Source organism: Geobacter hydrogenophilus (genome assembly GCF_018501225.1).
GTDB lineage: Bacteria > Desulfobacterota > Desulfuromonadia > Geobacterales > Geobacteraceae > Geobacter > Geobacter hydrogenophilus.
Genome location: NZ_JAHCZI010000003.1, coordinates 1 through 57671, shown reverse-complemented (window position 1 = coordinate 57671; position 57671 = coordinate 1). Strand labels below are relative to the sequence as shown.

At 60.5% G+C, this 57671-nt stretch carries 54 protein-coding genes, 3 tRNA genes, 1 other RNA gene and 2 riboswitches (1 of these 60 running past the window's edge); of the genes, 25 read left to right on the top strand and 33 right to left on the bottom strand.

What is annotated here, in order from left to right; genetic code table 11:
* The 15 genes from KI811_RS06195 to KI811_RS18765 all read right to left on the bottom strand — a co-directional run.
* Window positions 1–483, bottom strand: partial view of a ParB/RepB/Spo0J family partition protein gene (locus KI811_RS06195; RefSeq protein ID WP_214185607.1) — the 5' portion only. The gene continues 357 nt to the left of window position 1, outside the view; only the first 483 of its 840 coding nucleotides appear in the window; the start codon lies at window positions 481–483; the stop codon falls past the left edge of the window.
* Window positions 476–1249 carry a ParA family protein gene (locus tag KI811_RS06190; RefSeq protein WP_214185606.1) on the bottom strand — a complete coding sequence of 258 codons (774 nt, stop codon included), beginning with the start codon at window positions 1247–1249 and terminating at the stop codon, window positions 476–478. Before KI811_RS06190 ends, KI811_RS06195 begins: the two co-directional genes overlap by 8 nt.
* Before the next feature lie 145 nt (window positions 1250–1394).
* Complete coding sequence (locus KI811_RS06185; protein WP_214185605.1) at window positions 1395–1814, bottom strand: response regulator; 420 nt, start codon at window positions 1812–1814, stop codon at window positions 1395–1397.
* Window positions 1815–1908: 94 nt separating this feature from the next.
* On the bottom strand, window positions 1909–3819 hold the full coding sequence (selB, locus tag KI811_RS06180) for a selenocysteine-specific translation elongation factor (protein ID WP_214185604.1): 1911 nt from the start codon (window positions 3817–3819) through the stop codon (window positions 1909–1911).
* Entirely contained in the window at window positions 3816–5624 is a 1809-nt protein-coding gene (locus tag KI811_RS06175; protein WP_214185603.1) for an ABC transporter ATP-binding protein, read from the bottom strand. Before KI811_RS06175 ends, selB begins: the two co-directional genes overlap by 4 nt.
* Window positions 5625–5766: 142 nt before the next feature.
* Entirely contained in the window at window positions 5767–6354 is a 588-nt protein-coding gene (locus tag KI811_RS06170) for a GTP-binding protein (RefSeq protein WP_214185602.1), read from the bottom strand.
* 19 nt (window positions 6355–6373) lie between these two features.
* Window positions 6374–6865, bottom strand: a complete 492-nt coding sequence (locus tag KI811_RS06165) for a roadblock/LC7 domain-containing protein (RefSeq protein WP_004514225.1) — start codon at window positions 6863–6865, stop codon at window positions 6374–6376.
* A 268-nt stretch (window positions 6866–7133) separates the two neighbouring features.
* Window positions 7134–10721, bottom strand: a complete 3588-nt coding sequence (gene nifJ, locus KI811_RS06160; protein ID WP_214185601.1) for a pyruvate:ferredoxin (flavodoxin) oxidoreductase — start codon at window positions 10719–10721, stop codon at window positions 7134–7136.
* Between the two features lie 60 nt (window positions 10722–10781).
* On the bottom strand, window positions 10782–11375 hold the full coding sequence (recR, locus tag KI811_RS06155) for a recombination mediator RecR (protein WP_214185600.1): 594 nt from the start codon (window positions 11373–11375) through the stop codon (window positions 10782–10784).
* Between the two features lie 276 nt (window positions 11376–11651).
* Window positions 11652–11966: a YbaB/EbfC family nucleoid-associated protein gene (locus tag KI811_RS06150; protein ID WP_004514228.1), complete on the bottom strand. Its 315-nt coding sequence runs from the start codon at window positions 11964–11966 to the stop codon at window positions 11652–11654.
* 70 nt (window positions 11967–12036) lie between these two features.
* Entirely contained in the window at window positions 12037–13770 is a 1734-nt protein-coding gene (gene dnaX, locus KI811_RS06145; protein ID WP_214185599.1) for a DNA polymerase III subunit gamma/tau, read from the bottom strand.
* A gap of 84 nt (window positions 13771–13854) precedes the next feature.
* Window positions 13855–13953: signal recognition particle sRNA small type (gene ffs, locus KI811_RS06140), an RNA gene on the bottom strand.
* Window positions 13954–14050: 97 nt separating this feature from the next.
* Window positions 14051–14138 (bottom strand) — tRNA-Ser (locus KI811_RS06135).
* 89 nt (window positions 14139–14227) lie between these two features.
* On the bottom strand, window positions 14228–15952 hold the full coding sequence (locus KI811_RS06130) for an ABC transporter ATP-binding protein (RefSeq protein WP_214185986.1): 1725 nt from the start codon (window positions 15950–15952) through the stop codon (window positions 14228–14230).
* Between the two features lie 345 nt (window positions 15953–16297).
* Window positions 16298–16420 carry a hypothetical protein gene (locus KI811_RS18765; RefSeq protein WP_281415137.1) on the bottom strand — a complete coding sequence of 41 codons (123 nt, stop codon included), beginning with the start codon at window positions 16418–16420 and terminating at the stop codon, window positions 16298–16300.
* Between KI811_RS18765 and KI811_RS06125 the strand changes: the two genes are divergently transcribed.
* The 8 genes from KI811_RS06125 (at window position 16412) to KI811_RS06090 (ending at window position 25911) form a co-directional block, all read left to right on the top strand.
* Complete coding sequence (locus KI811_RS06125; protein ID WP_214185598.1) at window positions 16412–16996, top strand: 4Fe-4S dicluster domain-containing protein; 585 nt, start codon at window positions 16412–16414, stop codon at window positions 16994–16996. The two genes, KI811_RS18765 and KI811_RS06125, sit on opposite strands and share 9 nt — an antisense overlap.
* On the top strand, window positions 16993–17883 hold the full coding sequence (locus tag KI811_RS06120; RefSeq protein ID WP_214185597.1) for a CoB--CoM heterodisulfide reductase iron-sulfur subunit B family protein: 891 nt from the start codon (window positions 16993–16995) through the stop codon (window positions 17881–17883). The genes KI811_RS06125 and KI811_RS06120 overlap by 4 nt, the downstream gene beginning before the upstream one ends.
* Window positions 17884–19881, top strand: a complete 1998-nt coding sequence (locus tag KI811_RS06115) for a CoB--CoM heterodisulfide reductase iron-sulfur subunit A family protein (protein WP_214185596.1) — start codon at window positions 17884–17886, stop codon at window positions 19879–19881.
* A complete protein-coding gene (locus KI811_RS06110) occupies window positions 19882–20385 on the top strand; it encodes a hydrogenase iron-sulfur subunit (protein ID WP_214185595.1) in 504 nt (167 codons plus the stop codon).
* A 12-nt stretch (window positions 20386–20397) separates the two neighbouring features.
* Window positions 20398–21327: a 4Fe-4S dicluster domain-containing protein gene (locus KI811_RS06105; RefSeq protein WP_214185594.1), complete on the top strand. Its 930-nt coding sequence runs from the start codon at window positions 20398–20400 to the stop codon at window positions 21325–21327.
* 8 nt (window positions 21328–21335) lie between these two features.
* Complete coding sequence (locus KI811_RS06100) at window positions 21336–22364, top strand: 4Fe-4S dicluster domain-containing protein (protein ID WP_214185593.1); 1029 nt, start codon at window positions 21336–21338, stop codon at window positions 22362–22364.
* Window positions 22365–22446: 82 nt separating this feature from the next.
* On the top strand, window positions 22447–23292 hold the full coding sequence (locus KI811_RS06095) for an FAD/NAD(P)-binding protein (protein ID WP_214185592.1): 846 nt from the start codon (window positions 22447–22449) through the stop codon (window positions 23290–23292).
* A 228-nt stretch (window positions 23293–23520) separates the two neighbouring features.
* Window positions 23521–25911, top strand: coding sequence for a sensor histidine kinase (locus tag KI811_RS06090; protein WP_214185591.1), 2391 nt, complete (start codon window positions 23521–23523; stop codon window positions 25909–25911).
* Window positions 25912–25975: 64 nt separating this feature from the next.
* Here the strand turns inward: KI811_RS06090 and KI811_RS06085 are convergent, their stop codons facing one another.
* The 5 genes from KI811_RS06085 to KI811_RS06065 form a co-directional block, all read right to left on the bottom strand.
* Window positions 25976–27151 carry an aminotransferase gene (locus KI811_RS06085; protein WP_214185590.1) on the bottom strand — a complete coding sequence of 392 codons (1176 nt, stop codon included), beginning with the start codon at window positions 27149–27151 and terminating at the stop codon, window positions 25976–25978.
* A gap of 4 nt (window positions 27152–27155) precedes the next feature.
* Window positions 27156–27956, bottom strand: a complete 801-nt coding sequence (pgeF, locus tag KI811_RS06080) for a peptidoglycan editing factor PgeF (protein WP_214185589.1) — start codon at window positions 27954–27956, stop codon at window positions 27156–27158.
* Between the two features lie 6 nt (window positions 27957–27962).
* A complete protein-coding gene (locus tag KI811_RS06075; protein ID WP_214185588.1) occupies window positions 27963–28922 on the bottom strand; it encodes an RluA family pseudouridine synthase in 960 nt (319 codons plus the stop codon).
* Window positions 28923–28995: 73 nt separating this feature from the next.
* Entirely contained in the window at window positions 28996–29259 is a 264-nt protein-coding gene (locus tag KI811_RS06070; protein ID WP_004514664.1) for a hypothetical protein, read from the bottom strand.
* A 58-nt stretch (window positions 29260–29317) separates the two neighbouring features.
* The gene (locus KI811_RS06065) at window positions 29318–30736 is read right to left on the bottom strand and encodes a DegQ family serine endoprotease (RefSeq protein ID WP_214185587.1); all 1419 of its coding nucleotides are present in this window, start codon (window positions 30734–30736) and stop codon (window positions 29318–29320) included.
* Window positions 30737–30913: 177 nt separating this feature from the next.
* On the opposite strand from KI811_RS06065, the gene KI811_RS06060 reads away from it, so the two are divergent.
* Window positions 30914–31504: a helix-turn-helix domain-containing protein gene (locus KI811_RS06060; RefSeq protein ID WP_214185586.1), complete on the top strand. Its 591-nt coding sequence runs from the start codon at window positions 30914–30916 to the stop codon at window positions 31502–31504.
* Here the strand turns inward: KI811_RS06060 and KI811_RS06055 are convergent.
* Together KI811_RS06055 and KI811_RS06050 are read right to left on the bottom strand one after the other, a co-directional pair.
* Window positions 31501–31824 (bottom strand): PilZ domain-containing protein, encoded by a 324-nt coding sequence (locus tag KI811_RS06055; protein WP_214185585.1) that lies wholly within the window; start codon window positions 31822–31824, stop codon window positions 31501–31503. The genes KI811_RS06060 and KI811_RS06055 overlap by 4 nt on opposite strands.
* 9 nt (window positions 31825–31833) lie before the next feature.
* Window positions 31834–32031, bottom strand: coding sequence for a hypothetical protein (locus tag KI811_RS06050; RefSeq protein ID WP_214185584.1), 198 nt, complete (start codon window positions 32029–32031; stop codon window positions 31834–31836).
* Window positions 32032–32384: 353 nt separating this feature from the next.
* Here KI811_RS06050 and KI811_RS06045 point away from each other — a divergent pair.
* The 4 genes from KI811_RS06045 (at window position 32385) to KI811_RS06030 (ending at window position 35381) form a co-directional block, all read left to right on the top strand.
* Window positions 32385–32474 (top strand) — tRNA-Ser (locus KI811_RS06045).
* A 94-nt stretch (window positions 32475–32568) separates the two neighbouring features.
* A complete protein-coding gene (locus tag KI811_RS06040) occupies window positions 32569–33684 on the top strand; it encodes a YeeE/YedE family protein (RefSeq protein ID WP_214185583.1) in 1116 nt (371 codons plus the stop codon).
* A gap of 34 nt (window positions 33685–33718) precedes the next feature.
* Window positions 33719–33973, top strand: a complete 255-nt coding sequence (locus tag KI811_RS06035) for a sulfurtransferase TusA family protein (RefSeq protein ID WP_214185582.1) — start codon at window positions 33719–33721, stop codon at window positions 33971–33973.
* Window positions 33966–35381: a sensor histidine kinase gene (locus tag KI811_RS06030; protein ID WP_214185581.1), complete on the top strand. Its 1416-nt coding sequence runs from the start codon at window positions 33966–33968 to the stop codon at window positions 35379–35381. Before KI811_RS06035 ends, KI811_RS06030 begins: the two co-directional genes overlap by 8 nt.
* 166 nt (window positions 35382–35547) lie before the next feature.
* Here KI811_RS06030 and chrA read toward each other — a convergent pair whose 3' ends face one another.
* From chrA to KI811_RS06000, 6 genes are all read right to left on the bottom strand, one after another.
* Window positions 35548–36717: a chromate efflux transporter gene (gene chrA, locus KI811_RS06025; RefSeq protein ID WP_214185580.1), complete on the bottom strand. Its 1170-nt coding sequence runs from the start codon at window positions 36715–36717 to the stop codon at window positions 35548–35550.
* Window position 36718: 1 nt separating this feature from the next.
* Window positions 36719–37588 (bottom strand): DUF1259 domain-containing protein, encoded by an 870-nt coding sequence (locus KI811_RS06020; RefSeq protein WP_214185579.1) that lies wholly within the window; start codon window positions 37586–37588, stop codon window positions 36719–36721.
* 75 nt (window positions 37589–37663) lie between these two features.
* Entirely contained in the window at window positions 37664–38704 is a 1041-nt protein-coding gene (locus KI811_RS06015; protein WP_214185578.1) for a DMT family transporter, read from the bottom strand.
* A gap of 100 nt (window positions 38705–38804) precedes the next feature.
* Window positions 38805–39497, bottom strand: coding sequence for a hypothetical protein (locus tag KI811_RS06010; RefSeq protein WP_214185577.1), 693 nt, complete (start codon window positions 39495–39497; stop codon window positions 38805–38807).
* A gap of 84 nt (window positions 39498–39581) precedes the next feature.
* The gene (locus tag KI811_RS06005) at window positions 39582–40241 is read right to left on the bottom strand and encodes a DUF6448 family protein (protein ID WP_214185576.1); all 660 of its coding nucleotides are present in this window, start codon (window positions 40239–40241) and stop codon (window positions 39582–39584) included.
* A gap of 62 nt (window positions 40242–40303) precedes the next feature.
* Window positions 40304–40651, bottom strand: coding sequence for a hypothetical protein (locus tag KI811_RS06000; RefSeq protein WP_214185575.1), 348 nt, complete (start codon window positions 40649–40651; stop codon window positions 40304–40306).
* A 529-nt stretch (window positions 40652–41180) separates the two neighbouring features.
* Between KI811_RS06000 and KI811_RS05995 the strand changes: the two genes are divergently transcribed.
* The 10 genes from KI811_RS05995 (at window position 41181) to KI811_RS05955 (ending at window position 50125) form a co-directional block, all read left to right on the top strand.
* Window positions 41181–41256 (top strand) — tRNA-Asn (locus tag KI811_RS05995).
* Window positions 41257–42099: 843 nt separating this feature from the next.
* Window positions 42100–43698 carry a protein translocase subunit SecD gene (secD, locus tag KI811_RS05990; protein ID WP_214185574.1) on the top strand — a complete coding sequence of 533 codons (1599 nt, stop codon included), beginning with the start codon at window positions 42100–42102 and terminating at the stop codon, window positions 43696–43698.
* A 9-nt stretch (window positions 43699–43707) separates the two neighbouring features.
* Window positions 43708–44643 carry a protein translocase subunit SecF gene (secF, locus tag KI811_RS05985; protein ID WP_214185573.1) on the top strand — a complete coding sequence of 312 codons (936 nt, stop codon included), beginning with the start codon at window positions 43708–43710 and terminating at the stop codon, window positions 44641–44643.
* Window positions 44644–44710: 67 nt separating this feature from the next.
* On the top strand, window positions 44711–45559 hold the full coding sequence (locus KI811_RS05980) for a YitT family protein (RefSeq protein ID WP_214185572.1): 849 nt from the start codon (window positions 44711–44713) through the stop codon (window positions 45557–45559).
* 106 nt (window positions 45560–45665) lie between these two features.
* Window positions 45666–45794, top strand: coding sequence for a hypothetical protein (locus KI811_RS18960; RefSeq protein ID WP_246551475.1), 129 nt, complete (start codon window positions 45666–45668; stop codon window positions 45792–45794).
* A gap of 55 nt (window positions 45795–45849) precedes the next feature.
* A complete protein-coding gene (locus KI811_RS18955) occupies window positions 45850–46080 on the top strand; it encodes a GreA/GreB family elongation factor (RefSeq protein WP_425513819.1) in 231 nt (76 codons plus the stop codon).
* A gap of 47 nt (window positions 46081–46127) precedes the next feature.
* A complete protein-coding gene (locus KI811_RS05970) occupies window positions 46128–46412 on the top strand; it encodes a hypothetical protein (RefSeq protein WP_214185571.1) in 285 nt (94 codons plus the stop codon).
* 483 nt (window positions 46413–46895) lie between these two features.
* A riboswitch (cyclic di-GMP riboswitch) is annotated at window positions 46896–46972 on the top strand.
* Between the two features lie 145 nt (window positions 46973–47117).
* Window positions 47118–47194, top strand: a riboswitch (cyclic di-GMP riboswitch).
* Window positions 47195–47278: 84 nt separating this feature from the next.
* A complete protein-coding gene (locus KI811_RS05965; RefSeq protein ID WP_214185570.1) occupies window positions 47279–48595 on the top strand; it encodes a L,D-transpeptidase family protein in 1317 nt (438 codons plus the stop codon).
* 50 nt (window positions 48596–48645) lie between these two features.
* On the top strand, window positions 48646–48948 hold the full coding sequence (locus tag KI811_RS05960; RefSeq protein WP_214185569.1) for an Lpp/OprI family alanine-zipper lipoprotein: 303 nt from the start codon (window positions 48646–48648) through the stop codon (window positions 48946–48948).
* A gap of 307 nt (window positions 48949–49255) precedes the next feature.
* Window positions 49256–50125, top strand: coding sequence for a L,D-transpeptidase family protein (locus KI811_RS05955; RefSeq protein ID WP_214185985.1), 870 nt, complete (start codon window positions 49256–49258; stop codon window positions 50123–50125).
* A 29-nt stretch (window positions 50126–50154) separates the two neighbouring features.
* Here KI811_RS05955 and KI811_RS05950 read toward each other — a convergent pair whose 3' ends face one another.
* From KI811_RS05950 to KI811_RS05935, 4 genes are all read right to left on the bottom strand, one after another.
* Window positions 50155–51291, bottom strand: a complete 1137-nt coding sequence (locus KI811_RS05950) for an ion channel (protein WP_214185568.1) — start codon at window positions 51289–51291, stop codon at window positions 50155–50157.
* A 156-nt stretch (window positions 51292–51447) separates the two neighbouring features.
* Window positions 51448–52023: a DUF488 domain-containing protein gene (locus KI811_RS05945; protein ID WP_214185567.1), complete on the bottom strand. Its 576-nt coding sequence runs from the start codon at window positions 52021–52023 to the stop codon at window positions 51448–51450.
* Between the two features lie 25 nt (window positions 52024–52048).
* Window positions 52049–52270, bottom strand: coding sequence for a ferredoxin (locus KI811_RS05940; RefSeq protein WP_214185566.1), 222 nt, complete (start codon window positions 52268–52270; stop codon window positions 52049–52051).
* Window positions 52271–52336: 66 nt separating this feature from the next.
* Window positions 52337–54607: a nitric-oxide reductase large subunit gene (locus tag KI811_RS05935; RefSeq protein WP_214185565.1), complete on the bottom strand. Its 2271-nt coding sequence runs from the start codon at window positions 54605–54607 to the stop codon at window positions 52337–52339.
* 226 nt (window positions 54608–54833) lie between these two features.
* On the opposite strand from KI811_RS05935, the gene ric reads away from it, so the two are divergent.
* Window positions 54834–55580 (top strand): iron-sulfur cluster repair di-iron protein, encoded by a 747-nt coding sequence (gene ric, locus KI811_RS05930; protein WP_214185564.1) that lies wholly within the window; start codon window positions 54834–54836, stop codon window positions 55578–55580.
* Window positions 55573–56361 (top strand): PP2C family protein-serine/threonine phosphatase, encoded by a 789-nt coding sequence (locus KI811_RS05925; protein WP_214185563.1) that lies wholly within the window; start codon window positions 55573–55575, stop codon window positions 56359–56361. Before ric ends, KI811_RS05925 begins: the two co-directional genes overlap by 8 nt.
* A gap of 145 nt (window positions 56362–56506) precedes the next feature.
* Here KI811_RS05925 and KI811_RS05920 read toward each other — a convergent pair whose 3' ends face one another.
* Complete coding sequence (locus KI811_RS05920; protein WP_214185562.1) at window positions 56507–57340, bottom strand: transporter family protein; 834 nt, start codon at window positions 57338–57340, stop codon at window positions 56507–56509.
* Window positions 57341–57671 lie beyond the last annotated feature (331 nt).

The following is a 57671-nucleotide window of genomic DNA, read 5'->3' as shown; positions in this document are numbered from 1 at the left end:
CAGGAGCCGCAGGGAATTGGCCACGGTGGATCGATCCTTGCCCACCCGCTTCGCAAGCTCGTCCTGGGTCAGGCTGAAGTTCTCCATGAGGGCGTGGTAGGCCTCGGCCTCCTCCACGGCGTTCAGATCCTCCCGCTGGATGTTCTCAATGAGGGCCATCTCCAGGGCGGTATCCTCGGAGACGTCCTGAATGACCACCGGCACCTCGCGGAGCCCGGCCTTCTGGGCGGCCCGCCATCGGCGCTCGCCGGCGATGAGCTCGTAGTGGTCTCCCTTTTTCCGCACCACGAGGGGCTGGATTATCCCCTTCTCGCGGATGGATGCGGCAAGCTCTTCCAACCTGTCGGGGGTGAAGGTCTTGCGGGGCTGGTTCCGGTTGGGACGGATCTCTTCGATGGGACAGGAGAAGTAGCGCTTCCCCTCCTCCTCCACGACCGGGAGAAGGGCCGCCATCCCCTTGCCGAGTCCGGTCTTCCTAACCATGGTGCGCCTCCCTTTCCATGAGTTCCTTGGCCAGCTCCATATAGGTGACGGCCCCCTTGGAGGTTATGTCGTACAGGATGATGGGACGGCCGTGGCTCGGGGCCTCGGAGAGTCTCACGTTGCGGGGGACCACGGTCTGGAAGGCAAGGGAGCCGAAGTGGGTACGGATCTCCTCGCTTACCTGGCGGGAAAGGTTGATGCGGCCGTCGTACATGGTGAGAAGGATCCCTTCAATGGCGAGCTTCGGGTTGAGCCCCTTCTGAACCAGCTTGATGGTCTTGATGATCTGGGAGAGCCCTTCCATGGCGTAGTACTCGCACTGGAGCGGGATAAGGACCGAGTCGGCGGCGGTCATGGCATTGACGGTGAGAAGCCCCAGGGACGGGGGACAGTCGATGATGATGTAGTCATACCGGTCATCAAGGCGTGCCAGGGCCTCCTTGAGCTTCCATTCCCGCGCCATGGCGGAGACGAGTTCCAGCTCGGCGCCGGCCAGGTCGGTGGTGGCGGGAAGAAGATCGAGACAGGCGAGATCTGTCCTGACTATGAGCGTTGCCGGATCGGCGTCGTTGATGATGGCGTCGTAGACCGACTCCGTCAGGCTTCCCTTGTCGATGCCGACGCCGCTTCCGGCGTTCCCCTGGGGGTCCATGTCCACGAGGAGCGTCCGCTTTTCCGCCGCCGCAAGGGAAGCGGCCAGGTTGACGGCGGTGGTGGTCTTGCCGACCCCGCCCTTCTGATTCGCTATGCAGATTTTCTTTGCCATCACAGGTAACCGTCGCGGGAAAAAGTGAGAAGGGAAAGCGGCTGGAAAGACGTAACAATTACCACATTATCCCCGGCTTGTGAAGGTATTTTTACCCGATGGCGCGTTAATGGAGGTCGTCGCCCCCCCCACGGGGCAGGGCGCGTCAAGAGGGAGGTGTATCGAAGAGGCCGGCCTTCTCCAGGATACCAACTATCTCTTTCCCATCCACCGGCTTGGTCAGGCAGCTGAGGACGTCCAACTCCCGGCAGCATTTCAGGTCGGTCTCCTCCCGGGACGAACTGATGACAATGACCGGAACCCGCCTGGTCCTCTCGTTGCCGCGGAGGGCGGTGAGAACCTCGATACCGTTTATTTTCGGCAGCTTCAGGTCGAGCAGAATAAAAGCCGGTTCGAGAAACACCCCTCCACCCTCCGGAGAACCGGAGCCCAGAAGACGGGCAAGGGCCTCTTCCCCATCGTGGGCAACGACAACGTTGTCGATTCCCTGCTTGCGCAAGGCGCGCAACGCGAGAAATTCATCGTCCGGATTATCCTCCACCAGAAGAACCTGAAACTTCTCCATCGGCACTCTCCTCTCCGCGTCCCGCTTTTCCCAAAACTGGCCGTTAAATAGTACGCCATAATGAAACTCTTGCAATGCGCCAGAGTGCGAACCTTTACCCCTTACGCAGAATCCGCTTGTCGCCAACCCGGATGGTGATTTTCTCCTGATCGAAAAACTCAAGGAGGGGGATCATGAATTTACGGGAGAGACCGGTGAGCTCCCGAAACTCCGGGGGGGTGATCTCCCCCTTCTCCCGAAGGCGGGCGACGAGTTTCTCCCGGATCTCTCCGACAGGGCCGGGGGCGTAAAACACGTCGCTCTTGAGCTTCACGGCCCGCCCCTGCCGGGCAAGGATGTTCAGGTGCTCCAGGATCTCCTTCTCGCCGCAGCGAAGCTGGTCGCACAGTTCCTTCACGGTGGGAGGCTCGAAGCCACCTCGCAGAAGGGCTGCCTCGATCCGCCCCTGGAGGCCGGACTGGTCCACGGTCGGCTCTCCCGTGCGGCCGGGGAGTTTCACCAGTTCCCGCTCCACCACCACCTTGCCCTCCTTTTCGAGAGAAGTCAGCAGTGGCGTGAAGAAACGGGGATCACTCCGCTTCGGAAGGCGGGTCTTCAACTCCTCCTTGCCGATCCCTTCTTTCAGCGGGTTATCCCGCAGATACCCTTCCACCTCCCCCAGAAGATAGGACTTGAGGGAACCGAACGCCTCCCGGGAGAGGAGGATCCGGGGTTCCCGGACCACCTGCACCACCTCGCCGGCCGACAGGAGCGAGGCCAGGGCAGCCTCGGTCCTGCGGGGGGAGAGGCCGCTGCGGAGCGATATTTCCTCGAAGGCAACGCCGGAGAGGAGGCTTCCGGCCACCAGGAGCCTGACGGTGTCCGCCTCGGCGTGCTCCCCCAAGGCATGGAGGAGCGCCAGCGCCTCATCGGAGCGCCGCCGGCGACGGGGGGGCATCGGATCCAGGACCCGGCCGCCGCCCACGGTGACCTGGGGGGAGTAGGAGCGGAGCACGAAGGGGTCGCCGGGGAGGAGGAGCACCGGATGCTTCAGGCGAAGCTGGACAAAGGCGGATTCCCCCGGCGCCAGGACGTCCCGGTCCAGGAGGATCACCTGGGCCGGGACCTCGTAGGTGGCTGAATGGAGCCGGAGCGTGGCCCGGTGCCGAAGCTCCTTGGGGGCCGAGGATAGGAGGTCGAGTCGGACATCCACGGCACGGGTGGCCCGGAAAACGCCCCGGGGCACCACGATGTCCCCCCGCACCACCTCCGTGTGCTCCACCCCCTGGAGGTTCACGGCCACCCGCTGGCCGGCGCCGGCCGCATCACCCTTGCGGCCGTGGGTCTGTACACCCCGCACCCGGGCCGCCCTCCCCGACGGGAGCAGCTCAACCTCGTCCCCCACCCGGATCTCGCCGGCCAGGAGCGTCCCGGTCACCACCGTGCCGAAGCCGGTGACGGTGAAGACCCGGTCCACGGGGAGGCGGAACGGGCCTTCGCTCCGCTTTTCCTCCACCTGGGCGGCAAGCCGGGCCAGTTCAGCTTTCAGCTCGTCAATTCCGGCGCCGGTCCGGGACGAGACCGGCACCACCGGCGCCTCCTCCAGGAAGCTCCCTGCCAGGTACTCCCGTACCTCTTCGGCCACGAGACCGAGCCAGTCGGGGTCCACCATGTCGCTCTTGGTGAGGGCAACAAGCCCCTTCTTCACCCCCAGGAGCTGGCAGATCTCCAGGTGCTCCCGAGTCTGGGGCATGACCCCCTCGTCGGCTGCGATGACGAGCATCACCAGGTCCATCCCCCCCACCCCTGCCACCATGGTCCGGACAAAGCGCTCATGCCCCGGCACGTCCACGATGCCGAACTGGACGCCTCCCGGCAGCTCCAGGTGGGCAAAGCCGAGCTCGATGGTGATCCCCCGCTTCTTCTCCTCGGGGAGACGGTCGGTGTCAATACCGGTGAGAGCCCGGACGAGGGAGGTCTTGCCGTGATCGATGTGGCCGGCGGTGCCGAGGATGAGGTGTTTCATGGATTGTCCTGTTCCCTGAACTGAAGCTGATGGAGCCGGGCGTAGACCCCTCCGGCGGCCAGGAGCTCCCGGTGGGTCCCCTCCTCCACCTTTTCACCCCGATGGATGACGACGATCCGGTCGGCATCCTGGACCGTGGAGAGGCGGTGGGCCACCACCAGAGACGTCCGCCCGGCCATGAGCGCCTGGAGCCCCTCCTGGATGAGCCGCTCAGACTCGCTGTCGACGCTGGAGGTGGCCTCGTCGAGGACGAGGATCTCCGGGTCGAAGGCCACGGCACGGGCAAAGGAGATGAGTTGCCGCTCGCCGGCGGAGAGGTTCACTCCCCGTTCCCGCACTTCCTCGTCGTACTTTTTGGGAAGCGCCTCGATGAACCGGGCGGCCCCCACGAGCCGTGCCGCCTCCTCCATCCTGGCAGCGGCCCCCTTGTCCCCCAGGGAGATATTGAACCCGATGGTGCCGGTGAAAAGATACGGTTCCTGGAGGACCACGCCGATCCGGCGCCGGAGTTCGGGAAGGGGCAACTCCCGGATATCGGTGCCGTCGAAGCTGATGCTCCCCCTGCTCACGTCGTAGAGGCGGGAGAGGAGTCGGGTCACCGTCGTCTTGCCGCCGCCGGTCTCCCCCACCAGCGCCACCTTCTCCCCCCGCCGGATGGTGAGGTTAATCCCCTGGAGGACGTACTCCTCGTCCTTGTAGGCGAACCAGACGTCCCGAAAGCTAATGGCGTTGATTCCCCCCTCACCCCCAGCCCCTGTCCACGGGGGAGAGGGAAGCCGACGTCCGGGTGAGGGGTATCCATCCCTTTCCGTGTCCAGCAGGTTGAAAATCCGTTCCAGGGCCGCCATGGCTCCCTGCATGATGGAGTACTTGGCCGAGAGATCCCTGATGGGGCCGAAGAATTTTTCGGTGTACTGGATGAACGCCACCAGTGCTCCGAAGGTGAGGGCGCCCCCGACGATCTCCCCCCCGCCGTACCAGATGATGAGCCCCACGGCGATGGAGGAAAGGGTCTCCACCAGGGCGTAGAGAGAGGCATCCCAGGTGATGACCGGGAGGTTGGCGTCCCGGTACGCGGCATTGAACCGCGAAAACTCCCGCCGCTCGGTTTCTTGCCGGTTGAAAAGCTGAACGACCGCCATGCCGCCGATGGTCTCGGCCAGAAATGTATTGAGGTTCGCCAGCCGAGCCCGCACCTCCCGGAAGGCCTTGCGCATCCTGACCCGAAACGTGAAGGCGACCCAGATGAGCACCGGCAGGACTGCGAAGGTGACCAGGGAGAGCTTCAGGTTCATCCAGAGCATCACCCCGACGATCCCGGCCAGGAAGAGGATATCCCCCACCACCGTGATGATCCCCGCTGCGAACATCTCGCCGAGGACTTCCACGTCACTGGTGAGCCTCGTCACGAGGCTCCCGGTAGGAGTCCGGTCGAAGAAGGAGACCGGAAGCCGCTGGACGTGACTGAAAAGCTCAATGCGGAGATCGAACATCACCTTCTGCCCCAGGTACTGGAGGAGCCAGACCTCAAAGAACGTCAGGAGCGATTCGACAAGGATCAGGGCGAGAAACCCTGCCGCCACCAGCGGCAGACCCTCCATCCGGCCGGTGACAATGTGCTCATCGATGGCCACCTTCATGATCCAGGGCTGGGCAAGCCGGGCCGCCGCCGAGAGGGGAAGGAGGCAGAGGGCTGCCACGGCGAGCCACCGGTAGGGGAGCACGTAGCGGACAAACCGCGCCATGAGCCTGCCGTCATAGGCCTTCCCAACTATCTCGTCTTCGTAGGCACCGCCGAAATGCATCGTCCCCCGCCTGAAAGCCCGTCCTTCGGCTTCTAACCGTCGGTGGCCGCCATTCTACGTCATTTTACCGGCAGGCAAAACAAAAAAGGCCCATGGCAATGCCATGGGCCACAAACTTGGGGACAATCTACGCACCGAAGCTTCAGCGCCCTTTCTTGAGGTCAATGAGAATCAGCTTGGCGACCGCCTTCAGGGTCTCGAAAACCCCTTCGCCGGTGGAGGCGCAGGCCTCGAACTCGGGAACGCCCGTTGGGTTCAGTTCCCGCCGGAGTTCTTCCACGGACAGGACTTCCGGCAGATCCCGCTTGTTGTACTGAATGACATAGGGAAGCTTGTCCAGATCGTACCCCTGTTCCTTGAGGTTGAAACGGAGGTTGTCCAGGGACTCGATATTGGCATCCATCCGCTCTTCCTGGGAATCGGCCACGAAAACCACGCCGTCCACACCCTTGAGGATCAGCTTGCGGGAGGCATCGTAGAAGACCTGGCCGGGGACGGTGTAGAGGTGGAACCGGGTCTTGAAGCCGCGGATCTCGCCAAGGGCCAGGGGGAGGAAATCGAAAAAGAGAGTCCGCTCCGTTTCCGTGGCGAGACTGATCATCTTCCCCTTCGCCTCGGGGGCAGTCTTCTGGTAGACGTACTGGAGGTTGGTGGTCTTGCCGCAGAGGCCCGGCCCGTAGTAGACAATCTTGCAGTTTATCTCGCGCGATGCGTAGTTTATGAAGGACATCCGCCGTACCCCCGGGCCGTCAGTTGAAGAGATTATCGATGTCGTCGTCGGTGATCTCGGCGAAGGGGAACTCCTGGATGCCGCTCCGCTCCTTCTCCTCGGCCTTTTTCATGAGCCGGTCGAAGATGGCGGTCAACTCCTCAGAGGCCTTCTTGACCCGAAGCCTGACCAGTCCCAGGGAGGAACGGGTGTCGAAGAGGACCACGAGAATCACCCGCCCGCCGACGATGGAGATATGGAGGTTGTCCTTTTCCCCCTCGTGGAACAGGATGGAAAATTCCTTCTCGCCGATCAGCTTGGCAAGACCGCCGGTGGCGGCGATGTTTCCCGCGGTGAGCGATGCCAGCGACGTGGTGTCGAACCGCTCGGTCTCGCCGCAGCCGGCGATGAGCTGGCCGTTTTTGTCGACCAGGAAGATCACCTTGGCGTTGGCCTCCCGGAGCAGCTTCTCGATCGCAAGATTGATCAGCCTGAACTCCTCGTCGTACATCACCATCTGAGGATCTGCCATGTATGCACCCCTTCACCGGGCTGTAAAAAATTTGCACCGATACGGATGGGTTATAACAAAAATTTGACACTCGTTCAAGGAGAGAAAACAGCGTCGGTGCGGCACCTGCCGTCACAGCCGCCGCTAGCACTTCCGCAACTAGCCGACATTTCTGCAAAATCAAGGCCAGCGTATCAATGACACTTTCAGTATCTGTCCATGGTGTTTCGTGCAACAAAAAACCCCGGCAAGAATCCTTGTCGGGGTTTTTTGTTGTTACGGGCAGACGTTACTTCTCGCAGGTTTCCTCGAAGTTGAGGGCCGCCAGCTTCTGGTAGTAGCCGAAGTGGGCCTTGGACCAGGCAGCCGCCTTCCGCATCAGTTCCTCGTACCCCTTCGGGTTGTTCTTCCTGAGGACGCGGTAGCGGTTCTCGCTGTTCACGTACTCTTCGAAGGCAATGGTCGGGGCTTTGCTATCCAGTTGCAGCGGGTTCTTGCACTCGGCGGCAAGCGCCGGGTTGTAGCGGTACAGCGGCCAGTAACCGGAGTTAACCGCCCGCTTCTGGCAATCCACGGCCTTGGTCATGTCGATGCCGTGGGCGATGCAGTGGGCATAGGCGATGATGAGGGACGGACCGTCATAGGCTTCGGCCTCCAGCATGGCCTTAATGCACTGGGCCGGATTGGCAAGCGACACGGCCGCCACGTAGACCGAGCCGTAGGACATGGCCATCATGCCGAGGTCCTTCTTGGAAACGGCCTTGCCGCCGGCGGCGAACTGGGCGACGGCGCCCAGCGGGGTCGACTTGGAGGCCTGGCCGCCGGTGTTGGAGTAAACCTCGGTGTCGAGTACCAGCAGGTTGATGTTCTTGCCGCTGGCAATGACGTGGTCGAGACCGCCGTAACCGATATCGTAGGCCCAGCCGTCGCCGCCGATGCACCAGATCGACTTCTTGACCAGGTAGTCGGCAACGGTGAGGAGACGCTTGGCCTCCGACTCGGGGCAGCCGGCAAGGGCCTTTTTCAACTCAGCTACCCGGTTCCGCTGGGCCTCGATGCCGGCCTGGGTCGACTGGTCGGCACCCTTGATCTCGTTCATGAGGGGTACCGCGCTCGTGCAGGAAGAGCAAGAGCAGGAGGAGGAAAGCTTGTCGATCAGCTCAAGGGCCATGGCGTTGAACTTGTCCACGGCCAGCCGCATGCCGTAACCGAACTCGGCGTTGTCCTCGAACAGGGAGTTGGACCATGCCGGACCAAGCCCGTCGGCCCGCTTGGCGTAGGGAGTGGTGGGGAGGTTACCGCCGTAGATGGAGGAGCAGCCGGTGGCGTTGGCGATAAGGGTCCGATCGCCGAAGAGCTGGGTCAGAAGCTTCAGGTACGGAGTCTCGCCGCAGCCGGCGCAGGCGCCGGAGAACTCGAACAGCGGGCGGACCAGCTGGGAGCCGCGAACGGTATCCAGCTTGGCCACGGTCGGATCAACATCGGGAAGGGCGAGGAAAAACTCCCAGTTCGCCACCTCCTGGGCACGGAGGGGAGCCTGGAAGGCCATGTTGATGGCCTTGTGGTTCGGGTCTTCCTTGCTCTTGGCCGGGCAGTTGTGGACGCAGGCGCCGCAGCCGGTGCAGTCTTCCGGAGCCACCTGGATGGTCAGCTTCTGCCCCTTGAACTCGGGGACCTTGCAGTCCACCGACTTGAAGGTGGCCGGAGCGCCGGCAAGGGCCGAGGCGTCGTAGGCCTTCATCCGGATGGTGGCGTGGGGGCAGACGAATGAGCAGATGCCGCACTGGATGCAGAGTTGCTCGTCCCACACCGGGATATCAACGGCGATGTTCCGCTTCTCGAACTGGGCGGTGGCCGTCGGGAAGGTGCCGTCGGCCGGCATTTTGGAAACCGGCAGATCGTCGCCAAGGCCGGCGATCATCGGAGCGGTGGTCTCCTGGACGAACTGGGGCGCCTTGGGGCTGACGACCGGGGGCTTCGTGATGGTGCTGGTGGCCTTCTCCGGCACCTTCACCTCGTAGAAGTTGTTGAGGCCGGCATCGACCGCCTTGTTGTTCATGGCGACAACGGCTTCGCCCGCCTTGCCGTAGGACTTCTTGATGGCATCCTTGATCTCGGCAACGGCCTGATCCAGCGGGATGATGTTGGAGATCTTGAAGAAGGCGGTCTGCATGATGACGTTGATCCGGGGTCCGAGGCCGATCTCGTTGCCGAGCCGCACGCCGTCGATCACGTAGAACTTCAGCTTCTTGTCGATTATCTGCTGCTGCACGTCGGTGGGGAGCTTGTCCCAGATCTCGTTGTGGTCGAAGGGGGCGTTCAGGAGGAACGTGGCTCCCTGCTTGGCCTTGGCCAGCATGTCGTACTTCTCCACGAAGGCGAAGTTGTGGCAGGCCACGAAGTCGGCCTCCTGCACCAGGTACGGCGCCCGGATGTACTTCTTGCCGAAGCGCAGGTGCGAGGTGGTCATGGAGCCGGCCTTCTTGGAGTCGTAGACGAAGTAGGCCTGGGCGTTGTTGTCGGTCATCTCGCCGATGATCTTGATTGAGTTCTTGTTGGCGCCCACGGTGCCGTCGGAGCCGAGGCCGAAGAACATGGCCTGGTAGGCCCCTTCCATCGGGTTGAAGAAGGAGGGATCGCAGGGGAGGCTGCTGTTGGTGACGTCTTCCGTGATGCCGACCACGAAGTTCCTCTTCGGCTTGGCGACGGAAAGGTTATCGAACACTGCCTTGGCCTGGGCCGGGGTAAACTCCTTGGAACCGAGGCCGTAGCGGCCGCCGACGATGACCGGATAGCCGTCGAACTGGCATTTCCCGTCGGCCATGGCCTCGCCGATGGCGGTACGGACATCCAGGTAGAGGGGCTCGCCCAGGGCGCCGGGCTCCTTGGTCCGGTCGAGGACGGCGATTTTCTTGACGGTCTTCGGCAGGGCGGCGATGAAGGCATCGATGGGGAACGGCCGGTAGAGGTGGACCTTCACCACGCCGATCTTCTCGCCCTTGGCTGTCAGGTTCTCCACGGTCTCCTGCACCGTGTCGGCGCCGGAGCCCATGATGACGATGATCCGGTCGGCGTCGGGAGCGCCCACGTAATCCACCAGTTTGTACTGGCGGCCCGTGATCTTGGCGAACTTGTTCATCTCCTCTTCGACGATCTCGATACATTTCGGGTAGTAGGAGTTGACCGTCTCACGCCCCTGGAAGTAGACGTCGGGATTCTGGGCGGTGCCGCGCATGACCGGGTGGTCAGGGGAGAGGCCCCGGGCCTTGTGGGCGGCGATCAGCTCGTCGTCAAGCATGGCGCGCATGTCGTCGAAGGTCAGCTCTTCAACCTTCAGAACCTCGTGGGAGGTACGGAAGCCGTCGAAGAAGTGGAGGAACGGCACCCGGGCGCGAAGCGTGGCGGCCTGGGAGATCAGGGCGAAGTCCATGACCTCCTGGGAGTTGTTGGAGCAGAGCATGGCCCAGCCGGTGGAACGGCAGGACATGACGTCGGAGTGGTCGCCGAAGATGGAGAGGGCCTGGGCCGCGATGGCGCGGGCCGAGACATGGAAAACCGTGGAGGTCAACTCGCCGGCGATCTTGAACATGTTCGGGATCATCAGGAGCAGGCCCTGGCTGGCGGTGAAGGTGGTGGTCAGCGCCCCTGCCTGGAGCGCGCCGTGGACGGCACCGGAAGCGCCCCCCTCGGACTGCATCTCGACGACCGACGGAATGGTCCCCCAGATGTTCTTCTCACCCATGGCGCTCTTCATGTCCGAGATCTCTCCCATGACCGAAGACGGGGTGATGGGGTAGATGGCAATCACCTCGTTGGTGGCGTGGGCCACGTGGGCGGCCGCTGTGTTGCCGTCGATGGTAACCATGTTGCGACTCATGCTCTCCTCCTCTGTGATAAATACGAAACAGCGTTAAACTGTCGTCGTTCCTGAGTTGTCCTACAATTCGCTCCGCCCCTCGAGGGCCCGCTGGACCGTGGCTGCGTCCACATACTCCAGATCGCTCCCCAGGGGGATGCCGTGGGCAAGCCGCGTGACCCTGATGCCGAGGGGCTTGATCTGCCGCGCAAGATAGAGGGCAGTTGTTTCCCCCTCAACGGAGAAGTTGGTGGCAATGACCACCTCCCGCACCGCTCCCCCTTCGAGCCGCCGCATCAACTCGGCAATCCGGAGCCGATCGGGGGTGACGCCGTTCAACGGCGACAGGGCCCCCTGAAGGACGTGGTAACGCCCCCTGAAGGCCCGGGTCCTCTCCACCGCCAGAAGGTCCTGGGGTTCCTCGACAACACAGAGGGACGTCTCGTCCCGGTCACTGCTGCAGAGCCGGCAGGGATCTTCCTCGGTGATGCCGAAGCAGATGGAACAGAATTTCACCCGGCTCAGCACCTCGCCGAGGCTCTCGGCAAGGGCCGCGGTATTCTCCGGGTATTTAAGCAGGTGAAAAGCGAGCCGCAACGCGGTTTTTTCACCGACACCCGGCAATTTCTGCAACTCCGCAAGGAGCCGCGCAAACGAGTTTGACGACTGTAGCATAGTTCCCGCCAAAGATAAAACAATTTTTTATTAAAACGAAAATAAAACTTTTTACTCGCAGTAAAGTTCCACCGCTTTTTGCGATTTGCACTAAAGATTTTTTAGTTACAGTAAAATTTACCGTTTTGATGCTGCAACCGTGAGCCCGCCACCACCCCAAAAATCAAGCAGAGTTTTCATTTTCGCGGCAGATACAAAGAAGGGGCGACAGCCTTCCAGCTACCGCCCCAAAACCGGCTGCAACCGGGACAATGCCCGGACAGACCCATGCCAGACTCAAAAAAGACCGGGGATATTGAGGCCGCCCGTAATCTTGCCCATCTCCTCGGAAAACTTGGACTGAACCTTTTTGAGGGCCTCATTCACTGCGGCAACGATGAGGTCCTGGAGCATTTCCACATCATTAGGGTCAACCGCTTCCGGCTTGATCGTCAGGGAAACGAGCTGGTTCTTGCCGGTCACCACGGCAGTCACCGCACCCCCCCCCGCCGTCGCCTCTGCGGTCTGCTGCGCCGCCTCCTCCTGCAGTTTTGCCATCTTCTGCTGCATCATCTGGGCCTGTTTCATGATACCTGCCAAACCTTTGGACATCTGTTCCTCCGTGGTTTCGTGGAATGAGATTTACTCTTGATTAAAGAGTTTTGTTGAAATTAAAACATTGTTAGCGGGGCTCTTTCCCCTCCAGGGGCTCAACCTCCGCAAGGGTGCCTCCGAAGACATCCAACGCATCGGCAACCGCGGGATGAGAGGTGGCGGCCTGCTTCAGGACGGTCTGCTGCTGTTCCTTCTCAACCCTTTTTTTTTCCAGAAGATTGGGAGGAGCCTCCGCCGCGCCAGGGGCAAGGGGACGCATGACGAGGACGGGCTCGGCCGAGAAGAACTGGCGGGCCAGCTCCTTCAAGGCGGCCTGGGAGTCGCTGTCCCTGAGGCTCGCGAGGGCGAAGGCACCCTCGGGAAAACCGATCTCCAGCCGTTCCGCCGTGACAACAAGGGGGCTCCCCTGCTCAAGCATGGAGCCGAGCCGGGGCTTCCTCCCCTTGACGAGGGCGACGAAATCAGCCCAGGAATCGCCGGTCCGGCGAGGCTCCGACGCGGGCTTAGCCTCCTCGCGGCGCGGAGCGGGAGCAGAGGGTGCAGCCTGCCGCTCGGCCGTCCGTGGCGGTGGAGTGGCGGCGGTGCGTTCAGGTGCCCTAGAACCGGCAGGCGCCGGGGGAGTTGGCCGCCACTGGACCCGAGCGTCGGCAACGCCGCCGCCTTCTTCCTCGATCCGGTTCAGACGCTCCAGGAGCTGATCCACCGGCACCGCCGGCGCCAGAGTCGCCATTTTGACCAGGGCCATCTCCAGCACGAGCCGGGGGAAGGAGGTATGGCCGAGTTCCCCGTCAGCCCGCAGCAGCACCGTCAAGTGCCTCTGAAGGTCATCAAGAGGAACGCTCTCCGCCTGCTGCCGCAGGGTCGCCAGTTCCGCCTCAGAAAGGTCAAGGAGGTCGGTGCCGTCCCCCACCGCCTTGAGGATCAGGAGGTTGCGAAGGTGGTCGATGAGTTCGCCGCAGAATTGCCGCATATTGTAGCCGAACTCGTCCACCCGCGCCACGATGTCGAGGACTGTCCGGGTATCCCGGCCAAAGACCGCCGCCGTGGCATCGAGAAGAAGCCGTCGGTCCACCACCCCCAGGAGGCTCACCACCTCCTCGTCCCGCACCTGATCGCCGCAGAAAGCGAGGACCTGGTCGAGCACCGACAGGGAGTCGCGCATGCTCCCGTCCCCCTTGCGAGCCACCATGGTGAGAGACGCGTCACTGATGGCGATCCCCTCCTGGTCCACGATGTGGCGCAGGCGCCCCACCACCTTGCCCAGCGGTATCCGCCGGAAGTCGAACCGCTGGCAGCGGGAGAGAATGGTGATCGGCACCTTGTGGGGCTCGGTGGTGGCGAAGATGAACTTGACGTGGGGAGGGGGCTCTTCCAGGGTCTTCAGCAGGGCGTTGAAGGCATTCGTGGAGAGCATGTGGACTTCGTCGATGATGAAGATCTTGTAGCGAAGCCGGGACGGGAGGTACTTGACGTTCTCCCGCAACTCCCGGATGTCGTCGACGCCGGTGTTGGAGGCGCCGTCGATCTCCAGGACATCCACGGCGGTGCCGGCGGTGATCTCCGTGCAGGCGGGACAGACATTGCACGGCTCGGGGCTCATCCCCTGCTCGCAGGTCAAGGCCTTGGCCAGAATGCGGGCGGACGAGGTCTTCCCGACCCCACGGGCGCCGGTGAAAAGGAACGCATGGGCGATGCGGCCGGAATCGATGGCGTTCTGAAGGGTCTGGCTGACATGCTCCTGGCCGGTCAGGTCGCTGAAGGTCTGGGGGCGCCACTTTCGCGCGAGAACGAGATAGGACAAGGGATCAACACCTCACGACGCGGTCGGATGCTTGCGTGCTCGGAAAGGGGGGGAGGGTGTAACGGGGGCGTTGCGGGCACAACTGATAGCTGGGCTTCCCCGCGGCACACGGTGTCAGTTACTGCCGTTGCTTCCTTCCGGACCTGGCGGGGTTCATAACCTACCGTTGCGCGGGACCCAGCTATCAGCTCTGCCCGCAAAAGACGCTCGGCCCGGAACGGGTGTCCGGGCCTCGGTGTTATTGTCACACAAGCCACGGCGGACTTGTCGATTTCCATTATGGCGGAGAGAGAGGGATTCGAACCCTCGGTACCTTGCAGTACACACGATTTCCAGTCGTGCTCCTTCGACCTCTCGGACATCTCTCCGGAACCATGGACTATAGTATAAGCCCCCCGGTTTGTAAAGCCACTTTTTTCTCCCACTTTTCTCACTGCAGAAGAGCATACCGGACAACTCAGAGGCTCGCAAGCTCCCGGCGAATCTGCTGCTCACGCCACATGGCGCCGTAGAGCCCGTCACGGGCCACCAGCTCGTCATGACTCCCCTGCTCGGCAATGACGCCATCCTTCAGCACGATGATCCGGTCGCACTCCCGCACGGCCGAGAGGCGGTGGGAGACAACGATGACGGTTCGATCGCCCCAATAACCCGAAAGCCCCTCGAGTATCGCCTCTTCGGTCTGGGCGTCCACGGCCGACAGGGGGTCGTCAAGGATCAGGACGGCCGGATTCTTGAGAAGTGCCCGGGCGATGGCGGCGCGCTGCTTCTGGCCACCGGAGAGGGTCACGCCCCGCTCCCCCACCAGAGTATCGTAGCCGTCGGCGAAGCGGAGCACATCCCCCTCCAGACTGGCAAGGCGCACCGCCACCGCGATCTCCTCCACAGTCGCCCCCTCACTGCCGTAGGCGATGTTCTCGCGGATGGTGCGGGAAAAGAGAAAACTCTCCTGAGGAACGAACCCGATGGCGCTCCGGAGCTGGGCCAGCGGGAGCCGGTTTATGTCGACCCCGTCCAGGAAAATCTGACCATCCGGAACCGGATAGAGCCGGGCCAGCAGGCGAACCAGAGTCGATTTGCCGCTCCCCACGGGCCCGACGATGCCGAGGCGGGAACCGGCTGGAATAGCGAGCGAAATTCCGCCTAGAACCTGCGACGACGCTTCCCCCATGCCGTTGTATGAAAATCTCACCCCCCGCAGCACGATCTCACCCCGGGGAGGACCGGCATCGGCCGGCGCCTTCGGCTCCGTGACGATGGGAGTGGCGTCCAGCACCTCGTTGAGGCGGGCCATGGACGCGCCCCCCCGCTGGATCAGGTTGAGAATCCAGCCAAAAACGATCGTGGGCCAGACCAGCATGGCCAGATAGCCGTTGAAGGCGACGAAATCCCCCAGAGTCATGACGCCGTCAATGACCCGCTCCCCACCCAGGAAGAGGACAATGAGGGTGCCGAAGGCCGAGGCGGCCGCCATGATGGGAAGCAGGAACCCCCGCAGCCGCGCCATGGTCATGTTGCGGGCCAGGTAGCGACGGCCGGTTTCCTCGAAGGCGGCCACCGTCGCCTCTTCGCGGCAGTACGAGCGCACCACCACGGCTGCGGCGATGCTCTCTTCCGCCTGACTGGTGAGGCGCGCCAACTCCTCCTGGGCCCGCCTGGAATGATGGAACATCCGCCGGGTAATCCCCTTGGCGGCGACGATCATGAGAGGGAAGGGGATGACGGCCCAGAGGGTGAGGGAGCGGTTGATGCTCGCCATGAGAACTATGGCGGACACATAGACCAGGGCGGTATTGATGACGTTCAGGATGCCGAAGCCGAGGAGCATCCGGACGTTGGTCAGGTCGTTGGCGAAGCGGGACATGAGGTCGCCGGTCCGCTCCCCGGCAAAATAGGGCATGTCGAGGGTGAGGAGCTTTCCAAAGAGGTCTTCGCGGATGGCATACTCGATTCGCCGGGCAGCATGGAGGAGCGTCGTGCGGGAAAAGATCCGAATCACGCCGTGGAAAAGGGCCGTGACCATGATAACCCCACCGTACCAGGCGGCGGAACGGGTGGCAGTGTCCGGATTCCGGAGGCTTTCCACCGCCAGCTTCAGGAGCCATGGGATCAGAAGAGAGAAGGCGTTGGTCCCGAGCAGATAGATGGCGCCAAGGACATACGTCCCGCGACGTTCCCGCATGTATCCGTAGAGTCGTCTGAGCTCGCCGATGGGTCGCCTCCCGGGGAGATAATTGCTCCGGACCTTGTAATCCATTTCCGGCTCGTTGTCAAAATCAGGTCCAGCACCCATCCCGTCATGCTGACCGTTCCAGTTTTGCAACCGACTGGCGGCAACGGGCCGATTGAACAGCGCAGTTTTCAGCAACAGTGCGCACCCACAAAGTCACACACCGTTTTACTTTGGCATTGACAAGGTATTGTGCCCTGTGGTACCACAATTTAATAATACTAAAAACTACACCTGTTCAGCCCCGTCAAACAACGACTAATAGAATATTTGTTTTAGTAAAAGTAAAACCACCCTTTACTTTTTCATAATTGCGCGACGGAGCACCAATTCCTCCCCCTTCCCCATGCCGCTCCGCACCTCGATTTCCGCCCCCTTTCTTCCTTCGGCCACCCCTGCCCAGGAGGTCGTATGAAGCACTCCACAATGCGTCTCTCCACCGAGACGATGAATCTGGACTTCGTGAAGAAGGTCGAAGCCCTGTCGGGCAGCTCCGTGCGGCGCTGCTTCCAGTGCGGCAAGTGCTCGGCCGGCTGCCCCATGCGCAGCTTCATGGAGCATCCCCCCAACCGGATCGTCCGGTTCCTGCAACTGGGGCAGTACGAGCGTGTCCTGGCCGGCCGGAGCATCTGGTACTGCGCCTCGTGCGAGACCTGCACCACCCGCTGCCCCAACAAGGTGGACCTGGCGGCCATCATGGACGCCCTGCGCAAGTGCTCCTGGGACGCCAAGGGGCCTTCCAAGGAATCCTACGTCCAGCTGGCCAACCGCCTCTTCATCGACAACATCCGCACCTACGGCCGCCAGTACGAGATGCGGCTCGCCGCCGTCTTCAACGTAAAGAGCGGCCAGTTCCTGAAGGATCTCATGCTCGGCCCCAAACTCATCACCAGGGGGAAACTCAAGGTGTTCCACCAGAAGAACAGGAACATGGCAGAGATCGAGCAGATCTTCAAACGGATCGAAGAGATGCGGAAAAAAGGGGAGGCACCGTGACCCCTGCAAAGAAGCTCCTTTCTTACTCTTACTATCCCGGCTGTTCGCTCCACGCCTCGGCCAAGGAATACGACGAATCGACCCGAGGACTGTTCAAGGCCTTGGGGATCGGTCTCAAGGAAGTCCCCGACTGGCTCTGCTGCGGCGCCACGCCGGCCCACAACGTGGATGAGCTCCTCTCCCTCTCCCTCTGCGCCAAGAATCTCTCCCTGGCCGAGGGGGTGGAGGGGGATCTGGCCGTGGCCTGCGCCGCCTGCTTCTCGCGGCTGAAAGTGACCCAGCACCACCTGGCCGACAACGAAACCAAGCGCAAGCAGGTGGAGTACGCCATCGCCGGGGCCGTGAACCTGCAAAAGCCGGTCAAGCACCTCCTGGAGATCCTGGCGAAGGACTTCGGCCTCGACCGGCTCACTGAAGCGGTGCAGAAGCCCCTTTCCGGCTTGAAAGTTGCCTGCTACTACGGCTGCCTCCTGACCCGCCCCCCCGAGGTGCCGGAGCTCGACTGTGTCGAGGCCCCCACCATCATGGAGCGGGTCATCGGCGCCGTGGGTGCCGAGACCGTCCGCTGGAGCCACCGGATGGAGTGCTGCGGCGCCAACTTCACCCTGTCACGGCCAGGCGTGGTCCTGAAGCTCTCCGGCAGTATCCTCGATTCCGCCAAGGCCGCCGGCGCCGACTGCCTCATGGTCGCCTGCCCCTTGTGCCACGGCAACCTGGACATCCGCCAGAAGGAGATCGAAGAGGCCACGGGAGAGCGCTTCGGCATGCCGGTCTTCTACATGACCCAGCTTCTGGCCCTGGCCGTGGGTGTGGCGCCGGGGAAGCTCGGCTTTGACAGCATGATCGTGAACCCGCTGCCACTTCTGAAAGAGAAAGGGCTGGTATAGATGTCGAGAATCGGCGTATTCGTCTGCCACTGCGGCGAGAACATAGCGAGAACCGTGGATGTCGAGAAGGTTGCTGCCGAGGCCGCGCGGCTTCCCGGCGTTGCCTATGCCACCGACTACAAGTACATGTGCTCCGACCCGGGCCAGAATCTCCTGAAGAACGCCGTGGCCGAGCACCGGCTCGACGGGATCGTCGTTGCCGCCTGCAGTCCCCGGATGCACGAAAAGACCTTCCGCAATGCCGCGAAGAGCGCGGGCCTCAACCCCTTCCTCTGCGAGATGGCCAACATCCGGGAGCACTGCTCCTGGGTCCACGAGGACAGAGACGAAGCCACCGCCAAGGCCAGCGACATTGTGGCGATGATGGTCGCCCGGGTAAAGAAGGACAAACGGCTCGTCCCCATCACCGTGCCGGTCACGAAACGGGCGCTGGTCATCGGCGGGGGAATCGCCGGGATTCAAGCCGCATTGGACATCGCCGACGCCGGCCACCAGGTGGTGCTCGTGGAGCGGGAGCCCTCCATCGGCGGCCACATGGCCCAACTCTCCGAGACCTTCCCGACCCTCGACTGCTCCCAGTGCATCATGACCCCCAAGATGGTCGATGCCGCCAACCACCCCAACATCACACTCCACACTTACTCCGAAATCGAATCGGTGGACGGCTACATCGGCAACTTCCAGATCACCGTCAGGAAGAAGGCCCGAAGCGTCATCGAGGAGAAGTGCACCGGCTGCGGCGTCTGCTCCGCCAAGTGCCCCCAGAAGAAGATCCCCAACGCCTTCGACAAGAACCTCGGCACCCGTCCCGCCATCTACGTCCCCTTCCCCCAGGCGGTCCCCAACACGCCGGTCATCGATCGGGCGAACTGCACCTGGTTCAAGACGGGAAAATGCGGTGTCTGCCAGAAGGTTTGCGGCCCCGGCGCCATCGACTACGAACAGGAGGACCGGCTTATCGTCGAGCCCGTGGGGGCCATCGTGGTTGCCACCGGCTTCGAGCTCTACTCCATTACCGAGAAGCCCAAAGGCTCCCCCATCAAGGGATACGGCGAATTCGGCCACGGCACCATCCCCGACGTCATCGACGGGCTCACCTTCGAGCGCTTGGCCTCGGCCAGCGGCCCCACCGGCGGCAAGATCCTCCGCCCCTCCGACGGCAGGGAGCCCAAGCAGGTGGTCTTTGTCCAGTGCGTGGGAAGCCGCGCCCGGGAAAAGGGGATCAGCTACTGCTCCAAGATCTGCTGCATGTACACCGCCAAGCACACCATGCTCTACAAGCACAAGGTCCACGACGGCCAGGCCTACGTCTTTTTCATGGACGCCCGGACCCCGGGAAAGAGCTACGACGAATTCTGGCGAAGGGCCATCGAGGAGGAAGAGGCGGTCTACATCCGAGGGATGGTCTCCCGGCTCTACCAGAAGGGGGACAAGATCGTGGTCATGGGGAGCGACGTCCACGTGGGGGTCCAGGTGGAGATCGAGGCGGACCTGGTGGTGCTTGCCACCGCGGTCCAGCCGAGGGCCGGCGCCGACACCCTTGCCCAGAAGCTCGGCATTTCCTACGACAGCTACCACTTCTACTCCGAGGCCCACGCGAAGCTGAAACCCGTGGAGTGCGCCACCGCCGGGATCTATCTCGCCGGAGCCTGCCAGGGGCCGAAAGACATCCCCGACACCGTGAGCCAGGCGAGCGCCGCGGCAGCCAAGGTGATGACCCTCTTTGCCAAGGATGAATTGGAGCGGGAACCCATCGTCGCCAAGGTGAACGAGAAGAACTGCGTTGCCTGCCTCTACTGCAAGAAGGTCTGCCCCTACGGCGCCGTGGAGGAGAAAGAGATCCGGGACCGGCAGGGGAATCTGATTCGCGTTGTGGCCTACGTGAACCCCGGGGTCTGCGGCGGCTGCGGCACCTGCCAGGCGAGTTGCCCCTCCAAGTCAGTCGAGCTGGATGGCTACACCGATGAGCAGATCATGGCCATGATAGAGGCGCTATAAATGCACGCACACAAAGAGAACCACGCCTTCGAACCGAAGATCGTCGCCTTTGTCTGCACCTGGTGCACCTACGCCGGGGCAGACCTGGCGGGGACCGCGCGCCTGCAGTACCCGGCCAACACCCGGGTGGTGAAGTTCCCCTGCACCGGCAGGATCGACCCGGTCTTTATCCTGCGGGCCTTCCAGAAGGGGGCCGACGGGGTGCTCGTCTCCGGGTGCCATCCCGGGGACTGCCACTACATGGCGGGGAACTTCCACGCCCGCAGGCGCTTTGCCGCCTTCCGGGCGCTTTTGGACTTCATCGGGGTGGACCTGAACCGCTTGCAGTTCTCCTGGGTTTCCGCCGCCGAGGGGGGGAAGTGGGTGGAGGTGGCCACGGAGCTCACCGAGCGGGTCCGGGCCATGGGGCCGATGCGGGAGTTTCGGGAGCTGGAGACCGAGGAGCAGTGGTCCGGGGCCATCGACACGCCGGAGCTGCAGGCGGCATACGAAGCCATTCCGTAGGGGCATGATGCAATGACGAATACCGCACAGACAATCGACCCGGCCCTCTATGCCGCCGTGACCGACGCCATCCGGGCCGAGGCAAAGAAGGTTCTCGAAGCCGGCGCCGCGGCCGCCGTGGTGGGATGGCAGGCAGGGCGAAGGCAAGGCACCGCCATGCCGGCCATCATCACCGACCCGGCAAAGGTTGCGGAACTCATCTTTTCCCCGGCCTGCGTCAACAACCTGGCCCTCTATCTCTCCAAAGCCAAGAAGGAGATCCGGGCCAGGGGACGGATCGCCATCGTGGTCAAAGGGTGCGACCTCAAGGCACTTGTGGGACTCATGGGGGAGAACCAGCTGAAACGGGAGGATCTCCACGTGATCGGCGTGGTGTGCGCCGGAGTGCAGAGGGCCGGTGCCGCCAAAGATATCCCCCTTTCGGAAGAGACCATCGCCGGCAAGTGCCGGGAGTGCACGGTGCACACCCCCGAGGGTGCCGACGTGACCGTGGGCACCCTCCCCGATTTGCCGCACTTCACGCCGGTCGAGAGCGAGGAACTCTCGCGCCTTGAGGCCATGACCCCGGCACAGCGCTGGAGCTTCTGGAAGGAGCACTTCGCCCGCTGCATCCGCTGCTACGCCTGCCGCCAGGTCTGCCCCTTCTGCTACTGCGAGCAGTGTCTCTGCGACCGCAACCGCCCCCAGGCGGTGGAGACCACTCCGCGGCCGGCCGGAAACATGGCCTGGCACATCGTGCGGGCCATGCACCTGGCAGGCCGCTGCGCCGGGTGCGCCGAGTGCGAGCGGGTCTGCCCCATGGACATTCCCCTCAATCTCCTGAACCGCAAGATGGCCAAGGAGTTGAAAGAGCTCTATGGCCACGAGGCGGGGTTCGAAGTGAAGGAAAAGGGGCCCCTGGCGCAGTACCGGGAAGACGACGACCAGAGTTTCATCAAGTAGGGAAAGCCATGCCAAAGACCATCACCGATCAAAACCTCCGCCTCCTCATCGACGCGCTTGTCGCCGAAGGAAAGCGGGTCGTCGGCCCCAGGGCCGCCGGCACCATGACCCTCTACGCGCCCCTCGCGAAAGGGGAGGAGCTGAATCTCGGAGAACTTCCCCGCCGCTCCGCCAAGGAGACCTTCTTTCCCCTGTGCGAGACCATCCTCACCTACGAGCGGGACAAGGAGGGGGTGCGGGTCACCGACGTGGACCCCGGCACCATCCCCGGGACGGTGCTCGTCGCTGCCCGCCCCTGTGACGTGGCCGCCGCCCCGGTCCTGGACTCGGTCTTTTCCTGGGATTTCAAGGACGAGTTCTTCCTAGAGCGTCGGAGAAAGACCACCATCATCGGCCTGGCCTGCACGAGGGCAGACGACGCCTGCTTCTGCACCGCCGTGGGGCTTTCCCCCAATGACACCAAGGGGAGCGATCTCTTCCTCACCCCCCTCACCGACGGCGGCTACCGCTGCGACGCCATCACCGAGAAGGGGGAGGCGCTTCTGGCGACCCACGCCAGCCTCTTTGCCGAGGGTGACGGCACCCCCGCTCCCCTGGCCGAGCCGAGCCTCGGGAAGCTCGACCTGGACAGGATCAAGGCCTGGCTCGACACCCACTTCGAGGACCCGCTCTGGGGAGAGATCGCGGAGCGCTGCGCCGGCTGCGGCGCCTGCGCGTTTCTGTGCCCCGCCTGCCACTGCTTCGACATCGTGGACGAGGGGGGAGAGACCAAGGGGACGCGGCGAAAGAGCTGGGACGCCTGCGGCTTCGGCAAGTTCACCAACCACGCCTCGGGCCACAACCCCCGCGACGTGCAGCCCCAGCGCTACCGCAACCGGATCATGCACAAGTTCAAGTACTACGTGGACAAGTTCGACCAGAGACTCTGCACCGGCTGCGGCAGGTGCATCCGCGCCTGCCCCGTGGGGATTGACATCGCGGAAATTCTTTCCGCGATCGGGACCAGGGACCAGGAACCAGGGACCGGGAAAGACTAAGAAAGGAACCAGGGGACGGGGAGCCCGGGGCTGGTAAAGGTTTTTACCGGTCCCCGGTTCCTGGTCCCCGATCACCGATTTTATGTGCGACCACAGCAAAAACATCTACCTCCCCCAGCTCGCCACCATCGCGGAAATCGTCGACGAGACCGCCGACATCCGCACCTTCCGGCTCGTGTTCCAGGACGAAGCAGTGCGGGACAACTTCAGCTTCCGGGCCGGCCAGTTCGCCGAGTACTCGGCCTTCGGGGCCGGGGAGGCCACCTTCTGCATCGCCTCGGCGCCGACCCGCCAAGGGTACATCGAGTGCTGCTTCCGGGCCGTGGGGCGGGTCACCGAGGCGCTCCGAAGCCTGGAGGTGGGAGACGCCATCGGCGTGCGCGGCCCCTACGGCAACTCCTTTCCCATCGAGGAGTTCTTTGGCAAGAACCTCGTCTTTGTGGCCGGGGGGATCGCGCTCCCGCCACTGCGGACCCTCATCTGGCAGTGCCTTGACTGGCGGGAGAAGTTCGGCGACATCACCATCGTCTACGGCGCCCGCACCGAAGGGGACCTGGTCTACAAGCGGGAGCTCAAGGAGTGGGAACAGAGAGGCGACGTTCGGCTCGTGAAGACCGTGGACCCCGGCGGAAACTCACCCGACTGGGATGGCAAGGTCGGTTTTGTCCCCACCATCCTCGAAGAGGCGGCCCCCTCGGCGGACAACACCATCGCCCTTGTCTGCGGCCCCCCCATCATGATCAAGTTCACCCTGCCGGTGCTGGAGAAGCTCGGCTTTGCGGATTCCGCCATCTACACGACCCTGGAGAACCGGATGAAGTGCGGCCTCGGCAAGTGCGGCCGCTGCAATGTGGGCAACGTCTACGTCTGCAAGGACGGACCGGTCTTTACCGCCGCACAGGTTAAAGCCATGCCCCAGGAGTTCTGAACACCTTCTTATCACCCGACCTCTCAGCAGCCGGCAGCACTGGTTCTTGCCCGTGGGATTCTCCCCGCCCCCCTCCCGTTACGCCAGAACAGGCCCTTACCCTTTCGGAACGCATCTTGCTGTGTCAGTGTACTAAGTTTTTTTATGTTCCTGACACCGGCGTCACGCTTTATAATCCTCCATAGGTTTACCTTGTTTCGTTCCGTCAGGGAGGGGCATCTCTCGGCAATGCACAACCACACAACATCGAAGATTAAGACCATTGCCGCCGCCCTGCTGCTCGGCACCCTCGGATTAGCCGCCAACTGGCTGAACCCCTCCCTCTTTTTTGGTGTCAACATCTTCTTTGGTTCTTTCTTCGTCATGCTTGCCCTGTTCCGCTACGGGACAGGGGCCGGCGTCCTGGCGGCAGCCCTGGCGGCAAGCTACTCCCTGGTCTCCTGGCACAGTCCTTTGGGGATGCTGGTCTGGGTGGGCGAGGCCCTGGTCGTGGGAATGATGCTGCGGCGGTCCCGCAATATCGTGTTTCTTGACACCCTTTACTGGTTCTGCCTCGGCATGCCCGTGTACCTGTTTTACCATGTGGTGAACCAGTCCGACCTGTCACTGGCCGTCCTGCTGACTCTCAAGCATGGAGTCAACGGCATCTTTAATGCTCTGGCCGCCGCCCTGCTCCTTCATCTGGCAAACCTCTCACAGGCTTTCAGGCGTCCCGGCGAAAAGCCAACCCACTTCCACCACCTCCTCGCGACATCCATGGTGGCTGTCATCCTCATTCCAGGCATCTGTTACGTCGTCCTCGATATCCGGCAGGACATATCACGGGAAGAGCAGCGGGTCCACCAGCGGTTGCAGACCACCACGAACCTTACCCGCCAGATGATCGAGACCTGGCTTGCCGACAAGACCCACGACGTCCAGACCCTGGCGTCCCTGGTCGGCGACCCCCAGACCACCCCTGCCGTCACCATCCAGAAATATGCCGATCTGACCAAGCTCCTCTCGCCGCACTTTGTGAAGATGTCGGTCCAGAACAGCAAGGCCATCTCCGTAGCCTTCGTTCCGGCGGTGGATGAGCAGGGACGTTCCAATGTGGGGAGGGATTACTCCGCCATGCCCTACCACAGGATCGTGCGTAAGACCCTGCGACCGGCGGTTTCTGACATCGACTACGGGACCATATCGAAGGGACCCCGGTTGGCCCTCTTTGCCCCCATTGTCATTGATGGCGAATTCCGCGGTTACTGTACCGGCGTCGTCGAGATCGCGCGCATGACGGATCAGTTGCGAATCATCGCTGGGAGCCGTGCCGTGGACATCACCCTCCTGGACCGGAAACGGCAAGTCATCGCCAGCACCGCCTCAGCCAGGAAGATGATGGAGCGTTTCGATCCCGGCCAGGGGGTGGAGCGGCGCCAATTGACGGAAGGGCTCTACCAGTTCATTCCCCGCACCCCAGGAGTCACGATACTTCAGCGCTGGCAACAGGCGTCCTTCGGCATGGATTCTCCCCTCAATACCGATGTACCGTGGTCCATTGTCATCACGACGCCCATGAAACCGTTTCTGGAGGAGCTCGAGAACAACGCCAGCCGGGGTTTTGCCCTTATCCTCGCCCTCATCCTCTTCTCCATTGCCACCGCACACGTGGCCAGCGCAGCGTTCACCCGCCCCATCGCCCACCTGGAGCAGATATCTGCCACCCTCCCTGCGGACGTGATACGGCACAAGGAGGTTGACTGGCCCCACAGCGGCATTCGGGAGGTGGCGGGGCTCATCGGCAACGTCCGGCAGATGGCGGCCACGCTCCAGGGTTACGTCCATGAACTCCAGACCCTCAACGAATCGTTGGAACAGAGGGTGGTCGAGCGTACCGAGGATATCCGCCGCCTCAACGAGGAGTTGGAGGAACGGGTCAACGAGCGGACGGCGCAGCTGAAATCGGCCCTCCTTCACATGGAGTCCTTCTCCTACTCCATCTCCCACGACCTGCGGGCGCCCCTGAGGGCAGTGAACGGTTACGCCACCATCCTGCTGGAGGATTTCGCGCCGGACCTTCCGGCCGAGGCCCAGCGGTACCTCACCCAGCTCGCCGGCAACGGCGTCAGGATGGCGGCCCTCATCGACGATCTCCTGACCTTCTCGCGCCTCAGCCGCCACCCCCTGAACAGGGAGGCCGTGAATCCTGCCGTCGTGGTCCATGAGGTACTTGAAGAACTGGAGGGGGAACGGGCGGGACGCACGGTCCAGATTACGGTGGGAGAGCTCCCCCCCTGCCAGGCCGACCCTTCCCTCATCCGGCAGGTTTTCGCGAACCTCCTCTCCAACGCCCTCAAGTACAGCCGCAAACGGGAGGACGCCCGGATAGAGGTGGGGAGTTTCAAAAAGGACAGGACAACGGTCTACTTTGTGCGGGACAACGGGGACGGCTTCGACATGGCGTACGCCGACAAGCTCTTCGGTGTCTTCCAGCGTCTTCACCGCAGTGAGGATTTCGAGGGGACCGGCGTGGGGCTCGCCATCGTCCACAACATCGTCACCCGCCACGGGGGAACGGTCTGGGCCGAAAGCGCGGCCGGCAAGGGGGCAACCTTCTTCTTTACCCTTGCCGAGGGGTAACTGAAGAAGTCAAGGAGTTAGAATTCAGGAGAAAGGGCAACACGTTCTCCCTTCTGCTTCGGCATCAGACGGCCAGCCCCCTGAACCGCTCCACAGCCTCGGGTATCGCCTCCTCGCGGATATTCCCGAAGGCAAGCCGCAGGTACGGTTCAAGCCCTGGTCCAAACACCTCCCCGGGCAGACAGATGACTCCGGCCTCAACGGCAAGCCGGCGGGCCGCCTCCCGACCTGACCGCCCCGGAAAGGGGTGCCGGACCCAGGCGAAGAAGGTGCCGCTGACCGCCAGCTCGAAGGGGTTCCCCGGCCGTGTAAAGACTGACCGGAAAAGGTCGTGGCGCCGCTCCATCATGAGGCGGTTTCCAGCGACCCAGTCATCGAGATGGCGCACTCCGTAGAGGACCGCATGCTGGGTGATGCGGGGCTGGCAGACCGCCATGGTATCCTGGGCCTTGAGGGCGTGGGAGATGAACTCGTCGGACGCCACGAGGCACCCGGCCCGGTAGCCGGTGAGGGCATAGGTTTTGCCGAAGGACATGATCTGAACCAGGTGATCACCCCAGTGGGGATCGGCGAAAAGGTCGTGGGGAGCGGCACCGCCGGGGATGAAGTCGGCGTAGGTTTCGTCGATGACCAAGGCGGTTCCCCGGCGCCGGGCCAGGGAGTAGAGTTCGTGGATCACATCGGGCGCGGTGACGACGCCGGTGGGGTTCGACGGGGTCACCAGGAGGATCGCCCGGGTCCGGGGAGTGATGAGCCGCTCCACCGCCGCAGGATCCACGACCCCACCCCGCTTCTCGTCGAAGGGGAGCCAGACCGGCCTAATCCCTAGCATCTCCAAGGCCATGGGGTGGTCGAAGTAGGCGGGGAGCGGCACGATCACCTCGTCCCCGGCCCGGCAGAGGGTCACCATGGCGAGCCAGAAGGCCTGGCTGGCGCCGATGGTGAGGCAGACCCCCTCCGGCGCGGGGGCCGCGCCGTAGACCCGGCCGTAGCGGGCGCAGACCCCCTCCCGCACCTCAAGAAGCCCCTCGTCGGGGGAATACTTCGCCATGGCCGGATCGTCGAGGCACGCCGCCAGGTAGTCGGTCAACTGCCGGGCCGGGGCGTAGTCGGGCACCGCCTGGCAGAGGTCGATGAGGGGGCGCCCTGGATCGGGCTCCCGGCTGGCGAGCCACCCCTTCACCTCGGTGATGGGGGGTGCGTGGACCGAGCGGATCTGGTCGGAAATGGCGAATTTCATCGGTTTACCCCTTCAACATGATGAAGCCCATCTGCCGTCCCGTCTCCCCGCTGTCGCGGCGGTAGGAGAAGAAGAACTCCGGGGCACACGAAACACACTGGGCCGCCGTCTCGATGTTCCGCTCGGGGATGCCGGCTTCCCCCAGCTGCAGGGCATTGGCCCGGACCAGGTCCAGCTGCCACCGGGCCATCTCCTTGATGGTGGCGACCGCGTCCCAATCGTGGCCCCCGGCCCGAAACGCCTCGGCCACCGGCGTGTCCACCTCGTAGCAACAGGGACCGATGCCGGGCCCCACGGCCGCCAGGATGTCCCGGGGCTCTGAGCCGAAGAGGCTGACAAAGGCATCCACCCCCTTGCGGCAGATCCCCGCCGCGGTCCCCTTCCACCCTGCGTGAAGCGCAGCCGCAACCCCTTTAACCGGGTCCAGGAGGAGCACCGGCACGCAGTCGGCCACGCAGACCCCGATCATCACGCCCGGCTGGTTGGTGATGATGCCGTCGGCCTCCAGCTTCTGGAAGTAGGCGTAGTCCGGGTTGGGAGAATCGATCACCAGGAGGTCGGTGCCGTGGACCTGGGTCACGGTCACGAGCCGCCCCGCCTCCACCCCGAAGGCCCGGGACAGGAGGCTCCGGTTCCCCTCAACGGAGTGGGGCGAGTCGTTGGTGCCGGTCCCCAGATTGAGGGAGTTGTACGGGGGGCGCGACACCCCCTCGTGGCGGGAGGTAAAGCCGTGGAACGATGTCCCGGCGGCGGTCAGGAGCTCCGGCTCCAGATAGTGAACCTTGTCGGCTCGTTTCATCTCCATGGTTTTCTATGCTCCTTGCTGTTCAAGATAGGTAATGATTCGGGCCATATCATCAGGCAGCTCCGTGTCGAATTCGACGTAGGAGCCGCTGGACGGGTGGATGAAACCGAGGGTCTTAGCGTGGAGGGCCTGGCGCCCCAGCTCCCGGACGAGCTTCTTCAGGATCGGGTCCCGCAGATCGTTGGCCCGGCCGGTCCCCCCGTAGACCTCGTCCCCCACCAGGGGATGCCCGGATTCCGCCAGGTGGACCCGGATCTGGTGGGTCCTCCCCGTCTCCAGCCGCAGCCGCAGCAGGGTCATCCCCGGGTAGCGGGCCAGAACCTTCCAGTGGGTGACGGCGTGCTTGCCGTGTTTCGCCTTTCCCGACATCCGCAGGCGGTCCGTGGGATGGCGGCCGATGGCCCCCTCAATGCGCCCCGTCTCGGTTTTCGGCGAGCCGAAGACCAAGGCCAGGTAGATCCGCTTGATGGTGTGCTCCCGGAACTGGCGGGCGAGCCCCTCGTGGGAGCGGTCGTTCTTGGCCACCACCAGGACGCCGGTGGTGTCCTTGTCGATGCGGTGGACGATGCCGGGGCGGATCTCGCCGCCAATCCCCGACAGATCGGTGCAGTGGGCAAGGAGCGCGTTCACAAGGGTTCCGCCCGGCATCCCGGCCCCCGGGTGGACCACCATCCCCGCCGACTTGTTGACCACCACCAGGTCGCTGTCCTCATGGAGGATCACGAGCGGAATTTCTTCCGCCTCGGGAACCGCCGGCGCTGGCGGCGGCACCGCCACCACGATCCGCTCCCCGCCCCGCAGCTTCAGGGACGGCTTCTCCACCTTCCCGTCCACCGTCACCCGTCCCTCGTCGATGAGGCGCTGCACCGTGGAGCGGGTCATCCCCTCCACGGAGCGGGCCACGAACTGGTCGAGACGGCCGGCCTCCCCCTCGCCGGGGGCTATGAATTCATAGGTTGTGTCCATTGATCCTCAAAAACGGCGAAGGCGCGACCGTTGATCGCGCCCCGTCCGCAAAAACCGTTGTGCGTCCCCTCAATTACCAGATCGATGACTCGATCTTCCCTGCCCGCTTGATGAGCACGTCCACGAGGGCCATGTCGTAGATGGCCTCGGAGGAGAGCTCCGGCGCCACCCGCGACTGGAAGTGCTGGCGCCCCTCCTCGATCTCCTCGGCGAGGAGCTCGAAGATGGAATCCTCCTTGATCCCCCGCTCCACCTTCTCGCGGTTGTAGATGGCGATGTCCGAGATGATGGCCCGGGCGAGACGCTTTGCCTGGTCGGGGTTATCGATAAGACTCATGAGATATCCTCTCTTGTGAATTCATTGCAGACTCCCGGCCCAGCCCCGGAAGAAGGAGTTAGCGCAGCCTGAGCGAGAAGAAGATGCTGGCGTTGCCCCGGCGCACCAGGAGAATCGCCGTGCCCCGGCGCCCGGCTTCCACCATGGCGCGTTCATATTCGGCCCGGGTCGCGACCCCCTTGCGGTTCACCGAAACGATGATGTCGCCACGCTGGATCCCCGCCTCGGCTGCAATCCCCTCCTCATCAACCTCGGCCACTATCACGCCGGAAACACCACGGCGGCGCAGGTCGGAAGGAATATCATCGACCATCAGGCCGAGGAGGTCGGGCTCCTCCCCCTGAGGGCGGGCCTGCCGGGCCGCGGCGCTGTCGGCGCTGGCCGAGGTGAGGGAGAGCTTCACCTCGCGCCCCCCGCGAAACACCGTCACCTGCACGGTTTTTCCCGGCGCCGTTGCGGCCACTACCCGCTGGAGGTGCTGGGCATCCTTGATCTCGGTGCCGGCGAAGTCGAGGATGATGTCCCCCTGCCGGATTCCCCCCTTGGCGGCAGGGCTTCCTTCCACGACGTCGGCCACCAGCACCCCCCGGGTCTTCTTGAGGCCGAACTCCCGGGCAATCTCGTCGGTCACCGGCTGGATCGATACGCCGAGCCACCCACGGCTCACGCTCCCCTTGGTGACGAGTTGGGTGACGATCTGCTTGGCCATGTTGACGGGGATGGCAAAGCCGATCCCCTGGCCGGCGGCCACGATGGCGGTGTTGATGCCGATCACCTCCCCGTGGACGTTCAGGAGTGGTCCCCCCGAGTTGCCGGGGTTGATGGAGGCGTCAGTCTGGATGAAGTCCTCGTAGGTCTCGATCCCCATGTTGGAGCGGCCGGTTGCCGACACCACCCCCACGGTCACGGTCCGGTCGAGGCCGAAGGGGTTGCCGATGGCGATGGCCCACTGACCCACCTGGAGCTTGTCGGAGTCGGCCAGGACCGCCACGGGGAGGTCCTCCTTGGCGTCGATCTTGATGACGGCGATGTCGGTCTTGGGATCGCTGCCGACAACCCTGCCGTCATAGACGTTCTCGTTGGAGAGCTTGACCTTGATGGTCTCGGCGTCCCGCACCACGTGATCGTTGGTGACGATGTAGCCGCTCTTGTTGATGATGAACCCGGAGCCGAGGCTCTTGTCGCGGCGGTAGCGGGGCTTGCCGTCGCCGAACAAGTCGCCGAAGAAGGGAGAAAATTCGAAAAAGGGCTGCTCGACCTTCTTCCTGCTGATGGTGGAGATGTTGACCACCGACGGCGTCACCTTCTTCACCAGCTCCACGAAGGCCTGCTGGGTGGCCATGATGTCCTTGGGGACGTCCTTTACCGGCGCTTCGGCCCGCCCCGTCTCGTAGAAGAGCTTATCTTCCTTCTTCGAGCAGGCGGGCACAAAGGTAAAGAGCGCAAGGAGGACAATGAACAGACGACGGATACGCATCGGAAATGCCTCGGCAGCAGCGGAGGAGATGACCTTAAACCGTTGAAAGAGTAGCCAAATTACCCCGCGATGTCAACGTCCTTTCGGCTGTCAAACTCACTCTGATTCCCAACACATATAAGCTCTTGACGCTGCCCGTTCGATTGCCCTATAACGGGCGGGAGAGAGGAGGTGACCGTGCCAGACATAAAATCCCAGATCAAGGAACTGCGGCTCGGCGAGAAGGTCCGCAAGCTCCGCCAGGAACAGCGGCTCACCCTTCAGGAGCTCTCGGAGCTCTCCGGCCTCTCCAAGCCGCTCCTGTCCCAGATCGAAAACGATCAGGTCACCCCCCCTATCGCCACGCTCCTCAAGATTTCCAAAGGGCTCAAGGTGGGGATCCACTACTTCTTCGAGGAAGAGGAAGACCAGCAGAAACTGGTGCTGACCCGGGCCTCCCAGCAGACAGCAACCCGGCGCCGCACCGGGAACGACGCCCCCCACGGCTACGTCTACCGCTCCCTCGCCCCCGGCATCCGCCACAAGCCCATGGAACCGTTCCTCGTGGAATTCGAGCTGACCGAGTGGGACGACGCCTTCTTCTACCGCCATGACGGCTTCGAGTTCATCTACCTTCTGGAAGGGGAGCTGGAATTCCACTACGGCACCGACGTCATGCGCCTCAACCCTGGGGACAGCATCTACTACGATTCCTCCGAGCCCCACGGCTACGTGTCGGTGGGAGAGCAGAAGGCAACAGCGGTGGCCGTCCTCTACTCGAAGGATTAGAGCTTGCGCCTTTTCAGCTCCGCCATGAAGGAGCGGAGCACCCCCCTCTTCTCGGCGTCGAGATCGCTGAACGCGAGCCCCATCCCCCCCTCAGGTTCCAAACGGCTCCAGACCACCCGGGCCTCCAGGGTGACGGCCCGCGCAGACCGGGGAGTGTAGAACTGGAGTTTTACCACCTGCCCCACCGGCCGGGGATCCTTGGTGATGATCGAAACCCCGTTCTCCGAAATGTCGAACGTATAGACGCAGGATGCCCCGTCCAGTTCCACGAGCCAGCATCCCACCTCAACGGGCGTTCTCCTGCACGAGCGCTCTTCCACGACACCACCCTACTCGGGCAACTCCTCGCAGTCGGCAGAGACCCAGCTGTCAAACTGGCCGTTCTCCAGCGTGACCTGGATCGTCTCTCCCGCCTCGGTGCAGAAGGAGGTGTACCCGATCTCGCCGGTCTTCAGGTTCCTCACCTTCACCCGCTCTTCCTTCCGCTCCGTCCGCTCGCATACTGCTACGCGATCCTGTTCTTTCATGATGTTCCTCCTGTGTCCAAGCGTAGTTACACCACTAGCGTAGCACGACAGCCCCGCTTTGCAATCGGTACCGGCTATAGCTCCTCCCCCTGACAGACCCGGACCGGCACGACCCTCGCGCAGGCCGTGCAACCGGTCAGCTGCCGGTAGAGCCGGGCCAGGAACCGCACCGTCACCACCTTGTGGACATGCGCCTGGGTGAAGCGATAGAGGAATTTCCTTAGCCCCTCCTTGTCCCTTCCCTACCGGAGACCTGCCACAGGATCCTTGAGTTTTAGAAAAAAGTGGGCTATAAGTAAACCTCTCCGGCCAAGACCAGCCGGACGTGTTCCCTCAAACAGAATATCACTTCAGGAGAGATGGCCGAGTGGTCGAAGGCGGCAGACTCGAAATCTGTTGTACCGCTTGCGGTACCTAGGGTTCGAATCCCTATCTCTCCGCCATACCCCAGTCCGGCACAGTCCGGCCTAGCACAAAAGCCCTGAGAGATCAGGGCTTTTGTGCTATCAGGCAAAACAGGCTCAGGTGGAGGTGGCAATGCTTCTGTCGCCCGCGGTCATGTTGGCTGTAATTGGCTTGATACTCGGTCTGATTGCCGGCTTTGTCATGCACCGTGCCGACTTCTGCATTGCCGGCATGTTCAGGGACCTGTTCCTCTTCAAGTCGGCGGCCACATTGCGCGCGCTGGTCCTCTACCTGGCCGTGGCCATGGTTCTGTTTGAAGGGGCCCGACTCCTGGGTCTTCTGCCTCTCTATCCGTTCCCCCTGCTCAGTCCGGCGTCGCTTGCCGGTACCTTGGGAGGGGTGCTGTTCGGGATCGGCATGGTGCTGGCCGGGGGGTGTGTCGTCGGGACCCTCTACCGCCTGGGGGCAGGGAACCGCCCCAGCCTCGTTGCCTTCATCGGCCTGATCATCGGCAGCACCCTGTACGCCGAATTCCACCCATTCTGGAAGAGCATTCTGACCGCAACCACCCTCTTCTCAGGAAGCATTACCATTCCCCAATATCTCAGCCTGTCACCGACCCCCCTGGTCGCCGTCGCGGTTGCCCTCCTCGGCGCGCTCGTTGTTTCCTGGTTCCGGCACGGACAGTTGTCGCGCAGGCTCTATGCCAAGGGAGCCATGCAGCTTTGGCAGGCGGCCCTCGTGCTTGCCGGCGTCAGCCTCGCCTCGTACCTGCTGATCGGCATGCCGCTGGGGATCACCACCGCCTATGCGAAAATCGGCGCCATGGGTGAACAGCTGGTATTCCCGAACCATGTGGCGGGTCTCGGTTTTTTTGCTTCCCAGCCCCTTTCCTACCGGAATCCCCTGACCGGCACGATGCTGACCGGAGGGCCGGGGCCGGACTTGGACGGCATTGCCCTGATCCAGTTCCCGCTCATTGCCGGCATCATCCTGGGAGGCACTGTTTCCGCCCTCTCCCTTGGCGAATTCACCCTTGGCCACCCCGCCCCCTGGCGGCAGTACCTTTCGGCGGCAGTGGGGGGAATCCTGATGGGACTCGCCTCGCGCATGGCTCCTGCCTGCAATATCTGGCATTTTCTGGGGGGGCTGCCAATCCTTGCATTTTCCAGCATTTTTTTCCTGGCAGGAATCCTTCCGGGCGCCTGGCTCGGAGCTTGCATACTGACCAGATGGGTAGTGCGCTGAACGTGCCGTCCTCCATTTTACAGGAGATGCGCCCATGACATCCGCTGCTGTCGACACCATCGAATACGACATCCGGGGACAGATATGTCCGTCCACGCTGCTCATCGCCCTGCGGGAGATCAACAGCCATGCTCCTGCCTTGCGCAACGGCGCGGTAGCCCTCCTGTTTCTGACCACCAATCGCGCCTCGACCCACACCATTCCCGAGTCGGCGCACAATATGGGGTTTTACGCCGAGGTGACCCAACACGATGGCTATTACGCCATCAAGGTGTCCGGCAATGACTGACCATAAGCCGTGTACCGGCGACGCGGCACCAACTCGGGCCACTGACGACCAACTGACCGAACTCGCTCAGCTCAAGGAAGAAAATGCCCGACTGCGCGCCCGACTCGCCGGCAAGTCTGCCTACATTCGTCGCAAGGTCGACCAGATGCTCACGGTCATGGGTACCCAGCCGCTCCGCCAGGAGGAACTCGACGACGACACCCTGGTCGATGTGGACCCCTTGGGCATCCTGGTGGATTCCTTCGCGCATATCCTCGACCATCTCCATGCGACAAACCGTGAACTCACCGAGAACCGGGAGCTGTTGCAGACCATCTTCTCCTCTCTCGAATCGGGCATCCTGCTGATCCGTGAGGAAGATCATGTAATCACGGACGTGAACGAAACGGCGTGCCGCATCCTTGGACTGAAGCGTGAAGACATCCTCGGCAAGGTCTGTTTTTCGTTCGTCTATCCGGACTGTACCGGCGCCTGCCCGATGAAGGAACAGAACCTGAAGATCGATAATTCCGAACGGATGCTCCTTGCTGCTGACGGCCACATCGTGCCGGTGCTGAAAACCGTTGGGCGAATCATGCTGCACGGCGTTCCACACTTCCTTGAAAGTTTTATCGACATCACAGCCCAGAAAGCGGCGGAAGCAAAGATCCTGGCCCTGAACGAGGAACTGGAAATGCGGGTGCAGGAACGAACGGCGGAGCTGATACAGGCTAACCGCGAACTGGAGTCGTTCTGCTACTCCATCTCCCATGACCTGCGGGCACCGTTGCGGCACATCAACGGCTATATCAACATTTTGCGCGAGGATTACGGTCAACTTCAGGATGCAAGCGGGCTCAACTGCCTGCAACGGGTCGATGCCGCCAGCAGGCGGATGGGGATGCTGATTGACGACCTGCTTTCTTTCTCGCGGATTCCACGAACCCCCCCAAATCCTCAGAAGATCAACCTGAGCCAACTGGTCCGTGACGTAACCATAATGTTCCGCGAATCGGAGCCTGACCGGCAGGTGCAGGTGGAAATTCAGGATGGATTGGTTGCCTATGGTGATGCTTCACTGTTGCACTTGGTGGTACAGAATCTGATCGACAACGCATGGAAATTCACGGCGAAAAACAGCCAGACGGCCATTTCTTTCGGCAGGGAACGACAGGGGGAGAGGGACGTATTTTTTGTGCGGGACAATGGCGTTGGCTTCGACATGACCTATCAGAACAAGCTTTTCAAGGTCTTCGAACGGCTGCACGGTGAAGAATTTGAAGGGACCGGCATCGGCCTGGCAATAGTCAAGCGGATCATCAACCGTCACGGCGGGGAAATTTGGGCCGACTCGACGCCTGGCAAGGGGGCAACCTTTTACTTCACTCTGCCAGCCCCCCGCGCCAGCCACCAGACACCGACCACATAAGCAGCGGCCTCAGTGGCCGGACTCCATTGTAGATCACCGGGCGAATCCCCAATCGTTCCGCCATATTCACCCTCGACATCATCAACAGGTTATGCTGTGCTTCACCTTCACGAACTTTCACAAAGAAGGTTTTATGAAACGGCAGGGGTCTTCTTTTTGCCGTCATTCAACCATGGTATAGCACCAGCCCTGCAACGGCCGCAGTGGCAATGAGCAGCGGTTCCGGAATTTTACAACGCCAGAGGATCAGCAAACTCGCAAGGCCGATGACCGCCGTCGGAACATCGATGATCGAGCCCTGGGCCAAGATGATCGATGCACCGGCAATGGCTCCTGACGCCGCCGCCGTTGCCCCCTTGACAAACCCCTTGAGCGCAGGGTGTTCGCGGTAGCGGATAATGTACCTGCCGACAAAGAGGACGAAGAAATAAACGGGAAAAAACACCCCCGCCGCCGAAATGAGGGAGCCCCAGAAACCCGCCACGAGATATCCGACGAAAGCGGCAGTGATGACCACCGGCCCAGGAGTGATTATCCCCACCGCCACCGCATCGAGGAACTGACGCTCGTTCAACCAGTGGTGCTGGAGTACGACCCCCTGATGTAGGAAAGGCACAATGGCGAGGCCGCTGCCAAAGGTGAAGGCTCCCGCTTTCACGAAAAAGGCGCCAAGCCCAAGAAAGAGGGGTACTGTGACCGTTGCACCGGATAATGGTGGCAGATGAATCAGCGCCGGCAAACCGCCTGTCGATGTTTTCCACGTTCGGGGAGGAGAGTAGAGAAAAACGCCAACAAGGCCGGCAATGACAAACAGCAGTGCGATCTCGGCCCGGGCGACAACGGTAATGAGGGCAACGGTTCCGAAAATGAGCCACATCCGCTTTTCCGTCCCGACCGTTACCCTAGCGAGACGTGCGGCGGAATGGGCAACGATTGCGATTACCGCCGGCCCGATGCCGTAGAAGAGCGCCTGTACCAGTGAAAGACCATGGTAGGCCACATAGAGAGCGGAGATGGCGAGCACGATCAGAAAGGCCGGGAGAATGAAGACAATCCCGACCAGGGAGGCGCCAGGCAAGCCATGGCGAATGAATCCGATCCACATCGCCAGTTGCGCGGCAAGGGGGCCGGGCATCATCTGAGAGAAGGCAAGCCCCTCCAAATACTCGCCCTCAGTAATCCAGCCGCGCGAAACAAGATCCCGCTGCATGTATCCCGCCAGGGCAATCGGCCCTCCAAAGCCGAAGGCACCAAGACGAAGAAAATACGCCACGAGTTCCCACAACCCCACCGGTTTCAGGGGCACTGCGCCACCCTTCTCTTGCGAATCTCCCATCTCACTTCACGGAGTTGGTCTTGTCCAGGGCGGCTTTCAAACCACGGGCGAGCTTCTCCGGTTCATCATATCCCCAGAAATGAAGGAAAAAGAGGCGGGGGGACTCGAAGAGCATGTGGCTGTGAACTGCCGTGACGGTGATCCCTTGGTCGATGAGGGCCTTGACCACGGGGTTAACCTCTTCCCCCAGGAGAACGAAATCACCGGTGGCGGCAGCCTTTCGGCCAACCATCTGGAGGTTGATCCCGATTGCCATTCCCAGATACGGCGGCACGTCCATCCCTTTTTCCCTGATCGTTTCCTTGCGGGGGAAACTCATCTGGAGCAGATTCCCCTTTTTCTGACCTGATTTACCCAGGATCGCTTCAACCTTAGCCCAGTCAACCGGGGTTGCCTGAGTCACCGCCGGCGTCGGGGTACCCATCGGAGTTCCAGTCAGGGAAAGGGCCGAGCGCATTGCTTCGGCAAGCCTGCCGGGAGGACCCTCGCCACTGAAATGCAGGTACATGATGGGAGGCGTCGAACCGATGAGATGGTTATGGAGAGCGGTAACCCTGACGCCGTCCGCCACAAGCCTCGCCATGACCGGCGCGACCTCCCCCTCCAGCAAGGCAAGGTCCCCCATCATCATGGCCTCCTTCCCCATGCCCTTGAAGCCGATCCAGGAGGTCAGCGCCAACCCCGACTCGATCGTCACATCGCCCACCTTCACCGTGAGATCCGAGCGGGGAAAGGTGACCTTAAGCATACCCCCTTGTACCGTTCCTTTTCGTCCGAAGACCTTTTCAACTCCTTGCCAGTCGCCACCTTGAGCAAACACAATAGATGCAGAAGAAAGCAGCAGTATGAATGCGAAAATAATGCGTTTCATGCTATTCCTCCTTGCTGTTAGGGCCCTGTTACCTTCCATGGTCTCAGGGTTCGGCGCAGTTCGTCTCCATCATGGTTAGTGGCTGTGCCTGTGGTGGATATCGGGCCAGTGAACGTGGGAATGGGTGATCGGTTCATGCATGTGAGGATGGTCATGGGGCTCCGTCCCCTCACCTTCGGCATGCCCATGCTGATGATGCTCATCATGCAGGTGCTTATGGGAATGAGAAAGCTCCTCGTGGGTATGGGGGTGGCCGTGCATTTCCCGCTGGAGGAGCGCTATCCCCGCAAGCATGAGTGAAGCGGCAACCCAATAGGTCGCTGGCGGGCGTTCGCCGAGGATAATGACGGAGAGGAATGTCCCGATGAAAGGACCAATGGCAAACAGGGTGCTGGTCCTGGCGGAACCGATCCTCCGCAACGCCTCGACGAACAGAACGAGGCTCATGCCGTAGCTCATTGCGCCGATCAGGAGCGAACCGGCGACCTGGGGGACGGTTGCCGTTCCCGTTGAGAGAGCGAGCGCCAGGAGCGTGTTGAACGTCCCGGCGCCAAACCCCTTGATGCTGGCAAGAACCGTTGCCGGCAGTTCCTCGATGTCACGGGTCAGGTTGTTGTCGATTCCCCAGAAAGCGCAGGCCAGAATAACGAGCAGCCCGGCAAAGGAAAAGGCGAGAGTCCCCTCGGTCTTAAGAATGACAAAGACCGACCCGAGAACAATGAGCGCTTTGCCCCCCCACACGCCGGGGCCCACATGCTCTTTGAAGACGAACCAGGCAATGAGTGTGGTTGCCACCGTTTCAAAATTCAGCAGGAGGGAAACCTCTGAAGCGGTGCCGAATTTTATGCCGTAGGCAAGAAAGAGCGGGGCGACAATACCACCGGATAGTATCGATCCGAGCAAAGCAAGCCGCTGCTTCGGGGATAGCCGCCTTACCTCCTCGATTGATTTTTTCCCCTGAAACAACAGGAGGAAATGCAGTCCGACCCCCGATCCTAAATAGAGAAGGCCTGCCAACAGGGCGGGCGACATTTCACCGATCACCAGCTTGCATAGGACAGGAGAGATGCCGAAGAGCGCTGCGGAAATGACAGCAAGAAATTGTCCGGAATACATGGGTATCCTTCAACTATTGGCTTTGTTCAAGCACTTCAGGATACCATACGCCTCCCAAATTGTCTGAATGAATTACCTGATTGGGGCCGCCAGTGCCCCATCACCGCGGCTGTGTCTTCAGAAGCTCCGCGATCTCCCCTTGCATGTCGGTCGCATCCATCTTCGCGCTCTGGAGGAGCGCTCCCCAACTCTTTTTTCCGCTTTTGACGTCGTGGTAGAGTTGTGGCGCCGGTTGTTTCGTTTTCCGGGCAATGACGGAAGCAATGATCAACTCCTGGTTGGAGGCGCCATCCTTGCGCATTCCGGCCAACTCACCGTCGCCCAGTAGCCGGTAGCGAAGGAGCAGATCGTCGACCACCGCACCGGCAAGGCGCGCCGCCGGGGCCTTTGCGGCCAGGGCGCCGGAGAACCGGGGGCCGAGGGCGCCGGCCGATATCCCCTGGGATGCCACGACATCCTTCCACGATTCCCTGGACTTCTTCGCCTCAAGGAGGGACTCCGGCGACGCCGAGGATTTGGACGCGATCCAGTAGGCTACCCAGAGGTCATCCGCAGAGGTCCCCCGCTGCTTCTTCATCACGATCGTCTTTTTCTCCGCATTAAACGCCGTCGCGAAAAACGAGTTCTGGGTGGTGGCCAGGAAGTACGGATCGGCCACCGTGGGGCTCGCGGGATCGTAGGAGCGGTCGGTGAAGCAATGGCAGGTAATGGCGGGAATCGCCTGCGCCGGCAGTGGGGCAAGCAACAGCAGGATCAGGATCAGGTGATAGGGTATGGAGGTGCGGTGGCGCATGGATTTTCCTCTCTTGACCAATGATAGCGATTGTCGTGGGGGGAGGCGGGACACTGCCCCGCCTCCCCTGTCCATCCCGATGGATCAGTGCTCCGCCGCGTCGTGCCCGGCCGGGGAATGCCCGCCGCCGTGCTGCTCGGCATGGGGGTCTCCGCCGTGCTCGCCGTGGGCCCCCGCGCCGGTGGCATCCGTGTGGAGCCGCTCGACGTAGTGGGTGAACTCCACATACGCCTTCACGAACTCCCGCCCCTGGGCGACACTCTCATCCTTGTGCCGGTAGGTCTCCGCGGCATGCTCGTAGCGTTTTCTGATCCCCGTAGCAACATCGTCGCTGACCAGTTTCACCAAGGCGTCGGCAGAACCGCCGGCCAGGGCCTTGTCCGCCTCGGCGACGGCGGGCTCCACCGCTCCGGCGGGCTTCAAACCGGTGAACGGTGCCCCCTCGCCGGCCCGATGGACCTTGACGAGGGTCGTGAAAAACCGTGTTTCCGCAGCCTCGGCATTCTTCCCCTTGGCGGCCAGCACTTCGTTGAAAGCGCTCTTTACCGCATGTTCATCCGTCGGTCTCACCCATTTCAGGACCGGGGTAATGTCTTTGGCGTCGATGGCCTTCCGCGCGTCCTGAACGACCGGCCCGTCGAGGGTATCGCAATGGGCGGCGGCGAATTGGGGAAGCGCGAGGGAGAGGGCGATGGCTGCGGCGATTCCCGTCGTTTTGATCTTCAGTATATCTTTCACGTTCATGGTTATCGTCTCCTGTTGTTCGGTTTGAGGTGATCACACCTAGATTTTCCTGGTGTCCATGGTCAGACAGCACCCCTTGGGGGGATATACAAGGGTCTGGGGTGACCGGGAAGGAGCCTCCCGGCATAGGAAGAGGAGAGGTCGATAATGAGCGGCTTGACGGCATGGGATTGAATATCCGTGACGACACAAGGGGTGTCCGGATGGCAGATGCCGGAGTTGTGGTTATGGCTCTCCGTGGAGTCGTGGCCGGCGTCAACATCGGCGGCAAAGCAGACGATATCCGAGGCGTGGGGCCTGCCAGGCTCGACGAGGGCAAGGCCGTGGGCGTGGACCAGGGGGAAGAGGAACAGGTGAAGCACCAGCATCACCATGGCCATGGCCGATATGGGTAAACGGAGAAATTCCATGGGGCACTCTGTCTTTAATTAAAATGCCGTGTTTTGTTACATAGTTATATACCCGTCTCGGCAAACAATTCTTTGACCGAGGTCAAAAACCGCCCTCTTTTCCCAAAGCGTGTACCGGCCTATGGTGGTAAGGCATACCGCTTCTACCATCTTATGCACTAGATGACAGCGAGTGACAGGTCCCATGCTTTCGATTTTGCGGAATAACAGTTCTGAGTTTATTGATGGTTACACTGGTTACCTGGTTACAATGCTGGAACCATGCGTAATATGGACGCTTTTTCACATCAGTGTGTAACCAGCATCATGCGGTTCAGCGGTTACGCTGGATACGTGAGGTTGTGACCCTCGAACCACAGCCTTTTATCTGCAGGAATGTTATTGACATCCCAAATCTGGTGTGATAAAAAAATTTTCGCTTTGCGCTACAAGGTTTTCGGAACGTAAATTCAAGTACTTGCAACATGTGCTTGTAGCCAAAAACCAGCAAAGAGCACCGTAGGGTTAACAACTTACGGAAACAACTCATTCCCCAGTAGCTCAGTCGGTAGAGCAGGCGGCTGTTAACCGCCTTGTCCGTGGTTCGAGTCCGCGCTGGGGAGCCATAAAAACCATGGCCGATTTCTTTAAAGAAATCGGCCATTTGTTTTTTCTCTCAATTATTTTCCAAAACTGCCCTAACTTTATTTCCCTTTAACATTAGAACGTTACAAGTTTTTGCTGTGTATCAGATGGCCAGTGTAATGGCATCAGAATAACCATGTGCGTTTTCAGTAGGTTTAACTGCGGTTCGGTATATGGGAGGGGAGTCGTAAAAATCTGATAATACACAATAATACTTAAGACTGCTTGCGCCTGATAATGGTTTCGTATAGGTTTGTTCTATGAAATTGTTAGGAGTTTATCCCACAAACAGGAAATGCTTTTTGCCGTTCGTCATGCTGGCGGCAGTTCTATTTATTTCCCAAGGGATAAGAGTACCTAATTTCCACAATCCGCAGGAACTCAAACTATCAAGTACACAAAAAGCCAAAACATCCAATAGTGCCGTTGTCAATACGCAGGTAAAGCACTCCCAATACAAGACCGTAAAAACTGCCCATTTTTTAGCTCTTTCCAGCAATTCGTATGATTTTAAGAATCTTTTCGCCCACATTTATCCGCCACAGAATAAATCTCAATCCTTTATTTCTGCTGTAATTGCATCCATTCCCGCGAGAGCTCCACCCGCTTAAACCCTGTAGTTTCCTCAAAACTTGACAACCCGTTAATTATCATAACCTTTGTGGTGCCATTGGCACTGCCATAGGCGATGAATCCTTATCTTTCTTGCCCTGTTGGGCATTAAAGCAAAGCCTTCCTTCAGCCTTTGGTTCGTGTGCCGGTCTGCCCTTATGCTGGAATCCAGGGGTAGCCGTCGGCCGCCATAATTGAAAGGAACATCACCCATGACCAATCATTCATGGCGCGTGAGTCTCATCCTGATTTTCGCGCTGATATCGTTTATCTATCTTACACCGACAGTGGTGGCCCAATTGCCTTCCTGGTGGACAGGGGTCCTTCCCAAGGACAAGATCAATCTTGGACTTGATCTCCAGGGTGGAACCCATCTCGTCATGGAAGTGGAGACACAGAAGGCAATAGAAGGAACCCTGGACCTGGTTGCCACTGACCTGGAAGATTCATTGAATGCCGCGCATGTCCGTTATAAGCAGGTTGCCAGAATTGGCGAAGACTTGGTGCAGTTAACGCTCTACGACAAAGGAACCGCTGAAAGTGCGCAGCAGTTGATCAAGAATAAGTACCCCGAGTATGAACTGATTCCTCCGTTTGAAGATAAGGGATTCGTGGCCCTTCAGCTCCGTATGGACAAAAGCGTTGTTCAGGACAGGAAGGACAAGGCAGCAGCTCAGGCACTTGAAACCATCCGTAACAGAATCGACCAGTTCGGCGTATCGGAGCCGACCATTCAACGGGAAGGTATCAACCATATTGTCGTTCAGCTTCCGGGAATCAAGGATCCCAAGCGAGCTATAGAGCTGATTGGCAAGACTGCGCGACTTGAGTTCAAGATGGTTGATGAAGGAATCAGCGGCACCACAGCCACACCTGGATCCATCCCGGAAGATTATGAAATCCTGGTAGAGAAGGTAGCCAACCCGTCAAGCACCGTAGTAACGGATGTACCTCTTGCTGTGAAGAGGAAAGCCGCAATAACTGGCGATCTTCTCACCGATGCTCAGGTGCGGATTGACTCGCAGTACAACCAGCCATACGTATCAATAGACTTCAATTCGACCGGCGCCAGACTGTTCGACCAAGTGACCGCAGCCAATGTGGGGAAGCGATTCGCCATAGTTTTGGATGGCACCGTCTACTCGGCGCCGGTGATTCGTGAGCGGATATCCGGCGGTAGTGCCCAGATTTCAGGAAACTTTAGCGAGAAAGAGGCTGCGGACCTGGCGATTGTGCTTCGCGCAGGTTCGCTCCCAGCTCCGGTGAAGATCGTGCAGAATGTCACGGTCGGACCTTCCATAGGGGTTGATTCGATCAACAAAGGATTGCTTGCCGGAGCGGTCGGCGTAGGCCTGGTGGTGGTGTTCATGGTGATTTACTACCGAATGGCAGGTCTGGTGGCTAATCTCGGCATGGTGCTGAATGTTTTGTATCTCATGGGAGCGCTTGCTGCACTCGGTGCAACGCTGACCTTGCCCGGCATTGCCGCCATTGTCCTGTTGATCGGCATGTCGGTTGATTCCAACGTCCTCATCTTTGAACGGGTGAAGGAAGAGATCAGGCTTGGCAGGACACCCAGGATGAGCATTGATGCCGGTTACGACAAGGCATTCCTGACCATCATGGACTCACACGTGACCACCCTGATAACTGCGGCAGTGCTCTTCCAGTTCGGCACCGGACCGGTCAAGGGCTTTGCCGTTTCGTTAAGCCTCGGCGTCTTAATCAATCTCTTTACCTCGCTTGTCACAACCAAGGTGGTCTTTGACAGCATACTCAACCGCTTTCAGGTCAAGCGGCTCAGCATATAGGAGAAAACAATGCAGCTTATCAAAAATACCAAGATCGACTTTATCGGCATGAGAAAGATCACCTTCGTCATTTCAACTATTATCGCTATCGTGGGGATCATCGGCATTGTACAGGTATCCAGAAATGCCGCCAATATGGGGATCGACTTTTCAGGGGGAACATCGGTACAGCTCAAATTCAACCAGCCTGTTCCTCTGGAAACGGCCCGGACACTTCTTGCCCGGAACAGCCTCAAGGAGGCACAGTTGCAGGAGATCAAAGAGGGCAACCGGCTGCTGATCAAGGTCGGCAAGACCGGCATGGCAACAGGGAATGTTGCTGAGGCCATCAACGAGGCCTTCAAGAAAGAGTTTCCCGGCAATGACTTTGTCGTAGAAAGTTCCACGGAGATCGGCCCTTCGATTGGTGACAAGCTCAAGACGGATACCTTGGTAGCGATGGGACTCTCTATGGTCGGGATTATTATCTATGTTGCCTGGCGTTTTGATTTCAAATTCGGTGTTGGCGCTATAGTTGCCACACTCCATGACGTGCTGGCAATGGTTGCCCTGTTCTACTGCATGAACAAGGAGATCAATCTGCTGTTCGTTACCGCTGTCCTGACGATTGCCGGCTACTCCCTGACCGACACGGTTGTGGTCTTCGACCGGATACGGGAGAACCTGAACAAGAACCTTGATGGGTCATTGGAGCGCCTGTTCAATACGAGCATCAATGAAGTGCTGTCACGAACAGTGATCACCTCACTGACCACCTTTCTGGCAGCAATATCGCTGTATCTGTTCGGAGGCGAAGTCATCCATGATTTTGCACTTGCCTTGGTTGCCGGAGTAGTCATTGCCACCTACTCGTCGATATTTATCGCGAGTCCGATTGTTGCGGAATTGGAAAATCGGCGGGGCAGTCCCGTGAGGTTGAAAGAATCTCCAGTGGAAACGCCATAGACAGAAGTTGGCAGTAAATAGAGATGCAGGCTTAACACCTTTTTGGGGGCAGAGAGGGGCTATCAATATGAAATCTCTGAAGCGGGAAATAATTAACATAACACTGATTGTCCTCGGAATCTTTTCGGCAGGCATGGGGTTGAAGGGATTTTTGATGTCCAGCCACTTTATCGATGGCGGGGTTACCGGTATCTCGATGCTACTGTCAAAGGTGCTGGGAGTCCCGCTGCCGATTCTCATTCTGCTTATCAATCTCCCGTTCATAGCTCTCGGCTATCGACAGATTGGCGGCAGGTTCGCATTTAAAAGTACGTTGGCTATAGCCGGACTAGCCGTATGTATCGCGTTGGTCAATTTCCCTGATATCACCCCTGACAAGCTATTGACCGCCGTATTTGGAGGGTTCTTCATCGGGGCGGGCATCGGGCTCGCAATACGAGGAGGTGCTGTTCTCGATGGTACTGAGATCGCCGCTGTTCTTGTCAGCAAGAGTTCGCATCTGTTGAAAGTCGGCGATGTCATACTTATTCTGAATGTTTTCATCTTTTCGACAGCAGCATTTATCCTCGGGATTGAGTCAGCACTCTATTCGATTCTCACTTACTTGGCTGCCTCGAAAACCATTGATTTTCTGATCCACGGCATCGAGGAGTACACCGCTATTATCATCATCTCGAGACAGAGCGACGCGATACGGCATGCCATCGTTAACCGATTGCATCATGGCGTTACCATCTACACCGGTCGTCGCGGCATGTCAGGATCGGAGCAGGATATTTTGCATTGTGTTGTCACCAGGCTTGAGATCGGCAGCGTAAAGTTTGTCGCCCAGGAGATAGATGAATCGGCATTTATCCTGACTCACCCTTTGGGTGACGTTGATGGAGGGATGGTGAAACGCACGGATCTCAAATGATCACGTAGCGTAGGGATGGTTGCACGGGTTTTAGATTGCTCGCTGATGTTTTAGTCCCATAGCACAGCATGACTGCAGGATTATTATTGAAAGGGCACATTATATTATGGACGCAAGGACAATATACATAACTGAATACGACGTATCGAGGCTTGAATATCTGCTCGAATCAGCGAAGGAGTTCAATTACCGAGATCGCGATGATCTCAGAAACTGGAAGCGGAGTTATCGGTAGCCAAGATTGTTGACTCGCAAGACATTCCTCCAAACATTGTAACAATGAACTCCAAATTCAGGCTGCGCGACCTGAATACCGGCAAGGAGATGGTCTTAACTCTGGTATTCCCAAGGAAGCAAATATTGAGGGAGGAAAGATCTCCGCAGTTTCTCCTATCGGCACTGCAACTCTTGGTTATTCTGTTGGCGACACCATAAAATGGTGCATTCGTTCAGCAGCAAAAAAGTTCAAAATTGAAGAAATCCTTTACCAGCCTGAGGCCGCTGGGGACTTTCATTTATAGCTCTTGCTACAGGATGTTTTCCCGCGCAGAGAGACACTTATCATTGGGTGGAAAAGTATTTAGTCGGGCGCGCCCAGGGGGACCTGCCGGCGGCGCTCACCAGCTTCCGCGCCTCCCTCGCCATCCGCGAGCGGCTGGCCAAGGCCGATCCGGGCAATGCCGGGTGGCAGCGCGACCTGATCGTGAGTTATGTGAAGCTGAGCGAAGCGACCAACGACAGCTCCTACGCAGCAAAGGCGCTGGACATTGCCCTTGAGATGCAGAAACGTGACACCCTGGCGCCGAGCGACACCTGGATAATCGAAGAGTTGAAGCGACGGGCCGTCCGATGAACAAGAACGTCCCTTGGAAATACAGTTCTAATACTCCCCCAGCATGACCAGAAGCTCGCATGGTGGTGAACGGAAAAAGGTTCTAAGTTCGTGCGACATCGTGAGCCAAATCGAACGAAGGCCGTCATCCATAGGGTTGGCGGCCTTTTTTTGTCACAACTCTGCCGCTGTAACTGCCAGTAAATCAAAGGGGTTCCGGCAATTCGCGACCAGTGCTCCGTCGCTCCATGTTCGAGAGTACGAAATTCAGGATTCGGCGTTTTATCCGGTGGGGTGAATCTGCGGCCTTTGCCAACGAAACTGGTTGCCCTCCTTCAGTATTTGCACGGGTGCCGAGCTGGTTGTCGCCTTCTTTGGCCAGGGCGAGGATGATCTTGAACGGCTCTTCCAGCCTTTGTCTGTGTTTGTCCCCCGGGGATTCAAGAATACTATTGACAAAGCCCCATAGTGATGTAACATTGCCGAAAATTTTGCTTGAGAGATAGACGACAATACTTAACCATTCGCGAGAATGGGGCGGAAAGCCTATAGGGTCTCATGGAGACAGCCGGGTTGCCGAAATATCACACGATATTTGGTCCCGGCTTTTTTTATTGTCCAAACCATGACTGGAGGCCGAGCCGACAAGGAGTGCGTCTTTGAAGGGCACCGCATCATGGCGGGGCCTGTGGTCGCCGGAAAACTGCAACAAGAATAGTTGGTGGTAGACGATAATACTAAACCATTCGCGAGAATGGGGCGGAAAGCCTATAGGGTCTCCCTGAGACAGCCGGGTTGCCGAAATATCACACGATATGAGGTCCCGGCTTTTTTGTGTCTTGGCGCGGAACTTTACCCATTATCGAGAAAGGTACCGAACGTAATCCATGTGCCGAATCGCTGACATGTCCCTCTCTTCCGCTTGTTTTCGCCTGATCGCTCTAGGGGTATGTATTTTATCTCTTCAAGGATGCGCTGTACTCAGAGGTACCCAGGAGCAACCATCGCTTGCGCCAGACCATCTTGCCGCAGAGATCGAAAGAAATGATTTTTTTGTTGCCAATGGAAACGACGTCATTGGCCGACTTGCCGTCGTCAGGCTTGAACAGGGGGATACGCTCCCGGATATTGCGAGACATTTCGGCCTGGGGATCACGGCACTCAGCGCCGCCAATCCGGGAATGGACGTCTGGGCGCCCGAGGCCGGAAAACCGGTCATCCTGCCCCTCAGTTTTGTCCTGCCGGACACCCCGAGACGAGGGATTGTGGTCAACGTCGCCACAATGAGGCTCTTTCAGTACAAGGGCGATGGCACCTCCATGGCGGTATCCACCTACCCGGTCGGCGTCGGCACCAAGGAGCGCCCTACCCCCACCGGCCCAGCGCGGGTGTATCGCAAGGCGGCCCGGCCGACCTGGCATGTGCCTGCTTCGATTGCCGAGGACCATCGAAAGAAGGGGGACCCGCTCCCCCCGGAAGTTCCGCCGGGGCCGGAGAATCCCCTGGGAGAATACGCTCTCTACCTGAGCAAGCCGGGGTATTTGATCCATGGCACGAACAAGCCGGCCAGCATCGGGCTTAAGGCAACCAATGGCTGCATGAGGCTCTATCCGGAAAACATCAAGGTGCTCTATAACGACACGCCGGTCAACACCCCGGTGGCCATTGTCAACCAGCCCTATCTCATCGGTCAGCGCGATGGGGTGCTTTACCTGGAAGCCCATACCCCGCTGGAAGACGCGGGCACTCTCGAACTGGCGAAGATATATGAAAAGTTGAGAGCCATTGAAAAGAAAACAGGCCGCACGCTCGACTGGACAAAAATCAAGAAAGTACAGACCGAGGCCCGGGGGATTCCAGTTCCCATCTTTGAACTGCGTCAGGGGAGTGAAAAAGGGGTTCCGCAAACCATGGAAGTCAGGCACCCGGACACATTGCACGGCAGACCGGAAATCCCGGACCTGAAACCGGATGCCTGGTATGTTCTGGCTGCCGATGTGCGTAACGAGCTTGAGGCCCGGAGGATTGCCGCCATCATCAACCACCAGGGCCCTCCGATACCGGCACGGGTCTTGGCAAAGGGTAACGCCTACCGAGTTATCGCCGGCCCTTTCACTGATGGCAGTGGGGCCAGGGATGCGGCCAAACGCCTGAAGATCGATTTGGAAATCGACGGCATACTGATTGATCCAGCCAGAAAGTAGACAACCCTCTTCCTGGCTGGGCTACCTAGAGAGAAAGGAGGTGATTAGCGATGAAAGGGACTCTCTTGCTGTTCGCAATGTTGCTCGTTCTCCCTGTCACTATGATTGGTTGTGCAACCTCCGGTGACCTGGAGAGAGTGCAGGCGGATCAAAAAATGCTTGGTGCGAAAGTCGAGCAGGCAGTGCAGGATGCACAAGCAGCCAAGGCCTCAGCCGATGCGGCCAAAGCAAAGGCAGATGATGCCACAGCCCGCGCCGATAGTGCTATAAAGGCGGCTGAGGAAAGGGAACGGATCGCCGATGAAAAGGCGAAAAAGGCAGACGCTACTTTCCAGAGATCCATGAGGAAGTAAGGCACATTCAAGGGGGCCGTAGCGTTGCCTGCGGCGCCCCGGACAAGAAGTGGCAGGGTCCCAGCGCCCTGCCATTTCCTTATCCGGCAGGTGAGTCCGACCGGACCATTCGAACAAGCGGGCATCAGGCTCCCGGCACGGGATATTCCTGATGATTCCAGCAAGGGGTGAGGAGATGAGGGGACCGGGAATCTTTCACCGTGGACCGTCTGCGGAATCCGGACGGTCTTTGGCATATACGGCACCAAGACAAAGCCGGCCGGGCAAACGCCTTAGCCTCTTTCGTATCGGCATCCTGGTAACACCGATGCTGATGACGGGATGCGGTCACCTTCAGTCCAAGCCGACCTTTGAAGAAGCGAATGACTTGTTTAATCAGGGCAGCTACCAGGCCTCGCTGAGCAAATACGAGCAGATTATCGACCAGCAACCGGCGGCGGGCGACAGGGCCCTCTTCGAGATGGGTATCGTTTATTCGTATCCGAAGAACGAGCGCAAAGATTATCAGAAATCCCTGGAGTGCTTCCAGCGGGTCATAAAGGATTATCCCGGGAGCCACTACCGGCAGAACAGTCAGACGATGGTATCGTATATCAATAATGTCCCGGTCAAGGACACGACGATTGCCACGCAGCAAACAAGGATCGAAACCCTCCAGCGCGAGATCACAGGCAAAGAGGATGAGATCGCTACCCTGCGGGAAAAGATTGAAGCGCTTGAAAAAAATGTGTTTGCCTACGCCATCCGGAAGCCATCGCTCGACAAGATCCTGATAGACAAGCAGGCACGACGCATGATGCTGATCTCACAGGGGTCGGTGCTCAAAACGTACAAGATCGCCCTGGGGGGAGACCCCATCGGCCCGAAAGAACGGCAAGGCGACAACAAAACCCCGGAGGGAACCTACACCATCGATGCCAGAAACAGGGATAGCCGTTATCACCGGGCCCTCCATATCTCCTACCCCAACGAGAGAGACAGGAAGCGCGCGCGGGAACTCGGGGTTTCTCCGGGCGGAAACATCATGATTCACGGCATCAAGAATGGCTTCTCGTGGGTTGGAGATGCTCACACAGGGGTTGACTGGACAAAGGGGTGCATTGCCGTAACGGACGAGGAAATCGAGGAAATTGACATGTTAGCGCCCAATGGCACCATTGTCGAGATCAGGCCATAGAAGACCGCACAGACCATTGTGCACGGCGACTAAAAATGCTCCCCCTTGGCCTTGTCCGCAACCTTTCTGTTGACGGTGCGACGCTCCCAGACGCTCACCTCCCAGTTGTCCGGCTGGTTTTCCGCGGCGATCCAGGGGGGAACCTTGACCCGGAAGTACGCTGCCAAGGCATGGACATAGGGCTCATACATCCAGCGCAGCTCGGTCAGCTTCCGGTCAACGGTATCCCTTTCATGGAGCTTCAGCCCCCTTTCCGCCAGAAGGGCGCGGAGATCCTCCAGCTTTTCGGGCGGAAGCCGTGGTGGCGCGGGCTCCTGCGGCTTGGTCCTGAAGACCAGGGAGAGATCGACCACGGCGTGGCGGGCCATGGCGAAGGTGAGTTCCGCCTGGCGCTCGCAGGCCCCGTCCACGCCGGCCATGAGGAGGGCACAGGTGTCCAGGATCGCCGTCAGTGCCCCCAGCCACGACTGGTTCTCGTGCTGGGAGCGGAAATAGGCAAGGACCGGATAGGAGAGGTGCCCTTCCAGAAACTCCGACGACCAGTTCTCCCACTCGTGGAGGAGTTGCCGGAGCGCGTCCATCCCACGCTCGTGGCCGTGGCGGCGAAGCATTTCGGAGGCGGTGGGAGGTGAGCCGGCACGAGCATCCAGGAGCGAGATGCTCACCTCACGGCTGGCGAACGACTGGTTGAGGGCCGGCAGATAGCCGATCACGAGGGCGAGAAAGCCGAACCCCATTCCCGATTCGAGCACCACGAGGAAACGCGCGGCCGTGCTCCGGGGAACCGCGTCCCCCAGCCCGAGGGTAAAGAACGTGGTGCCGCTCAGGTAGAGGTCGACGAGAAACCCGCTGCTCCCGTCATGGGTTACGATGGCCGAGCCGAGCCCCCAGTGGAGGAGGGCGAAGCCGACGATCAACCCGAAGGCCCAGATGCTGAGCAGGAGGATGAGCGACAGGGGGCCGAAAAAGCTCAGCCAGGTTTCCCGCCGCCGCGGCGGGACACAGGCGTTGACCATCGTTACCCAGGGGAGCCAGGTGCGCCGGTAGAAAAAGCGGGTCATGCGGAACCGGCGGGTCACCCGGCGGGGGAGCACAATGGTCTCAAACCCCTCCCAGAGCACCACCACGATCAGGGTAACGCCGCAAATGGCGGCAACGATCGCCACAGGCGCCTCCGGTCACACAAGCTTCGCGGACGAGTGCATAACGCCGACAACCTTGACGGTGATCTTTTTCACGGGCTCCTCCATTATTGTACCTCGAGTGGCACAATTCTCCTTAGCTCATGGCGGCAAGTATTCTATGCGTTATGCCTGTTTTGCTTACGGCCCATCCCCTCCACCAATCCCGCAAGAGGAAGCGCCGCTATTCTCCTCCCCTTCAACCGGATAGGTTACCTGCCCCTCCTCGACCCTCGCCATGGCGGTCAGGAGGTGCTGTTTCACGCTGTTTATCCCCATGATGTCCTTCACCTCGATCCCCCGGACAACGAGCGCATCGCCGATGAGCGAGCGGTGGCACCGCCAGGGAACCGCCTCGGCACACATGATGGCGGTCGGTCGTTTACTGGCCAGAGCGATAAGCTTTTCCAAGGCCGCGGCAAACACCGGTGTCTGCATGTAGTCGGCAAAACCGCGGAAAGAGGCATTGTGCCACCCCATGTTCACCGAATCGGCCCGGGCATGCCGAAGCCCTCCCAGCTCCTTCATGTGCCGGTAGCCGATACGGCGGTTGCGGAGAAACGTTCCCAGGGTGTCGCGATTGAACTGGGGATTGTGCCGTGAGCGGGGTATCGTGCGCACATCCGCAAGCTGCCTGATGCCGTGCGCCCGCAGCAGCGCCACGAAGTCCTCCAGGCTGCGCGTCGAATGACCAACGGTGTAGAGCGTGAGCTGCATGGGTGCCTGACAGGGTTCGACGCCCTCAGGCAAAGCTCTTCAGGTAACCGGCGTCGGTGCTCCAGCTGATGCACGATACCGGACAGGCATCGATTGCTTGGCTCTGGATGACATCCTCAGCGGCGCCGTTGGGGTCGAAGCATTCCGCCTTGTTGTCGTCATCGAAGCGGAACACGTCGGGAACGTTGTCCACGCAGAGCCCGCAACTGATACATACGTCCTTGTCCACCAATGGTGCTTTTGTCATGGCTGTCTCCTTTTCGGGGGGGTTAATGAACCACTGCCGTTGGATATGCGCGAGCCTCTTCCTCCTTCACGACCGTTTCCTCACCATCCGGTAGGTGAGCCCCGTGGCGGCCAGAAGCGGGAATGCGCCCAGGGCGATAAAAACGAGGTCCCCCGGCATGCGAAACCATTCGATGAGGCGGGGGATCGTCCCGTGGAGGAATCCGGGCCCCCGGGCGTGCCAGTAGCCGTGGTCCAGGACATCGAAGAGCTGGAGCACTCCGCCGGGGAAGAGGTTGGTTACCACCATGAGGGCCAGGCCGATGTTCAGCCCCCAGAAGGAGACCCTCACGAATTTCTCCGGACCGGCCCACTGCTCGTCGGTCAACACCTGGCGCAGGGCAAAGACCGTGAGTGCCACGGCAAGCATGCCGAAGACCCCCATCATGGCGGCGTGGCCATGGTTCGGGGTGAGCATGGTACCCACCTCGAAGTAGCTGACGATGGGGAGGTTGATGAGAAAGCCGAAGACACCGGCACCGACGAAATTCCAGAAACCGACGGCGATCAGGTAGTAGAAGGTCCACTTGTGCGGAATGGAGACCGGCCTGTTGCAGATGTCGCAGTGTCCCCGGGAGAGCTTGACGAAGTCCCACGCATCGAGGGTGAGGAGGGTCAGAGGAACCACCTCCATGGCCGAGAACATGGCGGCGAGGGCCATGGTGACGGCGGACTGCCCCGTCCAGTACCAGTGGTGCCCGGTGCCGACGATGCCGCTTCCCAGGTAGAGGAGCGCATCCAGGTAGACCACCCGCGCCGCGGTCAGGTGGGATACCATGCCGAGATTGTAGAAAATGACCGCCACCATGGCGGTCACGAAGACCTCGAAAAAACCCTCGACCCAGAGGTGGATGATCCAGAACCGCCAGGTGTCCACCACGGAGAAATGGGTGGTGCCGGTGAAGAACATGGCGGGGAGGTAGAAAAGCGGTATGGCCAGGGCGCCGTACAGGAAGAGGGAGGCGATCTCGCGGCGCTCCGGGTCCTGCCGGGCCGGGATGAGCGCCCGGAACAGGAGGAACCCCCAGACCGAAAGCCCCACCGCCAGGAGGATCTGCCAGGCGCGCCCCAGGTCGAGGTATTCCCACCCCTGGTGGCCGAACCAGAACCAGAGTGAGCCGAGCATCTGCCGGACACCGAGCATTTCGCCGGCGAGGCTCCCCGCCACGACAACGACCAGGGCGCCGAAGAGGAAATTGATCCCCCACACCTGCCCCTTGGGCTCCTTGCCGAGGGACGGGGCCAGAAGGAGCCCCCCGGCCACGTAGGCGGTGGCAACCCAGAATATCGCCAGTTGCAGATGCCAGGTGCGGAGGATATGGCTGGGGAGGAGGGAGGAGATGTCGATGCCGTAGAAACTCCCCGGATCGACCCGGTAGTGGACGGTTGCCCCTCCCACCAGGGTCTGGGCGAGGAAGAGGAGCGCCACGACGACGAAGTACTTGATCGTGGCCCGCTGGCTGTCGGTGGTGGCGCCGGGGAGCATCTGGGGATGGATATGCTCTCCCCTCCCCTGCCAACCGAGGAAATCGAACTTGCCGAAGGCGAACAGAACCGCCGCGGTGCCGCCCAGGAGCATGATCAGGCTCAGGGCGCTCCAGAGGAAGGCATCGCTGGTGGGTCGGTTGCCGACCGCCGGGTCATAGGGGAAGTTGTTCGTGTAGGAATACGGCTTGCCGGGACGGTTGGCGACCGAAGCCCACGCGGTCCAGGCGAAAAAGGAGGTAAGCTGCTCCAGTTCTCGCGGATCGTTGATGTAGGCGCCGGGAAGTCCCCCATCGTTTGTGGGGTGGGAGAAATAGGCCCGCCATTTCTGGATCTGCTGCCGGTACGAAGCCGCTTCGGGCTCCAGGTAGGTGAGGGTCCGGGTCCGGAAATCATAGCGGTTCTCTTTCAGAAGGGTTTCGACCGCGCCGGCAACGCTTTCCCGCTCCACGGCATTGAGCCCTCCGGCATCCCGGCCATGGCGCTGGCGGGCGAGGGACTGGGCAGTATCGCCCGCCAGGGTGTGGAGGTATTCCGCCGAGAAGTCGGGCCCCAGGTAGGCGCCGTGCCCCCAGATAGTCCCGTTCTCCATGAGGCCGTATCTGAGGAACACCTGCTGTCCCGCAAGGATGTCATCCCCCGTGAAGATGGTTGTGCCGTCCCCGCTCACCACCCTGTCGGGGATCGGCGGCGCATCCTGGTAGCTCCGGACGGCAATCCAGATCAGCACCGTGAACCCGAGCACGAGGACCAGGATGACGGAATTCCGCCACCAGGGCGAAAGGGTTTCGACCGGCGTGATTCGTTCGGCCATGTGCGTCCCTCCTTCCCCGCTTCCATCCTTGGACATTGGGACATATCGTCCATCACAACCATCTGATATCAGGCGGGCGCACAGTCAACAGTACAACCTTTTCCGGGAAATACAAATCCGGGCTCCCACGCCTGCCTCTTCCGGGAAGAACAAGCGGGGGGAGGAGGCTTGACCTCGCAGGGGAATGCGATAACGTTGGGTACAACGACTGTTCAGGAGGGGACTGATGGAAGACACAAAGACGCAGCAGGAAGATGCAGGCGCTATCAGGACCATCGGCGGGTTCGTGGCCGAGGATTACCGGACGGCGGAGGTGTTCGAACGGCACGGGATCGACTTCTGCTGTGGCGGCAATGTTCCCCTTGATACTGCCTGCCGACAGAAAGGGATCGACCCATCCCTTATCCTGCGGGAGATCGAAGCAGCGAAGAGGGAACCGATTGAGCGGAGCCAGAACTTTGCGGCGTGGGAACTCCCGTTCCTGGCCGACTACATCGTTGCCGTCCACCATGCCTACATCAAGGACAATGCCGGGCAGATCGCCCTGTACGCCCGCAAGGTCGCCGAAGTCCACGGCAGCCGCCATGCCGAAGTGAAGGAGATCGCCGCGATCTTCGAGAAGGTTGCCGCCGATCTGGCAACCCATCTGCGCGAGGAGGAGGAAATCTTCTTTCCGGCCGTGAAACGGGCCGATGCGGCGAGGAAGGCGGGGAAGAGGCCGGAACGGCAGGATATCGACGCCATCCGGGGGGATCTGGCGAGACTCCGCCGGGAGCACGAGGAGGTGGGTGATGCGATTCACGCCATCCGGCATCTCGCCGGAGATTTCGCAATCCCCGACGAAGTCTGCAACACCTACGCGGTCACCTACCGGAAGCTGAAGGAGTTCGAGGACGACCTCCACAAGCACGTGCACCTGGAAAACAACATCCTTTTTCTGAAAGCGGAAAAGGATCTGGGCGACCATGACTGAGGAAAAGCGCGGAAAGGGTGGCTTGCGGATAGATCCGTTCGAGCTGAAACTGGCCCGGGAGGTGGAGCGGCTCCTTTTCCCGAAGAGTTCTCCGGTCTGCACCTGGAACTGCATCGGCGTGAAAAACCGCACGGCCGGGATGCTGGGCGGGGACTATTTCGACGCCATCACCCTGCCGGACAGCCGATTGGCCCTCATTGTCGGTGATGTCACCGGCCACGGCCTCCACGCATCCGTCGTGATGTCGATGCTCTACGGATTCATCCACCATGCGGCATTCGACCAGATCGAACCGAAGGAACTGGCCGCGCAGGTAAATGCCTTTCTCTCCCATTTTGCCGAGCGGTCCCGGACGTTCGACCTCTATTTTTCGACCACCCTCTTCATGGGAATCATCGACCCGACGACCCTGGAACTGGATTACATCAACGCCGGGCATGTCCCTCCCCTAATCCGCCGCGCCGACGGCATCATCGAGCTTTCCCCGACCACCAACCCCCTCGGCTATTTCGGGACCCTCGACATCCCTCCCGCCTCGTTCAGTCTGGAAGCAGGCGATCGCCTGCTCCTCTATACCGACGGGATCATCGAAGCCGTCAATCCCGCCGGGGACCGGTTCGGCCTGGAGCGCCTCAAGGAGGCGCTGGCGGGCAACGTCCCTGACCACCTGGAGTTTCTCGACCGCGTCTTCGCGGACCTCCGCTCGTTCGGCGCCGTCGACCCTCCGGAGGATGACTGCACCCTCCTTGTCGTGGATATCCACGGCCCGGTGCCACCCTAACATTGGTACGGTGCGCCGGGAGGGCTAACAATGAATGGCTCTCCACAATGCTGATGGTCCCATAAGAAAAGTCCCCGCTGTTGAGCGAGGACTTTTCTTTATGGGATCTAAGCCCGGAATCGGGTTTATCGTGCGAAACGTACGCTTAGAAAAGGTAATAGAGGGAGAGGCCGCCGCGGAATCCGTCAGCCGGGCCTAGGTGGAGTTCTGCAGCCTTGTCGGTCGCATCGGTGGCGACCGTGTAGGCCACGGAAGGAATCAGATAGAAGTTGTGCGCCACCTGAAGATAACTCGACACTTCGAAGACGAAATCCTCGTTGGCACTCATGACAGAGGTCGAGGTATTGAAGTTGGCATCGATCTTCGCGTCGAGCGTTACCGTATGGTTAAGCTCCTTCTCGAGGCCGAGGGAAAGGGTATGGGTGTCCTGCATGTCGTGGTTCCTGATGGTCGCACGGTAGCTGGCATAGGGGAGGTAATGGTGGCCAAGGTTTGCGCTTGCCGCGATAAAGGGACTCACGTCCGTCGTGCCTGTCCCTGCGTCCTTCTTCCGGGCGGTATCGAATTTCAGGCCGAGGCCGGTGACAAGGGTGAACGGCTCCTCTTCGCCGCCAAGCAGCCGATACTTGGCTTCGAGTGCAAAGTCGCCGAAGCCGTCACGCTTTTCAAATTCAGCCTCGACAGCGCTCAGTTCCGTCTTTGCCCGCTCGTTAAAGACGAACGGAATCGAGGCGGTCATCTCCAGACCATGCCCGAGACCGACGCCGAGGGAATACGCGGATTCGAGGGTATTGGTCGTCCGTGTCCCCGAACCGTCGATGGGGCTGCTGATATCCCCTCTGGTGTGGGAGTACTCGAAGCGGGCCTGGGCCTCCATCTGCTTCTGCTCCAGAACGTCGGTGATCAGCAGTTTGTGTTCCGCATGCGCCGCTGTCGCCGACAGCAACATCCCTACCACTGCAACAACCGTCTTCTTCACGAAACTTCTCCTTCCGATGAAATGAAATAATCCGCCGACCTCTGGCATGGTGCTCTAATGAGACGGCAAAACCACAACACTCAATACACCAATTTTCATCATTGTGACAACATTATTAGCGCATAGCGGATGCCTTCGGCAGTGCCAGGAGGTTGAATATCATCAACGCCGTACTTTTTCCAACAGTCCCGGAGCCCGTCGGTCGAAGATGCGATAGGCCCCCAGCTTTGCCCGGTCCTCGATCACGAACCAGGCAAGGGCGTAGGCCCAGACGATCCCGCCCCATGCCCAGCCGATGGGAGCCATGAAGAGGCCATAGACCGCGATGGCG

Coding starts and splice junctions, on each gene's coding strand:
- KI811_RS06190 (WP_214185606.1), bottom strand. CDS start 1,249: ATGGCAAAGAAAATCTGCATAGCGAATCAGAAGGGCGGGGTCGGCAAG.
- KI811_RS06185 (WP_214185605.1), bottom strand. CDS start 1,814: ATGGAGAAGTTTCAGGTTCTTCTGGTGGAGGATAATCCGGACGATGAA.
- selB (WP_214185604.1), bottom strand. CDS start 3,819: ATGAAACACCTCATCCTCGGCACCGCCGGCCACATCGATCACGGCAAG.
- KI811_RS06175 (WP_214185603.1), bottom strand. CDS start 5,624: ATGCATTTCGGCGGTGCCTACGAAGACGAGATAGTTGGGAAGGCCTAT.
- KI811_RS06170 (WP_214185602.1), bottom strand. CDS start 6,354: ATGTCCTTCATAAACTACGCATCGCGCGAGATAAACTGCAAGATTGTC.
- KI811_RS06165 (WP_004514225.1), bottom strand. CDS start 6,865: ATGGCAGATCCTCAGATGGTGATGTACGACGAGGAGTTCAGGCTGATC.
- nifJ (WP_214185601.1), bottom strand. CDS start 10,721: ATGAGTCGCAACATGGTTACCATCGACGGCAACACAGCGGCCGCCCAC.
- recR (WP_214185600.1), bottom strand. CDS start 11,375: ATGCTACAGTCGTCAAACTCGTTTGCGCGGCTCCTTGCGGAGTTGCAG.
- KI811_RS06150 (WP_004514228.1), bottom strand. CDS start 11,966: ATGTCCAAAGGTTTGGCAGGTATCATGAAACAGGCCCAGATGATGCAG.
- KI811_RS06130 (WP_214185986.1), bottom strand. CDS start 15,952: ATGCGGGAACGTCGCGGGACGTATGTCCTTGGCGCCATCTATCTGCTC.
- KI811_RS06125 (WP_214185598.1), top strand. CDS start 16,412: ATGAAGCACTCCACAATGCGTCTCTCCACCGAGACGATGAATCTGGAC.
- KI811_RS06115 (WP_214185596.1), top strand. CDS start 17,884: ATGTCGAGAATCGGCGTATTCGTCTGCCACTGCGGCGAGAACATAGCG.
- KI811_RS06110 (WP_214185595.1), top strand. CDS start 19,882: ATGCACGCACACAAAGAGAACCACGCCTTCGAACCGAAGATCGTCGCC.
- KI811_RS06105 (WP_214185594.1), top strand. CDS start 20,398: ATGACGAATACCGCACAGACAATCGACCCGGCCCTCTATGCCGCCGTG.
- KI811_RS06100 (WP_214185593.1), top strand. CDS start 21,336: ATGCCAAAGACCATCACCGATCAAAACCTCCGCCTCCTCATCGACGCG.
- KI811_RS06095 (WP_214185592.1), top strand. CDS start 22,447: ATGTGCGACCACAGCAAAAACATCTACCTCCCCCAGCTCGCCACCATC.
- KI811_RS06090 (WP_214185591.1), top strand. CDS start 23,521: ATGCACAACCACACAACATCGAAGATTAAGACCATTGCCGCCGCCCTG.
- KI811_RS06085 (WP_214185590.1), bottom strand. CDS start 27,151: ATGAAATTCGCCATTTCCGACCAGATCCGCTCGGTCCACGCACCCCCC.
- pgeF (WP_214185589.1), bottom strand. CDS start 27,956: ATGGAGATGAAACGAGCCGACAAGGTTCACTATCTGGAGCCGGAGCTC.
- KI811_RS06075 (WP_214185588.1), bottom strand. CDS start 28,922: ATGGACACAACCTATGAATTCATAGCCCCCGGCGAGGGGGAGGCCGGC.
- KI811_RS06070 (WP_004514664.1), bottom strand. CDS start 29,259: ATGAGTCTTATCGATAACCCCGACCAGGCAAAGCGTCTCGCCCGGGCC.
- KI811_RS06065 (WP_214185587.1), bottom strand. CDS start 30,736: ATGCGTATCCGTCGTCTGTTCATTGTCCTCCTTGCGCTCTTTACCTTT.
- KI811_RS06050 (WP_214185584.1), bottom strand. CDS start 32,031: ATGAAAGAACAGGATCGCGTAGCAGTATGCGAGCGGACGGAGCGGAAG.
- KI811_RS06040 (WP_214185583.1), top strand. CDS start 32,569: ATGCTTCTGTCGCCCGCGGTCATGTTGGCTGTAATTGGCTTGATACTC.
- KI811_RS06035 (WP_214185582.1), top strand. CDS start 33,719: ATGACATCCGCTGCTGTCGACACCATCGAATACGACATCCGGGGACAG.
- KI811_RS06030 (WP_214185581.1), top strand. CDS start 33,966: ATGACTGACCATAAGCCGTGTACCGGCGACGCGGCACCAACTCGGGCC.
- chrA (WP_214185580.1), bottom strand. CDS start 36,717: ATGGGAGATTCGCAAGAGAAGGGTGGCGCAGTGCCCCTGAAACCGGTG.
- KI811_RS06020 (WP_214185579.1), bottom strand. CDS start 37,588: ATGAAACGCATTATTTTCGCATTCATACTGCTGCTTTCTTCTGCATCT.
- KI811_RS06015 (WP_214185578.1), bottom strand. CDS start 38,704: ATGTATTCCGGACAATTTCTTGCTGTCATTTCCGCAGCGCTCTTCGGC.
- KI811_RS06010 (WP_214185577.1), bottom strand. CDS start 39,497: ATGCGCCACCGCACCTCCATACCCTATCACCTGATCCTGATCCTGCTG.
- KI811_RS06005 (WP_214185576.1), bottom strand. CDS start 40,241: ATGAACGTGAAAGATATACTGAAGATCAAAACGACGGGAATCGCCGCA.
- KI811_RS06000 (WP_214185575.1), bottom strand. CDS start 40,651: ATGGAATTTCTCCGTTTACCCATATCGGCCATGGCCATGGTGATGCTG.
- secD (WP_214185574.1), top strand. CDS start 42,100: ATGACCAATCATTCATGGCGCGTGAGTCTCATCCTGATTTTCGCGCTG.
- secF (WP_214185573.1), top strand. CDS start 43,708: ATGCAGCTTATCAAAAATACCAAGATCGACTTTATCGGCATGAGAAAG.
- KI811_RS05980 (WP_214185572.1), top strand. CDS start 44,711: ATGAAATCTCTGAAGCGGGAAATAATTAACATAACACTGATTGTCCTC.
- KI811_RS18960 (WP_246551475.1), top strand. CDS start 45,666: ATGGACGCAAGGACAATATACATAACTGAATACGACGTATCGAGGCTT.
- KI811_RS05965 (WP_214185570.1), top strand. CDS start 47,279: ATGTGCCGAATCGCTGACATGTCCCTCTCTTCCGCTTGTTTTCGCCTG.
- KI811_RS05960 (WP_214185569.1), top strand. CDS start 48,646: ATGAAAGGGACTCTCTTGCTGTTCGCAATGTTGCTCGTTCTCCCTGTC.
- KI811_RS05955 (WP_214185985.1), top strand. CDS start 49,256: ATGCTGATGACGGGATGCGGTCACCTTCAGTCCAAGCCGACCTTTGAA.
- KI811_RS05945 (WP_214185567.1), bottom strand. CDS start 52,023: ATGCAGCTCACGCTCTACACCGTTGGTCATTCGACGCGCAGCCTGGAG.
- KI811_RS05940 (WP_214185566.1), bottom strand. CDS start 52,270: ATGACAAAAGCACCATTGGTGGACAAGGACGTATGTATCAGTTGCGGG.
- KI811_RS05935 (WP_214185565.1), bottom strand. CDS start 54,607: ATGGCCGAACGAATCACGCCGGTCGAAACCCTTTCGCCCTGGTGGCGG.
- ric (WP_214185564.1), top strand. CDS start 54,834: ATGGAAGACACAAAGACGCAGCAGGAAGATGCAGGCGCTATCAGGACC.
- KI811_RS05925 (WP_214185563.1), top strand. CDS start 55,573: ATGACTGAGGAAAAGCGCGGAAAGGGTGGCTTGCGGATAGATCCGTTC.